Origin of the sequence: Amycolatopsis sp. NBC_01286 (assembly GCF_035982555.1) — a bacterium.
GTDB lineage: Bacteria > Actinomycetota > Actinomycetes > Mycobacteriales > Pseudonocardiaceae > Amycolatopsis.
The window spans coordinates 10,282,607-10,338,685 of the sequence record NZ_CP108428.1; the positions used below are offsets into that span (position 1 = coordinate 10,282,607).

At 70.8% G+C, this 56,079-nt stretch carries 57 protein-coding genes (2 of these 57 only partly in view); 14 read left to right on the forward strand and 43 right to left on the reverse strand.

Going from position 1 to position 56,079, the window contains the following annotated elements; genetic code table 11:
* Together OG570_RS46330 and OG570_RS46335 are read right to left on the reverse strand one after the other, a co-directional pair.
* Positions 1 to 76, reverse strand: partial view of a CaiB/BaiF CoA transferase family protein gene (locus OG570_RS46330; RefSeq protein WP_326954904.1) — the 5' portion only. Its footprint begins 1,061 nt before the window's first position; only the first 76 of its 1,137 coding nucleotides appear in the window; its start codon is at positions 74 to 76; its stop codon lies beyond the left edge, outside the window.
* A 23-nt stretch (positions 77 to 99) separates the two neighbouring features.
* A complete protein-coding gene (locus OG570_RS46335) occupies positions 100 to 1,251 on the reverse strand; it encodes an acyl-CoA dehydrogenase family protein (protein WP_326947569.1) in 1,152 nt (383 codons plus the stop codon).
* Between the two features lie 107 nt (positions 1,252 to 1,358).
* Here OG570_RS46335 and OG570_RS46340 point away from each other — a divergent pair, with 107 nt between their 5' ends.
* The 3 genes from OG570_RS46340 to OG570_RS46350 all read left to right on the forward strand — a co-directional run bounded on the left by OG570_RS46340 (position 1,359) and on the right by OG570_RS46350 (position 4,814).
* Positions 1,359 to 1,976: a TetR/AcrR family transcriptional regulator gene (locus OG570_RS46340; protein WP_247063276.1), complete on the forward strand. Its 618-nt coding sequence runs from the start codon at positions 1,359 to 1,361 to the stop codon at positions 1,974 to 1,976.
* Positions 1,977 to 2,057: 81 nt separating this feature from the next.
* Positions 2,058 to 3,110: a hypothetical protein gene (locus tag OG570_RS46345; RefSeq protein ID WP_326954905.1), complete on the forward strand. Its 1,053-nt coding sequence runs from the start codon at positions 2,058 to 2,060 to the stop codon at positions 3,108 to 3,110.
* 93 nt (positions 3,111 to 3,203) lie between these two features.
* A complete protein-coding gene (locus OG570_RS46350; RefSeq protein WP_326954906.1) occupies positions 3,204 to 4,814 on the forward strand; it encodes a succinic semialdehyde dehydrogenase in 1,611 nt (536 codons plus the stop codon).
* 141 nt (positions 4,815 to 4,955) lie between these two features.
* Here OG570_RS46350 and OG570_RS46355 read toward each other — a convergent pair whose 3' ends face one another.
* The 8 genes from OG570_RS46355 to OG570_RS46390 form a co-directional block, all read right to left on the reverse strand.
* The gene (locus OG570_RS46355) at positions 4,956 to 7,982 is read right to left on the reverse strand and encodes a helix-turn-helix transcriptional regulator (protein ID WP_326954907.1); all 3,027 of its coding nucleotides are present in this window, start codon (positions 7,980 to 7,982) and stop codon (positions 4,956 to 4,958) included.
* Positions 7,983 to 8,042: 60 nt separating this feature from the next.
* Positions 8,043 to 8,252 carry a hypothetical protein gene (locus tag OG570_RS46360; protein ID WP_326954908.1) on the reverse strand — a complete coding sequence of 70 codons (210 nt, stop codon included), beginning with the start codon at positions 8,250 to 8,252 and terminating at the stop codon, positions 8,043 to 8,045.
* Positions 8,253 to 8,409: 157 nt separating this feature from the next.
* Entirely contained in the window at positions 8,410 to 8,625 is a 216-nt protein-coding gene (locus OG570_RS46365) for a DUF397 domain-containing protein (protein WP_247063267.1), read from the reverse strand.
* Positions 8,626 to 8,639: 14 nt separating this feature from the next.
* Positions 8,640 to 9,542, reverse strand: a complete 903-nt coding sequence (locus OG570_RS46370) for a helix-turn-helix domain-containing protein (protein WP_247063259.1) — start codon at positions 9,540 to 9,542, stop codon at positions 8,640 to 8,642.
* Between the two features lie 379 nt (positions 9,543 to 9,921).
* The gene (locus OG570_RS46375) at positions 9,922 to 10,818 is read right to left on the reverse strand and encodes an acyl-CoA thioesterase (protein ID WP_247063257.1); all 897 of its coding nucleotides are present in this window, start codon (positions 10,816 to 10,818) and stop codon (positions 9,922 to 9,924) included.
* 36 nt (positions 10,819 to 10,854) lie between these two features.
* Entirely contained in the window at positions 10,855 to 12,279 is a 1,425-nt protein-coding gene (gene pyk, locus OG570_RS46380; protein WP_326947565.1) for a pyruvate kinase, read from the reverse strand.
* Between the two features lie 83 nt (positions 12,280 to 12,362).
* The gene (locus OG570_RS46385; RefSeq protein WP_247063254.1) at positions 12,363 to 13,028 is read right to left on the reverse strand and encodes a DUF2461 domain-containing protein; all 666 of its coding nucleotides are present in this window, start codon (positions 13,026 to 13,028) and stop codon (positions 12,363 to 12,365) included.
* A gap of 62 nt (positions 13,029 to 13,090) precedes the next feature.
* Positions 13,091 to 14,320, reverse strand: a complete 1,230-nt coding sequence (locus tag OG570_RS46390) for a glycoside hydrolase family 18 protein (protein ID WP_326954909.1) — start codon at positions 14,318 to 14,320, stop codon at positions 13,091 to 13,093.
* Positions 14,321 to 14,489: 169 nt separating this feature from the next.
* Here OG570_RS46390 and OG570_RS46395 point away from each other — a divergent pair, with 169 nt between their 5' ends.
* Entirely contained in the window at positions 14,490 to 14,792 is a 303-nt protein-coding gene (locus OG570_RS46395; protein ID WP_247064111.1) for an ArsR/SmtB family transcription factor, read from the forward strand.
* Here the strand turns inward: OG570_RS46395 and OG570_RS46400 are convergent.
* Complete coding sequence (locus tag OG570_RS46400; protein WP_326954910.1) at positions 14,789 to 15,124, reverse strand: winged helix-turn-helix transcriptional regulator; 336 nt, start codon at positions 15,122 to 15,124, stop codon at positions 14,789 to 14,791. The genes OG570_RS46395 and OG570_RS46400 overlap by 4 nt on opposite strands.
* A 67-nt stretch (positions 15,125 to 15,191) precedes the next feature.
* On the opposite strand from OG570_RS46400, the gene OG570_RS46405 reads away from it, so the two are divergent.
* Together OG570_RS46405 and OG570_RS46410 are read left to right on the forward strand one after the other, a co-directional pair.
* Positions 15,192 to 15,677 (forward strand): group II truncated hemoglobin, encoded by a 486-nt coding sequence (locus OG570_RS46405; RefSeq protein WP_326954911.1) that lies wholly within the window; start codon positions 15,192 to 15,194, stop codon positions 15,675 to 15,677.
* A 39-nt stretch (positions 15,678 to 15,716) separates the two neighbouring features.
* Complete coding sequence (locus OG570_RS46410; protein WP_326954912.1) at positions 15,717 to 17,153, forward strand: aromatic amino acid ammonia-lyase; 1,437 nt, start codon at positions 15,717 to 15,719, stop codon at positions 17,151 to 17,153.
* Between the two features lie 63 nt (positions 17,154 to 17,216).
* Here the strand turns inward: OG570_RS46410 and OG570_RS46415 are convergent, their stop codons facing one another.
* Entirely contained in the window at positions 17,217 to 18,242 is a 1,026-nt protein-coding gene (locus OG570_RS46415; RefSeq protein ID WP_326947560.1) for a 6-phosphofructokinase, read from the reverse strand.
* Between the two features lie 290 nt (positions 18,243 to 18,532).
* Between OG570_RS46415 and OG570_RS46420 the strand changes: the two genes are divergently transcribed.
* Entirely contained in the window at positions 18,533 to 19,615 is a 1,083-nt protein-coding gene (locus tag OG570_RS46420) for a 3-deoxy-7-phosphoheptulonate synthase (protein WP_326954913.1), read from the forward strand.
* A 69-nt stretch (positions 19,616 to 19,684) separates the two neighbouring features.
* Here OG570_RS46420 and OG570_RS46425 read toward each other — a convergent pair whose 3' ends face one another.
* Positions 19,685 to 20,173, reverse strand: coding sequence for a polyadenylate-specific 3'-exoribonuclease AS (locus tag OG570_RS46425; RefSeq protein ID WP_247063239.1), 489 nt, complete (start codon positions 20,171 to 20,173; stop codon positions 19,685 to 19,687).
* Between the two features lie 17 nt (positions 20,174 to 20,190).
* Positions 20,191 to 20,952, reverse strand: coding sequence for a lysophospholipid acyltransferase family protein (locus OG570_RS46430; RefSeq protein WP_247063237.1), 762 nt, complete (start codon positions 20,950 to 20,952; stop codon positions 20,191 to 20,193).
* Between the two features lie 211 nt (positions 20,953 to 21,163).
* On the opposite strand from OG570_RS46430, the gene OG570_RS46435 reads away from it, so the two are divergent.
* The 3 genes from OG570_RS46435 to OG570_RS46445 are packed head-to-tail and all read left to right on the forward strand — an operon-like array spanning position 21,164 to position 23,635.
* Positions 21,164 to 21,931 (forward strand): alpha/beta hydrolase, encoded by a 768-nt coding sequence (locus OG570_RS46435; protein WP_326954914.1) that lies wholly within the window; start codon positions 21,164 to 21,166, stop codon positions 21,929 to 21,931.
* Positions 21,928 to 22,485 (forward strand): hypothetical protein, encoded by a 558-nt coding sequence (locus OG570_RS46440; RefSeq protein WP_326954915.1) that lies wholly within the window; start codon positions 21,928 to 21,930, stop codon positions 22,483 to 22,485. The genes OG570_RS46435 and OG570_RS46440 overlap by 4 nt, the downstream gene beginning before the upstream one ends.
* A 10-nt stretch (positions 22,486 to 22,495) precedes the next feature.
* The gene (locus OG570_RS46445) at positions 22,496 to 23,635 is read left to right on the forward strand and encodes a glutamate--cysteine ligase (RefSeq protein ID WP_326947557.1); all 1,140 of its coding nucleotides are present in this window, start codon (positions 22,496 to 22,498) and stop codon (positions 23,633 to 23,635) included.
* Here the strand turns inward: OG570_RS46445 and OG570_RS46450 are convergent.
* From OG570_RS46450 to OG570_RS46480, 7 genes are all read right to left on the reverse strand, one after another.
* Positions 23,625 to 24,476, reverse strand: coding sequence for an NUDIX hydrolase (locus OG570_RS46450; protein ID WP_326954916.1), 852 nt, complete (start codon positions 24,474 to 24,476; stop codon positions 23,625 to 23,627). The two genes, OG570_RS46445 and OG570_RS46450, sit on opposite strands and share 11 nt — an antisense overlap.
* Positions 24,477 to 24,544: 68 nt before the next feature.
* Positions 24,545 to 25,483, reverse strand: a complete 939-nt coding sequence (locus OG570_RS46455; protein ID WP_326951464.1) for an ROK family protein — start codon at positions 25,481 to 25,483, stop codon at positions 24,545 to 24,547.
* Positions 25,484 to 25,498: 15 nt separating this feature from the next.
* On the reverse strand, positions 25,499 to 25,852 hold the full coding sequence (locus OG570_RS46460) for a hypothetical protein (RefSeq protein ID WP_442788359.1): 354 nt from the start codon (positions 25,850 to 25,852) through the stop codon (positions 25,499 to 25,501).
* 59 nt (positions 25,853 to 25,911) lie between these two features.
* Entirely contained in the window at positions 25,912 to 27,045 is a 1,134-nt protein-coding gene (locus tag OG570_RS46465; RefSeq protein ID WP_326954918.1) for an ArsA family ATPase, read from the reverse strand.
* A 4-nt stretch (positions 27,046 to 27,049) separates the two neighbouring features.
* Entirely contained in the window at positions 27,050 to 27,484 is a 435-nt protein-coding gene (locus OG570_RS46470) for an SRPBCC family protein (RefSeq protein WP_247063221.1), read from the reverse strand.
* Positions 27,485 to 27,510: 26 nt separating this feature from the next.
* On the reverse strand, positions 27,511 to 28,305 hold the full coding sequence (locus OG570_RS46475) for a metallophosphoesterase family protein (RefSeq protein WP_326947552.1): 795 nt from the start codon (positions 28,303 to 28,305) through the stop codon (positions 27,511 to 27,513).
* 11 nt (positions 28,306 to 28,316) lie between these two features.
* Positions 28,317 to 28,730 (reverse strand): polyketide cyclase / dehydrase and lipid transport, encoded by a 414-nt coding sequence (locus OG570_RS46480; RefSeq protein ID WP_371827641.1) that lies wholly within the window; start codon positions 28,728 to 28,730, stop codon positions 28,317 to 28,319.
* A gap of 132 nt (positions 28,731 to 28,862) precedes the next feature.
* On the opposite strand from OG570_RS46480, the gene OG570_RS46485 reads away from it, so the two are divergent.
* Positions 28,863 to 30,659 (forward strand): AMP-dependent synthetase/ligase, encoded by a 1,797-nt coding sequence (locus tag OG570_RS46485; RefSeq protein ID WP_326954919.1) that lies wholly within the window; start codon positions 28,863 to 28,865, stop codon positions 30,657 to 30,659.
* 60 nt (positions 30,660 to 30,719) lie between these two features.
* Here the strand turns inward: OG570_RS46485 and OG570_RS46490 are convergent, their stop codons facing one another.
* From OG570_RS46490 to OG570_RS46505, 4 genes are read right to left on the reverse strand one after another with little or no spacing between them, the layout of a single operon-like run.
* A complete protein-coding gene (locus OG570_RS46490; RefSeq protein WP_326954920.1) occupies positions 30,720 to 32,084 on the reverse strand; it encodes a GH1 family beta-glucosidase in 1,365 nt (454 codons plus the stop codon).
* 18 nt (positions 32,085 to 32,102) lie between these two features.
* Positions 32,103 to 32,990 (reverse strand): carbohydrate ABC transporter permease, encoded by an 888-nt coding sequence (locus OG570_RS46495; RefSeq protein WP_326947549.1) that lies wholly within the window; start codon positions 32,988 to 32,990, stop codon positions 32,103 to 32,105.
* A 9-nt stretch (positions 32,991 to 32,999) separates the two neighbouring features.
* Positions 33,000 to 33,935 carry a carbohydrate ABC transporter permease gene (locus OG570_RS46500; protein WP_326947548.1) on the reverse strand — a complete coding sequence of 312 codons (936 nt, stop codon included), beginning with the start codon at positions 33,933 to 33,935 and terminating at the stop codon, positions 33,000 to 33,002.
* Positions 33,932 to 35,203 (reverse strand): ABC transporter substrate-binding protein, encoded by a 1,272-nt coding sequence (locus OG570_RS46505; RefSeq protein WP_326947547.1) that lies wholly within the window; start codon positions 35,201 to 35,203, stop codon positions 33,932 to 33,934. Before OG570_RS46505 ends, OG570_RS46500 begins: the two co-directional genes overlap by 4 nt.
* 203 nt (positions 35,204 to 35,406) lie before the next feature.
* On the opposite strand from OG570_RS46505, the gene OG570_RS46510 reads away from it, so the two are divergent.
* On the forward strand, positions 35,407 to 36,444 hold the full coding sequence (locus OG570_RS46510; RefSeq protein ID WP_326947546.1) for a LacI family DNA-binding transcriptional regulator: 1,038 nt from the start codon (positions 35,407 to 35,409) through the stop codon (positions 36,442 to 36,444).
* Positions 36,445 to 36,459: 15 nt separating this feature from the next.
* On the opposite strand, the gene OG570_RS46515 is transcribed toward OG570_RS46510, so the two are convergent.
* The gene (locus tag OG570_RS46515; RefSeq protein ID WP_326954921.1) at positions 36,460 to 37,494 is read right to left on the reverse strand and encodes an SDR family oxidoreductase; all 1,035 of its coding nucleotides are present in this window, start codon (positions 37,492 to 37,494) and stop codon (positions 36,460 to 36,462) included.
* 145 nt (positions 37,495 to 37,639) lie between these two features.
* Here OG570_RS46515 and OG570_RS46520 point away from each other — a divergent pair, with 145 nt between their 5' ends.
* Positions 37,640 to 38,467, forward strand: coding sequence for a helix-turn-helix domain-containing protein (locus OG570_RS46520; protein ID WP_326954922.1), 828 nt, complete (start codon positions 37,640 to 37,642; stop codon positions 38,465 to 38,467).
* On the opposite strand, the gene OG570_RS46525 is transcribed toward OG570_RS46520, so the two are convergent.
* From OG570_RS46525 to OG570_RS46535, 3 genes are all read right to left on the reverse strand, one after another.
* Positions 38,457 to 39,563, reverse strand: a complete 1,107-nt coding sequence (locus OG570_RS46525; protein ID WP_326954923.1) for an FAD-dependent oxidoreductase — start codon at positions 39,561 to 39,563, stop codon at positions 38,457 to 38,459. The two genes, OG570_RS46520 and OG570_RS46525, sit on opposite strands and share 11 nt — an antisense overlap.
* A 79-nt stretch (positions 39,564 to 39,642) precedes the next feature.
* Complete coding sequence (locus OG570_RS46530) at positions 39,643 to 40,614, reverse strand: ferritin-like domain-containing protein (RefSeq protein ID WP_247063207.1); 972 nt, start codon at positions 40,612 to 40,614, stop codon at positions 39,643 to 39,645.
* A gap of 129 nt (positions 40,615 to 40,743) precedes the next feature.
* Positions 40,744 to 41,991 carry an aminotransferase class I/II-fold pyridoxal phosphate-dependent enzyme gene (locus tag OG570_RS46535; protein ID WP_326954924.1) on the reverse strand — a complete coding sequence of 416 codons (1,248 nt, stop codon included), beginning with the start codon at positions 41,989 to 41,991 and terminating at the stop codon, positions 40,744 to 40,746.
* 63 nt (positions 41,992 to 42,054) lie between these two features.
* Here OG570_RS46535 and OG570_RS46540 point away from each other — a divergent pair, with 63 nt between their 5' ends.
* Positions 42,055 to 42,531: a hypothetical protein gene (locus tag OG570_RS46540; protein WP_326954925.1), complete on the forward strand. Its 477-nt coding sequence runs from the start codon at positions 42,055 to 42,057 to the stop codon at positions 42,529 to 42,531.
* Positions 42,532 to 43,272: 741 nt separating this feature from the next.
* On the opposite strand, the gene OG570_RS46545 is transcribed toward OG570_RS46540, so the two are convergent.
* The 14 genes from OG570_RS46545 to OG570_RS46610 all read right to left on the reverse strand — a co-directional run.
* Positions 43,273 to 44,502, reverse strand: a complete 1,230-nt coding sequence (locus tag OG570_RS46545; protein ID WP_326954926.1) for an HNH endonuclease signature motif containing protein — start codon at positions 44,500 to 44,502, stop codon at positions 43,273 to 43,275.
* Positions 44,503 to 44,678: 176 nt separating this feature from the next.
* The gene (locus OG570_RS46550; protein WP_326954927.1) at positions 44,679 to 45,161 is read right to left on the reverse strand and encodes a hypothetical protein; all 483 of its coding nucleotides are present in this window, start codon (positions 45,159 to 45,161) and stop codon (positions 44,679 to 44,681) included.
* Entirely contained in the window at positions 45,158 to 45,631 is a 474-nt protein-coding gene (locus tag OG570_RS46555) for a hypothetical protein (RefSeq protein WP_326947538.1), read from the reverse strand. Before OG570_RS46555 ends, OG570_RS46550 begins: the two co-directional genes overlap by 4 nt.
* Positions 45,628 to 46,863, reverse strand: a complete 1,236-nt coding sequence (locus tag OG570_RS46560; RefSeq protein ID WP_247063200.1) for an MCE family protein — start codon at positions 46,861 to 46,863, stop codon at positions 45,628 to 45,630. The genes OG570_RS46555 and OG570_RS46560 overlap by 4 nt, the downstream gene beginning before the upstream one ends.
* Positions 46,860 to 48,032 carry an MCE family protein gene (locus OG570_RS46565; protein WP_326954928.1) on the reverse strand — a complete coding sequence of 391 codons (1,173 nt, stop codon included), beginning with the start codon at positions 48,030 to 48,032 and terminating at the stop codon, positions 46,860 to 46,862. Before OG570_RS46565 ends, OG570_RS46560 begins: the two co-directional genes overlap by 4 nt.
* The gene (locus OG570_RS46570) at positions 48,029 to 49,222 is read right to left on the reverse strand and encodes an MCE family protein (protein ID WP_326954929.1); all 1,194 of its coding nucleotides are present in this window, start codon (positions 49,220 to 49,222) and stop codon (positions 48,029 to 48,031) included. Before OG570_RS46570 ends, OG570_RS46565 begins: the two co-directional genes overlap by 4 nt.
* Positions 49,219 to 50,250 carry an MlaD family protein gene (locus tag OG570_RS46575; protein WP_326954930.1) on the reverse strand — a complete coding sequence of 344 codons (1,032 nt, stop codon included), beginning with the start codon at positions 50,248 to 50,250 and terminating at the stop codon, positions 49,219 to 49,221. Before OG570_RS46575 ends, OG570_RS46570 begins: the two co-directional genes overlap by 4 nt.
* Complete coding sequence (locus OG570_RS46580; protein WP_326947533.1) at positions 50,247 to 51,284, reverse strand: MlaD family protein; 1,038 nt, start codon at positions 51,282 to 51,284, stop codon at positions 50,247 to 50,249. The genes OG570_RS46575 and OG570_RS46580 overlap by 4 nt, the downstream gene beginning before the upstream one ends.
* Positions 51,281 to 52,615 (reverse strand): MCE family protein, encoded by a 1,335-nt coding sequence (locus OG570_RS46585; protein ID WP_326954931.1) that lies wholly within the window; start codon positions 52,613 to 52,615, stop codon positions 51,281 to 51,283. The genes OG570_RS46580 and OG570_RS46585 overlap by 4 nt, the downstream gene beginning before the upstream one ends.
* Positions 52,612 to 53,469, reverse strand: coding sequence for an MlaE family ABC transporter permease (locus OG570_RS46590; RefSeq protein WP_247063191.1), 858 nt, complete (start codon positions 53,467 to 53,469; stop codon positions 52,612 to 52,614). The genes OG570_RS46585 and OG570_RS46590 overlap by 4 nt, the downstream gene beginning before the upstream one ends.
* Positions 53,469 to 54,257, reverse strand: a complete 789-nt coding sequence (locus tag OG570_RS46595; protein ID WP_247063189.1) for an MlaE family ABC transporter permease — start codon at positions 54,255 to 54,257, stop codon at positions 53,469 to 53,471. Before OG570_RS46595 ends, OG570_RS46590 begins: the two co-directional genes overlap by 1 nt.
* Positions 54,258 to 54,347: 90 nt before the next feature.
* Positions 54,348 to 55,109 carry a glucose 1-dehydrogenase gene (locus tag OG570_RS46600; RefSeq protein ID WP_326960355.1) on the reverse strand — a complete coding sequence of 254 codons (762 nt, stop codon included), beginning with the start codon at positions 55,107 to 55,109 and terminating at the stop codon, positions 54,348 to 54,350.
* Entirely contained in the window at positions 55,103 to 55,960 is an 858-nt protein-coding gene (locus OG570_RS46605; RefSeq protein WP_326954932.1) for a 3-oxoacyl-ACP reductase, read from the reverse strand. Before OG570_RS46605 ends, OG570_RS46600 begins: the two co-directional genes overlap by 7 nt.
* Before the next feature lie 83 nt (positions 55,961 to 56,043).
* Positions 56,044 to 56,079: the 3' portion of a ferredoxin gene (locus OG570_RS46610; protein ID WP_326947530.1), read on the reverse strand. Its footprint extends 156 nt past the window's final position; the window shows 36 of its 192 coding nt (coding positions 157-192); its start codon lies beyond the right edge, outside the window; it ends in the stop codon at positions 56,044 to 56,046.

A 56,079-nucleotide genomic window follows, 5' to 3' on the forward strand; every position in this document is an offset into this window, starting at 1 on the left:
TCATCGTGGCGAACGGCCCGGGCGCGAGCCCGGCCAGCTCGACCACCTTCAGGCCGCTGAGCGGACCTGCCTTCATGGCGTGGTTCCCTTCGGAGCGGCTCAGAGCGAGCGGGAGATGATTTCCTTCATGATCTCGCTGGTGCCGCCGAAGATCCGGGAGATCCGGACGTCGGCCCAGGCGCGCGCGATCGGGTACTCGGACATGTAGCCGTAGCCGCCGAAGAGCTGCACGCAGTCGTCGACCACCTTGTTGACCCGCTCGGTGGTCCACAGCTTCGCCATCGCCGCGCCCTGGACGTCGAGCTCGCCCTTGAGGTGGCGTTCGACGCACTGGTCGAGGAACGCCCGCGCGACGGCGGCCTCGGTGGCGGCCTCGGCGAGCTTGAACTTGGTGTTCTGGAAGGAGAAGATGGGCCGGCCGAACGCCGTGCGCTCCTTCGTGTACTCGAGCGTGAGGTCGACCGCCGCCTCCAGCCCGGCCACCGCCGTGACGGCGATGATCAGCCGTTCCTGCGGCAGCTGCAGCATCAGCTGGATGAAGCCCTGGCCCTCGGCGTCGCCGAGGAGGTTGGCCGCGGGCACGCGGACGTCGTCGAAGAACAGCTCGGCGGTGTCCTGGCCCTTGAGCCCGACCTTGTCGAGCACCCGGCCGCGCCGGAAGCCCGGGGTGTCGGTCTCGACGGCGATCAGCGAGACGCCCTGGGCGCCCGCGTCCGGGTCGGTCTTCACCGCGACGACGACGAGGTCGGCGTGGAAACCGTTGGTGATGAAGGTCTTCGCGCCGTTGATGACGTAGTGGTCGCCGTCGCGCACCGCGCGGGTCTTGATGCCCTGCAGGTCCGAGCCGGTGCCCGGTTCGGTCATCGCGATCGCGCCGACCATCTCGCCGCTGGCCATCTTCGGCAGCCACTCGCGCTTCTTCTCCTCGGAGCCGTACGCGCTCAGGTAGTGCGCGACGATTCCGTTGTGGACGGTCACGCCCCACGCGCTGTCGCCGGAGCGGGCCTGCTCCTCGTAGAGCACGGCCTCGTGCGCGAACGTGCCGCCGCCACCGCCGTACTCCTCGGGGATGGACAGGCAGAGCAGGCCGACCTCGCCCGCCTTGTTCCACAGCTCGCGGTCGACCTTCTTCTCCGCCGCCCAGCGCTCCTGGTTCGGGACGAGCTCCTTCTGCATGAACGACCGCGAAAGCTCGCGGAGGTCTTCGAGCTCGGTCGTGCTCCAGGAGCTCTTCGGGAGTTTCAGCGGCACGGGGACCCTCCTGCGGGACGAGTGCTGGAAAACATGACGGTCAGCATGTAAGTTCTCTTCGGAATGTACATCCGTTCAGGCCGGTAGGTAAAGCAGGGGAGGCCGGAGTGACCGAGACGGGTCACCGCACCCAGGCGCAGCGGCGGGAGCAGACCCGCACGGCGCTGCTCGACGCCACCATCGACTGCCTGGTGGACCTTGGGTACGCGCGCACGTCGGTCCAGGAGATCTGCGCCCGCGCGGGCGTGTCCAAGGGCGCGGTGCAGCACCACTTCACCGCGAAGGCCGAGCTGATGGCGGCCGCCGTCGAACACCTCACGAACCGGCTGCGGAGCCAGCTCGCGGCGTCGCTCGACCGGCTGCCCAGCGGCGGCACCGGCGTCGCCGCCGCGATCGACCTGCTCTGGACCGGCTACTCCGGCACGCTCTCGACCGCCGTCACCGAGCTGTGGGTCGCCGCCCGGACCGACCCCGAGCTGCGTGCGGCCATCCGCCCGGTCGACCGCGCGCTCGGGCGCGCCACGCTCGAGCACGTCACCCAGGTCGCCGGCGAGCTCCCGCCCGAACGCGCGGAGATGCTGTTCTGGCTCACCGTGAACCTGACCCGCGGGCTGGCGCTGGACGCCGAGCTCGGCGGCGACCCGAAGCGGCGCCGCCAGCTCCTGGAGGAGTGGAAGCGGATCGCCGTCCTGCTCTACCAGGACGCCACCACTGCGCCGAGCTGACCAGCGCGGCGCACCAGTGTCACTTCACCCCTTATCCCGCAGGCCGATTCGTGGTCCAATCGCCGGAAAGAGGGAGAATCGATGACCCCCAGCGCGCCGCCGCCCCACCCTCAGCAGCCGTACCCGTACGGCCCACCACAGATGCAGCCGCCGCGGCCGCCGTCAGCGTCGCCGTCAGCCGATCCCGGCGCGCTCTTCCGGCTGATCGCCGGGTTGTTCGGCGCGCTCGCCGCGATCCTCGTGCTGGTCGGGTCGTTCCTGCCGCAGACGACGTTCGAGCAGATCGTCAGCGGCAAGACCGAGAGCAGCCAGACGATCAGCGCGTGGTCGCGGTCCTTCGACATCGAGCCCAGCCCCGACGCGCAGAAGTTCTACGAGAGCACCCACGTCGCGCACTACGGCATCCCGCTCTCCGTCGGCGCGGTGGTGCTGCTGGCCGGCGCCGTGCTGGCCCTGCTCGGCGTCCGCCGGTCGGCGAGTCCCGGCACGCGGACGGGCGCGCGCACGGCGTTGCTCGTCGGCGGCGCGGGTGTGGCCGCGGCGGTCTGGATGCTCGGCATGGACGTCTCGGCGACCCTGAGTTACGAGTCCGACGACGACTCGATCAAGTCGCACTACACCACCGGGACCGGCTTCTGGCTGCTGCTCGGCGGCGGAGCGCTCGCGGTGGTCGTGCTGGCGTTCGCCCTGCTGGCCGGCCGGCGCGCGACGGCACCCGCCGGTCCGCCGGCGAACCTGCACGGCGGGCCGGGCTACCCGCAGCAGCAGTCGCGGCCGTACCCGGTCGGGCCGCAGCAGTCGGGCGGCTACCCGGGTTCGTCGCCGTACCCGGGCCAGCAGCCTTACGGCGGCCCGCAGCAGCAGACGTATCCCGGACAAGGCCCGCAGTCCCAGCCGTTCCCTGCGCAGGGGCCGCCGTCTCAACCGTTCGCCACGCAGGGCCCGCCGTCACAGCCATTTCCGGCACAGCCGTTCCCGTCGTCACAGCCATTTCCGGCACAGCCGTTTCCGTCACAGCAGCCCGCCGACGGTTACGAGGCGACGCAGGCCCAGCCGCATCCGGACGAGCCACCGGCGGCGCCGACGACCGAGCCGACCTACCAGCTCCCGCCGCTGAACCCGCCCAAAACATGAAATAGATTCACATCGAGCTGGACAGCCGACGTACCGACGGTATGCTGTACTCGTCGGTAACCCCTGCGCGTCGCCGCGCGGAACGGAGACGTCATGACCAGCACGACCCCCGCGAACCCGGTCCACGACACCGCGCTCCCGCCGACCGTCGGCGGGGTCGCCGGTGCGCCGGCCGCGGCCCGGGCGGCCCAGCTCGTCGCCCGGGTGGCCGGCGGCGCGGACTCGGCCCCGATCCGGATGACCGCGCCCTTCACCGGGCAGCCGATCACGACCCTGCCCCAGGCCACCGACGCCGACGCCCGCGCCGTGTTCGCCGCCGCGCGGACCGCGCAGCGGGCGTGGGCGGAGCACTCCCCCGCCGAGCGCGCCCGGGTGCTCACCAAGCTGCACGACCTGGTGCTGGCCAAGCAGGACGAGGTCCTCGACCTGGTCCAGGTCGAGGCGGGCAAGGCCCGGCTCGACGCGTTCGACGAGGTGAGCGCGACCGCGCTGGTCGCGGCCTACTACGGCAAACACGCCGCGAAGATCCTCGCCCCGCGCCGCGTCGCCGGCGTCATCCCCGGCCTGACCCGCGCCGGTGAGCTGCGGCACCCCAAGGGCGTCGTCGGCGTCATCTCGCCGTGGAACTACCCGCTCGCGCTGACCGCGATGGACGTCTTCCCGGCGCTCGCGGCCGGCAACGCCGTCGTGCAGAAGCCGGACAACCAGACCGCGCTTTCGGCGCTGTGGCTGCACGAGCTCGCCGAGGAGGCCGGGCTGCCGGCCGGGACCTGGCAGATCGTGCTCGGCCGCGGCTCGAAGATCGGCACCGCGCTGGTCGAGGAGTCGGACTACCTGTGCTTCACCGGGTCCACGCCGACCGGCAAGGAGCTGGCCGGGCAGGTGGCGAAGCGGCTGACGTCGTACTCACTCGAGCTCGGCGGCAAGAACCCGATGATCGTGCTGCCCGACGCCGACGTCGCGAAGGCCGCGACGGGCGCGGTGACCGCGTGCTTCTCCTCGGCCGGGCAGCTGTGCGTGTCGGTCGAGCGGATCTACGTCCACGAGTCGATCCGCGAGGAGTTCACCCGCGCGTTCGTGGCCCGCACCGCCGCGGTGAAGCTCGGCGGCGCGCTGGACTACCAGGCCCAGATGGGCTCCCTGACGTCGGAAGACCAGCTCGAGACGGTGTCCGCGCACGTCGAGGACGCCCGCGCGAAGGGCGCGTCGGTGCTCACCGGCGGTCGCGCCCGGCCCGACCTCGGCCCGCTGTTCTACGAGCCGACCGTCCTTTCCGGCGTCACCGCGGAGATGGTGCCGTTCGCGGCGGAGACGTTCGGGCCGGTCGTCTCGATCTACGGCTACACCGACGTCACCGAGGCCATCGACCGCGCCAACGACACGCCGTTCGGGCTCAACGCCAGCGTCTGGTCGCGCAACGGCCACGCGGGCTGGGAGGTCGCGGCCCGGCTCAAGGCGGGCACGGTCAACGTCAACGAGGGCTACGCGGCGACGTTCGGCAGCGTCGGCGTCCCGATGGGCGGCATGAAGGACTCGGGCGTCGGTCGCCGCAACGGCGCCGAAGGCCTGCTGAAGTACACGGAGTCCCAGTCGATCGCGCTACAACGCGGCCTGGCCCTGCGCCCGCCGCGCGGAATCTCGGGTTCACTGTGGTCCCGCGGCATGACGCTGGGCCTGAAAGCCCTCCGCCGCCTCCCCCGCTGACCCGATCGGTGTGTTTGAAGGGTCAGCACGCGTGATTGAAGAGTCAGCACTCGTGATTGGAGAGTCGACACGGCGTGCTCGGCCGTGTCGACCCTCCAATCACGCGTGTCGACCCTCCAATCACGCGTGTCGGCCCTCTGGTCACGCGTGTGCGGTGGGAGCTGTGAGCAGGCCTCGGTCGTAGGCGATCGCGACCGCTTCCGCGCGGCGGCTCGCGCCGAGTTTCGCCATCACCCGGGACAGGTGGACGCTGACCGTCTTCTCGCTGATGTACAGCTCTTCGCCGACCTGGCGGTTCGTGCGGCCCAGGGCCACGCGCTCGAGGACGTCGCGCTCGCGGTCGGTCAGCGGGTCGACGACCGCGCGGGCCGGGGCCGCCGGTTCGACGCCCGGCAGGTCCACCCGCGCGCGGTGCGCGAGGTCGCGGACGGCGTCCCGCAGCGGGATCGCGCCCAGCCGGGTCGCCACGGCGTGGGCCGCTTCCAGGGCGGTCCGGGCCTGGTCGACGTCGTCGGCCAGCAGCAGGGCTTCCGCCTCGTGCCGGCGGCAGATCGCCTGCTCGTAGACAGCGCCGTAGCCGAACGCGGCCGCCGCGGCCGCCCACTTCTCCGGGTCGCCCTTGCCGCTCAGGCCGGACGCCGCCGCTTCCAGCCGGGCCAGCCAGGCCCGGCCTTCCGGCCCGAGCGTCCCCGAGCGCGGCTGCCCGACGATCGCGCACATCCGGCCGTGCGCCAGCATCCGCTCCCCCGCCGCCAGCGCGGCGTCGACGGCCGCCGCGTCGCCGCGGATCCGGGCCTCGGCGGCCAGCGCGGCCGCGGCGGTCGTGCCGAGCGCGGCCACCCGGATGCCGGGCAGCAGGCCGGGTTCGATCCGTTCGAGCCAGCCGATGAGGTCTTCCGCCTGCTTCACCGCAGCTTGGTGATCACCGCGCCAATAGGCCAGCTCGATGCCGGCGTCCCCGGCGGACAGCGGGATCTGCATGTCCGCCGTCCAGTGCTGCCGCAGCCCGGCGACGAGCTTCGCGGCCTCGTCGAACCGGCCGCGGGCGACGACGAACAGCGACCAGATGGCGAGGATCCGCGCGGCGACCGCGCCGGACACCCCGCGCCCGGCCCGCCCGGCGCTCTCGTCCGGCCAGTCGCCCATCAGGTACCGCAGGGTCATCTGCCGCGCCCGCAGCTCCAGGCCGTAGACGCTCCAGCTGAGCCCGGACTCCTCGGCCCGGGCGAACCCGCGTGAGGCGTGCTCGAGCGCCTCGGCGAACTCGGCCTGGTCGTCGTGGCTCAGTGCGAGGAAGTAGGTCGCGCGGATCTCGGTGTTCAGCGCCCCGGAGTCACGCGCCTTGCGCTCGGCCTGGCGCAAACGTTCGCGGGCCTCGGCGGCGTCGCCCGCCGAGTCGGCCAGCGTGCCCAGGGTGACCAGCGCCGACGCCTCCGCCCCGGCCGCGTCGACCTCCTGCGCGTCGGCGACCGCGGTGAGCGCGCTGTCCAGCGCCGCGTCCGGCTGGTCGAGCAGCCGCAGGAACCCGGCGCGGCTGGCCAGCACCCACGCGCGGGTGCCGCTCGGTTCGGTGTCCTTGACCAGGTCCCACGCGCGGTCGATCGCCGCGACGGCCTCGTCGAGCGTGCCTTCCAGCGCCAGCAGCGCTTCCGCCAGCCGCCGCCACGTCTTCGCCGCGCTGTCGGCCGGGCTGTCGGCGGTCAGGGCCTGGGTGGCCGAGCGGGCGAACGCGGCGGCCCGCTCGGGCTCGCCGGACGTGCCCGCGAAGTACGACGCCTCGTGCAGCAGCCGCAGCTCGTCGAACCCCTCGGGCCGGTCGACGGCCGGGACGGCGTCCCAGATGGACAGTGCCTGCTCGACGTGCCGCAGCGCCGACCCGGGCGCGCCCAGCTTCTCGGCCTCGTCCATCGCGCGCAGCAACGCCGGCAGCGCGGTGACCAGGTCGCTGCTCTGCATCGAGTGGTAGGCCAGCTTCGCGTCGTGCCCGCGACCCTGCGGCCGCGACCGGATCCGCGCCGCGTAGGCCGCGTGCGTGCGCGAGCGCTCCCCCGGCAGCAGGTCGCCGTACACCGCTTCCTGCAGCAACGCGTGCCGGAACCAGTAGGCGCCGTCCGGCATCACCACCAGCACGTGGTGCTGGACGGCCTCGCGCAGCGCTTCGTCCAGCTCCAGCTCGCCGAGCGCGGAGATCTCGGCGAGGGCCGCGTGCATCACCGGCTCGTTCGCGACCGACACGACGCGCACGACGCGGCGGGCGTCCGGCGAGAGCCGCTCCAAGCGGGAGAGCAGCACCTCGGCCAGGCCCGCGGGCAGGTCGTTGCACTCGGTCTTGGTGGCGAGCAGCTCCTCGGCGAAGAACGGGTTGCCCTCGGAGCGGCTGACGATGTCGGCGACGACATCCGCCGGGAGCGGCTCGTCGGCCAGCGCCTCGACGAACGTGCGCGCGTCGGCGGTGCCGAACGGCTGCAGGTCCACGCGCTCGACGGTGGCGAGCCGGAACAGCTCAGAGAGGAGGCCGCGCAGCGGGTGGCGCCGGTGGACGTCCTCCTCGCGGTAGCTGCCCACGACCAGGAGCCGTTGCGCGCGCAGCCGGCTGAGCAGGAACGAGAGCAGGTTGCGGGTCGAGGCGTCGGCCCAGTGGAGGTCCTCCAGCAGGATCACCACCGGCCGGGACTCGGCGATCTCGGTCAGCACCCCCAGTACCGCGTCGAACAACTGCAGCTGACCGAGATCCTGCTCCGGCCGGGGACGCACCATCGTCTCGCGGTCGTTCGAGGTCATCGGGGCGTGCTCGGCCGCCCGGGGCTCCTCGAGGCCCTGGCCCTGCGGCAGCAGCCGGCCGAGCGCGGGCCGGGCCCGCACGGCGGCGGCGATCGCCGGTTCCGTCGCGGTGCCGAGCGGGGCGAGCGCTTCGGCGAAGGGAAGATAAGGAAGACCGCCTTCGCGGACGTCGATGCAGCGGCCGGTGAGCACCAGCGCACCGCACGCGGCGACGTGCTCGGCGAGCGCGGTCAGCAGCCGGGTCTTGCCGACCCCGGCGTCCCCCGAGAGCAGCGCCGCGCCGGCTTCGCCCCGGTCGGCCCGGGCGAAGGCGGCGCGGAGCCGCCGCATCTCGTGGGTACGGGCGACGAGCGGGATTCCGGAGCCGAGTCGGGGCACAAGCAGCATTGTTGCTCACCCCACCGACAAGTTCCGCACGCTTATCGCCTTGGACACCATCACCCGCCCCTACCGGGCGGTCTCGCCGACGACCGCGGTCTCCCGCGACCCCTCCCGGCGCTCCTGCGCCGGCACGTCGACGACGCTGCGCCCGGCCCGCACGTGGCGGACGGCGCGGCGGGCGCGGGCGGCCCAGGCGCTGCGCCCGGCCTTGTGGAGTTCCTCGGCCCGGTAGGCCGCTTCGGCCCGGACCGCGTCCAGAAGCAGATCGCTGTGCATCGTGTTCACCTTGTTCCTGAGTCACCGGTTGGTAGCACTCAGAGTCGTCCTGAGGGGATCCCTCGGGCATCGGGTGATCACGTACCCCTGACGCGCAAAGACCCCTTACTCCCGGCCGAGCCCAGCTCGACGGGGGTAAGGGGTCTTCGAGATCGCCTCAGTCGCGCGCGGGGCCGTCCGGCCGCACCGCGGCCAGCAGCCCCCGCCAACCCGACGCGGGCAGGCGGAAAGCACCACCTTCGGGGTCTTTCGAGTCGCGCACCGCGGCACCCCCGGCGACGAACGCGACCTCGACGCAGTCGTTGCCGCCGCCGCTGTGGCTGCTCTTGCGCCACCGCGCGCCGGAAAGCTCTCCGGAAAGCTCGGATTCCATGGTCCCCAACTCCCTCACTGTGTCCTCGGATCCAGATGGTGCACTGCCGCCGGAACGGCCGCCCGTTCGGCGAACCGTCCGGCCGCCTCGGCGATCAGCTCCACCGAGTCGTCCGGTTTGAGTGCCGCCGCGCGCAGATGGTCGAACATCAGCCCGTAGCGCCGGACGTCTGTGGGTTCCTCCAGGTAGAGGCCGCTGGACGTGCTGTCGTCGACGTAGACGACGTCCGGGTCGGCCTGCTCCGGGAACCCCATGATCAGGAACGGGCCTTCCATCCCGGGGTGCGCGCCGGCGTGGAACGGCACCACCTGGATGGTCACGTTCGGCTTCTCGGCGACGGCGACCATCCGGTAGAGCTGCTCGGCCATCACCTCGGGGGTGTCGACGACCCGGTGCAGCACGGCCTCGTCGATGACGGCCCAGTACTCCGGCGGCGGCGTGTCCGACAGCAGCTCCTGCCGCGCCATCCGCGCGGCGATGCGGCGGCGGATCTCGGCTTCCTCGGCGTCCGGGCGCAGGGCCCGGATCACGGCGCGGGCGTACCGCTCGGTCTGCAGCAGGCCCGGCACGAGCAGGGCCTGGAACGCGCGCAGCGAGCTCGCGTCGGCTTCGAGCCCGACGAACGTGCCGGTGAAGACCTCGTTGTAGGCGTGCCACCAGCCGCGCTTGCGGGCTTCGCGGGCCAGCTGGACGAGCGCCTCCTGCTCGTCGCCGATGATCCCGTAGAGCGCCAGCATGTCCCGCGCGTCACGCGGGGTGACCCCGACGTGGCCGGTCTCGATCCGGCTGATCTTCGACGCCGAGCACTCGAGCTTCTCACCGACCTCGTCGATGGTGAGGTCCGCGGCCTCGCGGAGCCGGCGCAGCTCGCCGGCGAGCCTCCGGCGGCGAACCGTGGGGCTCTGTCCCCTGGCCATTCGGCACCTCCGGATGTCGACGGCGTCGTAGCCGTTCGCTTGCTCCCAGTATCTAACCAGGACAGTGGAGCATTAACACCGCACCGATTCCCGACCCGTCGCGCGCGTCGAACCTGCAATTTGCAGAATGCTCTTGTATCCTCGCACTCTGCACTGCGACAGGACGCGGCACGGGCCCGGGTCGTTCGGCCCTCAGGCCCGGTCCGGCCTGTTGAGCAGCGTAGACGATGACTTCGCGGTCCGCCGCGTGGTCATTCGGAGAAGGGGTCCGGGGCCGTCCCCCGATCGGTCCCGGCCCCCTTCCCCGCCCCGAATGCCCCATTCCGACGATGAATACGCCGACTATTTGTCGCCCGTAAGGGTGATTTCCCGCCCGCGTTCAGAGGACGCGCAGGAGTCCTTCTTGGACGACCGTGGCGATGAGGGTGCCGTCCGCGCCGAAGAACCGGCCGGTGGCCAGACCGCGCGCTCCGGAGGCGGTCGGTGACGCGCTGTCGTAGAGGAACCACTCGTCGGCGCGGAAGGGCCGGTGGAACCAGAGCGCGTGGTCGAGGCTCGCGCCGAGCACCTTGTCGGTGTCCCAGTAGACACCGTGGCGCGCGAGGACCGAGTCCAGCAGCGTCATGTCGGAGGCGTAGGTCAGCACGCACACGTGCAGCAGCTGGTCGTCGCCCAGCTTGCCGTCGGCGCGCATCCACACCTGGTTGCGCGCGGGCGGCTCGCCGGTCTGGCGGGTGACCCACGGCGGGTCGTTGACGTAGCGCAGGTCGATCGGCCGCGGCCGGCTGTGCGCGCCGATCGCGTAGCCCTCGGCGCGTTCCATCAGCGTCGGCAGCGACTCCGGCGCGGGCACACCCTCCGGCATCGCCTCGGCGTGGTCGATGCCCGATTCGTCCTTCTGGAAGGACGCCGAGAGCGAGAAGATCGCCTTGCCGTGCTGGATCGCCACGACCCGGCGGGTGGTGAACGAGCGGCCGTCCCGGATCCGGTCGACCTCGTAGACGATCGGCACGCTCGGGTCGCCGCCGCGGATGAAGTACGCGTGCAGCGAGTGGACCCGGCGTTCGTCGGGCACCGTGCGCCCGGCCGCGACCAGCGCCTGCCCGGCCACCTGCCCGCCGAACACGCGGACCGGCGAGTGGGCGGGCGAGACGCCGCGGAAGAAGTTCTCCTCGAGCTTCTCGAGGTCGAGCAACGCCACCAAGCGGTCCAGCACCGGCTGGCCGCCACCCGGGATCTCCAGCTCGGTGGCGGCCGCTCTGGCCATTTCAGTCATGGCCAGACCCTATGTGGTCGACGTCCCCGACGTCCCTTACGCGTGGTCGTCTTCACCAAGGCGGTGGACGTGGATCAGGTTGGTCGACCCGACGGTGCCCGGCGGGGAGCCGGCCACGATGACGACCAGGTCGCCCTTCTGGTACTTGCCCATCTCCAGCATCGAGTGGTCGACCTGCTGGATCATCTGGTCCGTGGACTCCACCCGCGGCACGATCTGGGTGGTGGTGCCCCAGGTCATCGAGAGCTGGCTGCGGACGCAGTCCTCGGGCGTGAACGCCAGCAGCGGCAGCCGCGTGTGCAGCCGGGCCAGGCGGCGCACGGTGTCGCCGGACTGCGTGAAGGCGACCAGGGCCTTCGCGTTGAGCCGCTCGCCGATGTCGCGGGCGGCGTAGGAGATCACGCCGCGCTTGGTGCGCGGGACGTGCGTCAGCGGCGGGACGACCGGCGAGTCGGTCTCGACCGCCTCGATGATCCGGCCCATCGTCTGGACGACCTCGATCGCGTACCGGCCGACACTGGTCTCGCCGGACAGCATCAGCGCGTCGGCGCCGTCGAGGACGGCGTTCGCGACGTCGGAGGCCTCGGCGCGGGTCGGCCGGGAGTTGTTGATCATCGACTCGAGCATCTGCGTCGCGACGATGACCGGCTTCGCGTTCTCGCGGCAGATCTGGATGGCGCGCTTCTGGACCAGCGGGACCTGCTCCAGCGGCAGCTCGACGCCGAGGTCGCCGCGGGCGACCATCACCGCGTCGAAGGCCAGCACGATGGCCTCGAGGTTGTAGACGGCCTCGGGCTTCTCGATCTTCGCGACGACCGGCAGCCGGCCCTTGCCGACGCGGTCCATCACCTGGTGGACCAGGTCGATGTCGGCCGGCGAGCGGACGAAGGACAGCGCGATGAAGTCGACGCCCAGCTCGAGCGCGAACTCGAGGTCCTCGATGTCCTTCTCGGACATGGCCGGGACGGAGACGTCCATGCCGGGCAGCGAGACGCCCTTGTTGTTGCTGACCGGGCCGCCTTCGGTGACCTCGCAGACCACGTCCTGGCCGTCGACCTCCTTGACCACCAGGCCGACCTTGCCGTCGTCGACCAGCAGGCGGTCACCGGGCTTGGCGTCCTTGGCGAGGCCCTTGTAGGTCGTGGAGACCCGGTCGTGGGTGCCGGCGACGTCCTCGACGGTGATCCGGACGATGTCGCCGGTGTGCCACTCGACCGGCCCGCCGGCGAAGGTGCCGAGGCGGATCTTCGGGCCCTGCAGGTCGGCGAGGATGCCGACCGCCCGGCCGCTCGCGGCGGCGGCGTCCCGGATCAGGTCGTAGACCTGCTTGTGGTCGCCGTGGCTGCCGTGGGAGAAGTTCATCCTCGCCACGTCCATGCCCGCGTCCACGAGTGCCCGCATCTTCTCCGGGGTGGCGGTGGCGGGGCCCAGGGTACAAACGATCTTCGCGCGTCGGCTCACGTTCGCATAGCGTAGACCCTGTCGGCGCGTTCGTCTGTACCGATCCCGAAAAGTTCAGAGAAACGGTTCAGAAACCCTGGGGGTCAGCGGCGCGGCTGCTCACTGGGTCCGACCCGGTCACGGGCCCATTCGTTGAACTCGCGCAGCTGCCGCCACGACTTCCGCACCCGGTCGAGAGCACCCCGCTCGTGCAGGACGTCGTCCGGCTCCCAGGTGCGCACCGCGTACACCGAGCGGTAGCGCAGCAGGTCGAGGCGCGGGTGCTCGGCGTCGAAGCCGCGCGGCTTCGACTTCAGCCGGTCGCCTGCGACCGTCCAGCCGGCGCGCTCGAGCTTCTTGATGATCTTCTGGAGCGCTTCGCCGTGCAGGTCCGTGTCGACGGCCTGGCGGAACCGGGCGAGCTGGTCGGACGCGAGGTGGAAGCACCCGCCGCCGACGCGCAGGCCGTCCGGCCCGACCTCGACGTAGTAGGCGCCGCCGCCGCGGCCCTGTTCGAGCACACCGCCGCAGTGGGTCTTGTAGGGCGTCTTGTCCTTGGCGAACCGGACGTCCCGGTAGGGGCGGAACACCTTGGGCTCGCCGAGGCCGTCGCCGAACTCGCCCTTGAGCTCGTCGAGCAGGGCCTCCATCGGCGCCCGGACGTCGGCCTTGTAGACGTCGACGTGGTCGTCCCAGTAGGGCTTGGAGTTGTCCTCGACGAGGCCGTCGAAGAAGTCGACGGCGTACTCGCCGAATCCGCTGAACGTCACGGCGGGAACGATAATCGGGGGGACCGACGGTTTCCCGCCGGTCCCCCCGCTGTCGAAGCCCCTTACTTCGCGACGGCCGTGATCAGCTCGCCGTTGGTGGTGTCACCCGAGAGCTCCCAGAACATCGCGCCGCCGAGACCCTGGGTCTTGGCGTAGCTCACCTTGCCCGCGATGGTCGAGGGGGTGTCGTAGCTCCACCAGTTGCTGCCGCACTTGGCGTACGCGGTGCCCGCGACGGTGCCGGTCGCCGGGCAGGACGTCTTCAGCACCTTGTAGTCCTCGATGCCCTGCTCGTACTTGCCGGGCGCCGGGCCGGTCGCGGTGCCGCCCGGGGCGGCCTGGCTGACGCCGGTCCAGCCGCGGCCGTAGAACCCGATGCCCAGCAACAGCTTGCCCGACGCGACGCCCTTGCTCTTGAGCTTCTGGATCGCGGCGTCGGAGTAGAAGCCGGCGGTCGGGATGCCCGAGTAGCTGTTCAGCGGCGAGTGCGGGGCCGTCGGGCCCTGCGCGGCCCAGGCGCCGAAGTAGTCGTAGGTCATCACGTTGTACCAGTCGACGTACTGCGCGGCGCCCGCGTAGTCGGCGGCGTCGATCTTGCCGCCGCCGGTGCCGTCGGCCGTGATCGCCGCGGTGACGAGCTTCGAGGAGCCGAACTTGGCGCGCAGCGCGGCCATCACGTTCTTGTACGCGGCGGCCCCGCTGGTGTCGCAGGTCAGGCCGCAGGCGTTGGGGTACTCCCAGTCGATGTCGATGCCGTCGAAGACGCCGGCCCAGCGCGGGTCGTTGACCAGGTTGTAGCAGGAGTTCGCGAACGCCGCGGGGTTCTTCGCGGCCTGCGCGAAGCCGCCCGACCAGGTCCAGCCGCCGAACGACCAGATCACCTTCAGACCGGGGTGCTTGGCCTTGAGCTTCTTGAGCTGGTTGAAGCTGCCGGCGAGGGGCTGGTCCCAGGTGTCCGCGACGCCGTCGACGCTGCCCGCGGCGTCGTAGGTCTTCTGGTAGTCGGCGTAGGCGTCGCCGATCGCGCAGCCGCCGTTGGTGACGTTGCCGAACGCGTAGTTGATGTGCGTCAGCTTGCTGGCCGAGCCCGACGTCTCGATGTTCTTGACGTGGTAGTTGCGGTCGTAGACCCCCCATTCGGTGAAGTAACCGACCACCTTGCCGACGGAGGCTTCGGTCGCGGCCGTCGCGGTGGCGGTGACGGCGGGGACCGCCGAGCCGGCCGCGACGAGACCCGCGGCGGCCGCCAGGGTCAGCAGCGCAGAGAAGCTCTTCCTGCGGAAACGGGACATGCCTTCTCCCTCGGAGAATTACTGACAACCAATGGGGACAACGTGGTGGAGACCACACTTACCGTAAGTGGACTAGACCACTAGGTCAATGGTTCAGACCAGCTGCCCGACGAGAGTAGGTGCGCATTCCTTGACAGGCATATGCCTGCCGGGGCACATTTCCGGGGTGATGCAGACCTTCGACGTCCTCGCCGAACCCCGCCGGCGCACCATCCTCGACCTGCTCCGGGACGGCGAACGCTCGGTCGGCGAGCTCGTCGAGGAGCTGGCCCTCAGCCAGCCCGCGGTGTCCAAGCACCTGCGGGTCCTGCGCGAAGCGGGGCTCGTGACGGTCCGGGTCGCGGCCCAGCGCCGGTGCTACGCGCTGCGCCCGGAACCGCTCGCCGAGGTGGACGCCTGGCTCGCTCCCTACCGTCGCTTCTGGACGGACCGCCTCGACGCGCTGGAGCGGCGTCTCGACGAGACGCCCTAGTCCGCCGCCTCGAAGGTGATGCCCTGGTCCGCCGCGCGGCGCTCGCCCCACTCGTAGAGCGCCGTGAGCGCCGGGCGCAGCTCCTCCCCCACCGCCGTCAGGTGGTACTCGACGTGCGGGACGCGGCCGGCGCGCTCCTCGCGGCGGACGATGCCGTCCGCCGCCAGCTCGCGCAGCTGCTGGGTCAGCATCTTCTCGCTCACCCCCGGCATCCGGCGGCGCAGCTCGCCGTAGCGGTGGGCGCCCTCCTTGAGGTGCGCGAGGATCACCGGCTTCCACTTGCCGCCGATCAGATCGACCGCCAGCTCCGTCGCGCAGTGGTAGCGCTTCATCCCGTTCCCCCTGCGCACCGGAAAGTACGTGGTTGCCCGACCGGGCCGCCGCTGGTTGCCTTGCCGGGTGATCGTGCCAGAAAACCCGCCCGCCACGCCCACCCTCTACGAGTGGGCGGGCGGCCACGAAGCCCTCGTGAAGCTCCTCACGATCTTCTACGGCCACGTCCTCGAAGACCCGCTGCTCGAGCCCGTGTTCCGGCAGATGGACCCGCACCACGCCGAGCACGTCGCGGTCTGGCTCGGCGAGGTCTTCGGCGGCCCGGCCGCCTACTCGGCCGGCCACGGCGGGCACGCGCGCATGATCGGCCGCCACCTCGGGCGCGGCATCACCGAGCCGCAGCGCCGCCGCTGGGTCACGCTGCTGCTCGACGCCGCCGACGAGGCCGGCCTGCCGGGCGACCCGGAGTTCCGCGCCGCGTTCGCCGGCTACCTCGAGTGGGGCAGCCGGCTGGCCGTGATCTTCTCCGCGCCCGGCGCCGAGCCGAACCTGCACGAGCCCGTCCCGCATTGGGACTGGCCGATGCCGCCCTGGCAGCCACCGGCGTCCTAGCCGCATAGTGAAGGGCAGTCAGTCGAAAGGAGGCTGCCCTTGATCCGGGTGGACGGTCGGACCCTGCGGTGCGCGGACGTCGTGACGGCGGCGCGCACCGAGGGACCGCTGGGTATCGACGTCTCGATCGCCGCGCTGCGCGGCGCCGAGCACGCCTGGAAGCTCGCCGAGGAGCTCAGCACGCGGCGGGTGGTCTACGGCCGGACCACCGGCGTCGGGGCCAACAAGGACGACACGGTCGCGAGCTCGAAGGAACACGGGCTGCGCCTGCTGCGCAGCCACGCGGGCGGCAGCGGCGACCCGATGCCGCCCGGCCAGGTCCGCGGGATGATGCTGATCCGGCTCAACCAGCTCCTCGCGGGGCGGTCCGGGATCAGCCCCGAGCTGATCGGCGCGCTGGCCGAGGCCGTCCGCACCGGCGCGCTACCGCTGGTGCACCGGCTCGGTGCGATCGGCACCGGCGACCTGGCGCCGCTGGCCGAGACGGCGCTGGCGCTCACCGGCGAACGCGACTGGCTCGCCGGGCACGTCCCGCCGGTACCGGTGGTCGCGGGCGACGCGCTGGCGTTCATGAGCAGCAACGCCGCGACGCTGGCCGAGGCGACCTTGGCCGCGATGCGGCTGGACACCCTGACCCGGGCCAGCCACGCCATCGCCGCGCTGACCTACGTCGCGCTCGACGGCAACCCCGAGGCGTACGCGACGCCGGTGCACGAAGCGCGACCGCACGCCGGGCAGGTCGCCTGCGCGGCGGAGATGCGGCGGCTGCTCGGCATGCACCAGACGCCGAAGCCGGGGCGCCGGATCCAGGACCCGTTCGGACTGCGGGCGTTCCCGCAGGTCCAGGGCCCGGCGCTGGACGCGATCCACTACCTGCGCGACGTGCTGGCCGTCGAGATCAACGCGAGCACCGAGAACCCGATGATCTCGACGGTGCACGGCGACGCCTACCACCACGCGCACTTCCACACGGCGTACGTCTCGACGGCCCTGGACCAGGCCCGCGCGACCGTGCACCAGGTGGCGGAGCTGTCGGTGGCGCGCCTCGGCGACCTCGTCGAGCCGGAGTTCACCGGCCTGCGCCCGTTCCTGGCGGCCGGCCCGGCGGGCAGCTCGGGCGTGATGATCCTGGAGTACGTGGCGCACGACGCGCTCACGGAGCTGCGTCAGGCGGCGCTGCCGGCGACGCTCGGCACGGCCGTCGTGTCGCGCGGCATCGAGGACCACGCGAGCTTCTCGACCCAGGCGGCCCGCGCGGCGACGGCGGCTTGCACGTCGTACCAGCAGGTGCTGGCCTGCGAGCTGGTCGCGGCGGTCCGCGCGCTGCGGATGCGGGACGCCGACCTGGTCGACCTCCCGGTCCGCGACGCGTTCGACGTCGCGTCCGAAGTCCTGGACGAGAGCACCGACGACCGCCCGCTGACCGACGACATCGCCCGCGCGATCACGGTCCTGGACACCCTGGCCCGCATCTGAAACGCCGTGAGGGGCACCCTCAGGGACGTGGTGTCCCTGAGGGTGCCCCTCACGGCTTGAGACTCAGCCGAAGAAGACTTCGGCCTCTTCGTAACGCTCGGTCGGGACGGTCTTCAGCTCGGCGGTCGCCTCCGAGAGCTTCACGCGGACGATGTCGGTGCCCTTCAGGGCGACCATGACGCCGAAGTCGCCGTCGGCCACCGCGTCGACGGCGTGCAGGCCGAAGCGGGTCGCGAGCACGCGGTCGTACGCGGTCGGCGTGCCGCCGCGCTGGACGTGGCCCAGCACGACCGCGCGGGACTCCTTGCCGGTGCGCTTCGCGATCTCGTCGGCCAGCCAGGTGCCGATGCCGCCGAGGCGGACGTGCCCGAAGGCGTCCTTCTCGCCGGTGAGCAGGCTCTCCTCGCCGCCCTCGGGCAGCGCGCCCTCGGCCACGACGATGATCGGCGCGAACTCCTTCTCGAAGCGGCGCTCGACCCAGGAGACGACCTGGTCGACGTCGAAAGCCCGCTCTGGCACCAGGATCACGCTCGCGCCGCCGGCCAGGCCGGAGTGCAGCGCGATCCAGCCGGCGTGTCGGCCCATGACCTCGACGACCAGCGCCCGGTGGTGCGACTCGGCGGTGGTGTGCAGCCGGTCGATCGCCTCGGTCGCGATGGAGACCGCGGTGTCGAAGCCGAACGTGTAGTCGGTGGAGCCCAGGTCGTTGTCGATCGTCTTGGGCACGCCCACGACGCCGACGCCGTCGTCGGTCAGGCGCTTCGCGACGCCGAGGGTGTCCTCGCCACCGATCGCGATCAGCGCGTCGACGCCCTGCTCGGCGAGGACCTTCTTGATCTGCTCGACGCCGCCCTCGACCTTGTACGGGTTGGTCCGCGACGAGCGCAGGATCGTGCCGCCACGGGTCAGGATGTCCTCGACGTCGTTCAGGCCGAGCGGGCGGCTGTCGCCCGTCAGCGGGCCGTTCCAGCCGTTGCGGAAGCCCACGAAGTCCCAGCCGTGCACCTCGATGCCCTTGCGGACCACCGCGCGGATGACCGCGTTGAGACCCGGGCAGTCGCCGCCGCCGGTCAGCACACCGACACGCATGAGAATCCTCCGTTTGTGTTCGCTGGAGATGACAGTCACATTTCGCCAGGGCCAAGCGTAGCTGGCTTCGTCTGGATCGGTGCAGCCCGTACCACCTGCCGAATCGGTCCGCGCCGTCGTTGTGCTAACTTGGTCACGTGCAGCGCTATTACTGGTTTACGAAGCCGGCCCCGGGTGGGCACGGCGGCGTGAACCTGCGCTGACCTCCACCCCCGAGCCGGATTCTCCTACCGGCTCGGCGAGGGTCCCCCGCGCGGGTCGGTGTCCATCAGGAAGGAACACCCCCCGCCATGACGCTCTCCGCAGGCCCGGCCGCCATCGGTGACCTCGACGCCGCGCGCACCACGTCGATCAGTCCGCTCATCTCGCCCGCGATGCTGCGCGAGGATCATCCGGTCGACGCCGCCGTCGCGAAGGTCGTGCAGCACGGACGCGCCGAAACCGTCGACATCCTCGAAGGCCGCGACGACCGGCTGCTCGTCGTCGTCGGCCCGTGCTCGGTGCACGACCCCGAGGCCGCCCTCGACTACGGCCGCCGTCTCGCCGAGAAGGCCGAAGAGCTGCGCGGCGAACTGCACGTCGTGATGCGCGTGTACTTCGAGAAGCCGCGCACCACGCTGGGCTGGAAGGGCCTGATCAACGACCCGGACCTCGACGGCACCTTCGCCGTCAACAAGGGCCTCCGGATGGCGCGCCGGCTGCTGCTCGACGTCTCCGAGCTGGGCCTGCCGGTCGGTTGTGAGTTCCTCGACCCGATCACGCCGCAGTTCATCGCCGACATCGTCACGTGGGGCTCGATCGGCGCGCGGACCGCGGCCAGCCAGGTGCACCGCCAGCTGTGCAGCGCGCTGTCGATGCCGGTCGGCATCAAGAACTCCACCGAGGGCGACGTCCAGGTCGCGGTCGACGCGACCCGCGCGGCCGCGGCGAGCCACGTGTTCCCCGGCATCAACACCGACGGGCTGGCGGCGCTGCTCACGACGTCGGGCAACCCGGACTGCCACGTGATCCTGCGCGGCCACGCGGGCGGCCCCAACTACGACGCCGAAACGGTCACCGACACCCTGGCCCGGCTGGCGAAGTCGGGCCTGCCGGAGCGCGTGATCATCGACGCGAGCCACGGCAACAGCGGCAAGGACCACATCCGCCAGGCCGAGGTGGTCCGCGAGCTGGCGGCGCGGATCGGTGCGGGCGAGCGCGGCATCGCCGGCCTGATGATGGAGAGCTTCCTCGCGGGCGGCCGCCAGGAGCTGGACCTGGGCCACCCCGAGCAGCTGACCTACGGCCAGTCGATCACGGACGCCTGCATGTCCTGGGACGACACCGCGCCCCTGCTGGACACCCTCGCGGAAGCCGTCCGCGCGCGCCGCTGACAGTCCGTGAATGCCACATCCAGGGACGCTATGTCCCTCGATGTGGCATTCACGGCCTTCCAGCAATCTTCAGCGGCGGGGGAAGTACGACTCGATGACGTCCCAGCGGGCCAGGTTGTGCTTGGCGTCCGCGAGGGCGTCGTGCTGGTCGGTCGGGGCCGCCGGGAGCTTCGGCTTCCCGGCGTCCTCCCAGCGCTGACGCAGGTCGCGGGTGAACCGCGGCAGCTGTCGCGGCAGGGCGGGCATCGGGCCCCACAGCTGCGCGAGCGCGACGTGGTCGTAGGCGGCGAACCAGGCCCACAGCTCGATCCCGCCCGGCGGCTTCCCGAAGAACTCCAGCAGGTCGGCGCGGATCTTCTCGCGGCTGCGCCAAGCCGGGTCGGCGGGAGAGGGCAGCTTCGGCAGCACGTTGTCGCGGACCCACGCCCCGGCACGAGCCGGGTCGAAGTCCGTGGAGACCGCGTAGAACTCGCGGCCACGCTCGTCAACGACACCGATCGACACCAGGTCGATCGTCACGCCGTCCTCGATGAACTCGGTGTCGTAGAAAAAACGCACCGGTGAACCCTAGTGGGCTAGCCGACCTTGCTGTCGGGCACCCGGGTCGCGTCCCGCGCGGTGGGCTGCGCCGGCACCTTCGGCTTGGCTCCGGCGGCCTCCGCGGCGAGCAGTTCCTTCGCCTTCGCCGCGTAGATGTCGACGTACTCCTGGCCGGACAGCTCCATCAGCGCGTACATGATCTCGTCGGTGATCGACCGCTCGATGAAGCGGTCGCCCGCGAGCCCCTCGTACCGCGAGAAGTCCAGCGGCTTGCCGAAGCGGACCTCGAGGCGGCGCGGCCACCACATCTTCGAGCCGATGGGGTTGACCTTGTCGGTGCCGATCATCGCCACCGGGACGACGACGCCGCCGGAGTCCAGGGCGATCCGGGCGACGCCGGTCTTGCCCTTGTACAGCCGGCCGTCCGGGGAGCGGGTGCCCTCGGGGTAGATGCCGAGCAGGTGACCGGCCTTGACCAGCCGGGTCGCGGTGTCGAGCGCGGCCTGGGCCGCGTTGCCGCCCGAGCGGTCGATCGGGAACTGGCCGACGCCGGTGAAGAACCACTTCTTGAGCAGGCCCTTGAAGCCCGGCTCGGTGAAGTACTCGGACTTGGCCGGGAAGGTCACCTTGCGCTTGACCCGCAGCGGCATGAAGAACGAGTCGGCGACCGCGAGGTGGTTGCCCGCGAGGATCGCGCCGCCGGTCTCGGGGATGTTCTCCGCCCCGACGACCTTGGTCGGCCACAGCGTCTTGAGCAGCGGACCGATGAACACCCACTTCATGAGCCAGTACAGCACCGGTGCCTCAGTCCTCCATCGCAGCTCAGCCCCTGTCACCCGCGTCGACCAGACTACGAAGCCGGGTGGCCTCCGCACAACGGCGACCACCCGGATACCCGCCGGGCAGCGATCGATCTCACAGAGAATTACGGGTCCGGGCGGACCCCCACAACGCCCTCGACCCGTGAGAGCATGGACGGTCTACACCGCTCACACGGAAGGCGATCGCATGGGCGTGCTCGCCGGCGCGGAACCGTTCGGCCACACCGGTTCGGCCGAGACCGGGTTCCTGCTCTGCCACGGGTTCACCGGTACCCCCGCGAGCATGCGGGCCTGGGGGGACCACCTCGCCGAGGCCGGGTTCACCGTGCGCTGCCCGCTGCTGCCGGGCCACGGCACCCGCTGGCCCGACCTCAACCGCACGACGTGGCAGGACTGGTACGGCGCGATCCGCGAAGCGCTCCTCGAGCTGCTGTCGACGTGTAAGACGGTCTTCGTCGGCGGGCTCTCGATGGGTGGGACGCTCACGCTGCGCCTGGCCGAGGAGTTCGGCGACCGGATCGCCGGGATCGTCCTGGTCAACCCGTCGGTGACGCGGCTGAAGTGGGACACGAAGCTGCTGCCCGTGCTGGGCAAGATCGTGCCTTCGGTGCCGGCGATCGCGAACGACATCAAGAAGCCGGGCGAGACCGAGCTGGCCTACCCGCGGACTCCGGTGCGGGCCGCGGCGAGCCTGGCGAAGCTGTGGGCGCTCGTGCGCGCCGACCTGCCGAAGGTGACGCAGCCGGTGCTGCTGCTGCACTCGGCGGTCGACCACGTCGTCGAGCCGGAGAACTCGCGGCTGGTGCTGGCCGGGATCTCGAGCGCCGACGTCACCGAAGTCGTGCTGGAGAACAGCTATCACGTGGCGACCCAGGACAACGACGCGGAACTGATCTTCACCCGCAGCGTCGAGTTCGCGAAGGCGCACGCCGGGCAAGCGGAGGAGACCGCATGAGCCGAGGGAAGGACGGGCCGGAGGACGTCGACGCGACGTTCGCCGAGATCGTCGCCGACCTGCGGGCCGGCGGGTTCGGGCTGCCCGAGCTGGACACCGCCGACACCGCGGACACCGCCGACAGCGCCGGTGGTGCCGCCGGCAGTGCCGCGGGCCGCGGGGTGGCCGAGGAGAGCGAGCCCCGCAAGGCCCCGGACCGGCCCGCCGAGCCGAAGCCGCCCGCCGCGGCCGACCCGCCGGACACCGGCTGGCGGTCGGGCGGCACCACGTGGGACAGCACGATGTTCTCCGACGACCCGGCGGCGGACGACGAGCACTTCGTCCCGCCGGACCCGCCGCCGTTGCCGCGGCCGAAGATGGGCGCGTTCCTCATCCTGCTGCTGTTCCTGGCCGGGCTGTTCCTGCTGATCCTGCCCGGCGTGATCGGCGTGGGCCCGACGGTGGCGACGCCGCTGGGCATCCTCGCGTTGGCGACGTCGATCGCGTTGCTGCTGCTCCGCGTCCGGCAGGGGCCGCCGCCGGGCGCCGACCCGAGCACCGGCGCGCAGGTCTGACCGGACGTCGATGACCATCGAATTCACGCCTTCGCGGCGCTCCACCGTCGGCGTGGAGTGGGAGCTGGGCCTGGTCGACCGGCGCAGCGGCGACCTGTCCTCGACCGCCGAGCGGATCCTCGACGCCGTGCGCCCGGACGGCGAAGCCGAGCACCCGAAGATCAAGCAGGAGCTGCTGCTCAACACCATCGAGATCATCACCGGCGTCTGCGAGACGATCGGCGAGATCAAGGCGGACCTCAACGAGTCGCTCGACGTCGTGCACGGCGTCGCCGACCCGCTCGGCGTCGAGATGTTCTCGGCCGGCACGCACCCGTTCTCCAACTGGTACCAGCAGAAGGTCACCGACAAGGCGCGTTACGCCAAGCTGATCGACCGCACCCAGTGGTGGGGCCGGCAGATGCTGATCTACGGCGTCCACATCCACGTCGGGCTCGACCACCGCGAGAAGGTCCTGCCGGTGCTCGACGCGCTGCTCAACTACGCGCCGCACCTGCAGGCGCTGTCGGCGTCGTCGCCGTACTGGGGCGCCGAGGACACCGGGTACGCCTCGAACCGCGCGCTGATCTTCCAGCAGCTGCCGACCGCCGGGCTGCCGTTCCAGTTCCGGAAGTGGGCCGAGCTCGAGAACTACGTCGACGACATGTTCACCACCGGCGTGATCGACAGCTTCTCGGAGATCCGCTGGGACATCCGGCCGTCACCCCAGCTGGGCACGATCGAGATGCGGGTCTGCGACGGCCTGCCGACGCTGGAGGAGGTCGGCGCGATCGCGGCGCTGACCCAGTGCCTGGTCGACGACTTCAGCGAGCGCCTCGACGACGGTGAGATCCTGCCGTCACTGCCGCCGTGGCACGTCCAGGAGAACAAGTGGCGCGCGGCGCGCTACGGCACCGACGCGATCGTCATCCTGGACGCGGCCGGGCGCGAGCGGCTGGTCACCGACGACGTCGCCGACCTGCTGGACCGCCTGCAGCCGGTGGCGCGGCGGCTGGGCTGCGAGGCCGAGCTGCGCGACGTCGAGACGATCCTGGAGTACGGGCCGAGCTACCAGCGGCAGCGGGCGGTCGCGACGCGGCACAAGGGCAGCCTCAAGGCCGTCGTCGCGTCGCTGGTCGCGGAGATGCGCGACGGGATCCTCAAGGATTGAGCTTGTCCAGCTGGGTCCGGAGCGTGCCGGGGCCCATCGAGGACGCGCCGAGCGCTTCGACCCGGCCGCGCAGCTCGCGGTCGGCCGTCGCGACGAGGACCTTCGCGTCGCGGTGCTGCCCGGCGACCTCGACGATCTTCGTGTCGCCGTCGGTGTCGGCCGGCACGACCTCGACGCCCTTCGCCGGCTGCACCCCGCCGGCCTTGCCCTCGACCACCAGGATCACCCGCGGCCACCAGGTCAGCGCGGGATCGTCGGGGTCTTCGAGGCCGGTTTCGGCGAGCCGGGTGAGCTGGTCGCGCAGGCGCTCGGTGGCGCCGTGGCGGTCGCGCCACCAGCCGTCCGGCCGCGAGCCGACGACGTTGGCCGCGTCGACGACCAGCACCAGCTCCTGCCCGACCCGCGGCCGCAGCGCCGGCCAGGCCGCCGCGAAGTCGCGGTGCAGCCGGAAACCCGGGACGTCGTCGGGGTCCACCCAGCGCACCTCCGCACTTTCGGGGTTCGCGACCTTGGCGTCGATGTCGCCGGCCAGCGCGAGGACGGTCGTGTAGCTCCAGTCGCCATGGTCCACCACGGAGGCGGAAAGCGCCCGGAACGCGTCGGCGGGGATCGCCGCCTCTTCGAAGGCTTCCCGCGCCGCGGCCCCGACGGCGGTCTCCCCCGCCTCGATCGCCCCGCCGGGCAAGGCCCAGGTACTGCCGTTGTGCACCCACCAGGCCCGGCGCTGCAGCAGCACCCCGCGAGCCGGATCGAAGAGCAGCAGCCCAGCGGCCCCGTACCGCCCCCAGTGCAGCCGCCCGCAGGAACACCGGACGAACACACTCGCGGACGGCAGGCTCACCCCATCCACCTTGGCACACTCGCCAGCGGAGTCCACGGAACGGACACCGAGCCGCCGGCGGCTCGAGATCAGACTGGGGTCTTGGCCGCCTCCACCGCCAACGCCGCCGCGCCGACGATCGCCGTGTCGTCGCCCAGGTGGGCCGTGCGGATCCTCGCCAGCGGGCGGTGTCTCGCGCCCGTGATCGCACCCGCGTAGTGCTCGCGGGCCTCGTCCAGGAACAGCGGGGCCGACTCCGACACTCCGCCGCCGATCACGATGATCTCCGGGTCGAAGACGTCCGCGACCAGGGCCAGGCCCTCGCCCAGCCACTTGGCCAGCTCCGCCATGGCCAGCTGGGCGATCGGGTCGCCGTCGCGGGCCGCGCCCGCGACTCTGCGGCCCGTCACCGAACCCGGGTCACCCGCGACCTGCGGGGCCAGCACCGTGGAGCGGCCCGGGTGCCGCGCCAGCAGCTCCACCGCCGTCGCGGCGAGGGCCGTTCCGCTGCAGTAGCGCTCCCAGCAGCCGTACTTGCCGCACGGGCACGCCCGCCCGCCGCGGACCACCGTCAGGTGACCCAGCTCGGGCGCGACGCCGTACGCGCCGCGGTACAGCTTGCCGTCCAGCAGCAGGCCGGCGCCGATCCCGGTGCCGAGCGCCACCAGCGCGGCGATCTGCGCGCCGCGCGCCGCGCCGAACCGGTGCTCGCCCACGATCGCCGAGTTGACGTCGTGCTCCAGCAGCACCGGCAGGCCGACGCGCTTCTCGATCCGGTCGGCGACCGGCGCGCCGCGCCACGCCAGGTGCGGCGCGAACATCACCGACCGGCGGTCACGCGCGACGAAGCCCGCGACGGCCAAGCCGACCGCCGACACCTCGTGCCGGTTGCGCAGGTCCTCGATCACGCCCGCGATGGCGTCCTCGAGGGCGCCTTCCTCCGTCGGCGTCGAGACCCGGGCCGTGTCGAGCAGCGAGCCACGCTCGTCCACCACACCGGCCCGGATGCTCGTCCCGCCGACGTCCACCCCTATCGTCCGCACTCAGCTCTCCCGATCCGGCCGCCACTCGTCCCGTCTGCGGACGGTGATGTGCTGCACCCTCGCCGACGTCGTCGCATCCGCCGGTGGTCGCGGTGCGGGCCGGAACCCGGGCATGTGGACGCCCTCATCCGGCTCCCAGCGATCCGCGAGCACCGCTCGGAGCAACGCCACGAGCTGGGCCAGCTGTTCCAGCAGCCGCGCAGCAAACTCGGGACGCTCACCCCGCACCACGGCGACGATCGCACACAGCGGACACCACCCGCACGCCGAGGCCTCGGGTTTCGCCTGGTCAGGGTCGCCGTGCCCGGCCGCGACCACGCCTTCGAGCCACGGCGCGGCCTTCTCGACGACCATCTCCACGAGCAGCCGGAGCTCTTCGGCCAGGCGCACCCCGTCGGAGACCTCTTCTTCGCTCACCCGCGGCCCCGGTTCCCGGCCAGGCTCACGAGCAGGCCGTCGGCGTCGGATTCCGCGCCGGTGATCCGGCACGGCCGCAGCGACTCCGGCAGGGCGATGAGCCTGCGGAAGCCGTCCACGGTGATCGCCAGGTCGTCGTCGACGCGAGCGAGGTCCACTTCGGCGTCCCGCCCCAGCGGGATCGCGACGCGCAGCGTGTAGCCCCCGGGCGCGGGCCGGACCCGCAGCAGCGGGGTGACCGGGGTGCCGTCGCCGGCCAGCGGGTCGCGGTCGCCGTAGAGCTCGTCGGCGATCCCCAGCAACGCGGGCAGCCCGACCGGTTCGACGGCCCGGTGCTCGACGCGGGCGACCCGCGTGAAGCCGGCCGCGGTCAGCTCGGCCAGCACGGTGTCCTGCTGGGTGCGGCGGGTGCGCAGCCACGACGCGGCGCCGCCGCGCCAGATCCCGGGCGCGGGCATCAGCCGGTTGGCGATCAGGCCGTCGACGGCGATGCCGCGCAGGGCGAGCGAGCTGAGCGTGCGCCGCGCTTCGGCGACGACGACCCGCTCGGGCGTCAGGACGAGCCGGACGGTGGTCACCGACGGCTCGGTGAGCAGCGCGCGCAGGCCTTCGAGGTGCGTGCCGAGGCGGCGCACGGAGTCGGTGACCCGGCCGCGGCGGCCGAACACCTTGCTCAGGTAGCCGGAAACGGCTTCGGGCAGCGCCAGCAGCCGCAGCGTCTCGGCCGTCGGGCCGCAGTCGACGACGATGGTGTCCCACGGGCCGTGCTCGGCCAGCCGCCGGACCTCGCTCAGCGCGAGCAGCTCGTCGACGCCCGGGAGCACGGTCAGCTCTTCGGCGTCGAGGGTGTCGAACCCGGCGCCGGACAACGTCGTCTGCAGCTCGGCGCGCAGCTGGTGCCAGGTCGTGTCGACCAGCGTCCGCGAGTCGATCTGGACCGCGGACAGGAGTGCGTCCACTTCGGACGGTTCGGCGCCGAGGGTGTGGCCGAAGGCGTCGCCGAGCGAGTGCGCCGGGTCCGTGGACGCGACGAGGGTCTTCCTGCCGCGGCCGGCCAGCGCGGCGCCGGTGGCCGCGGCCAGCGTGGTCTTCCCGACACCCCCCTTGCCGGTGAACAGCAGGATCCGCACGTGGTTACCCCTCGGCCCGCTTCTTGAGCTCCTTGAGCGCGGTGTCCATGACCATCTTCTCGGCCTTGCGGCGGAGCAACCCGATCATCGGCAGCGCCAGTTCCACCGAAAGCGTGTACGTCACGCGGGTGCGGCCGCCGAGGTCCTCGAGCGCGTACCGGCCGTTCTGCGCCTTCTGCATCTGGCCCTTGACCAGGTGCCAGCTGACGCCGAGGCCGTCGCCGTCCCACTCGTATTCGAGGGTGTAGACGTCCTTGATCGGGCCCGCGTCGAGGGTCAGCTTGACCTGCTTGGCCCGGCCTCCGGCGTCGGTGTCCAGGACCTCGGTCTGCCGGACGGCCTTGGCCCATTCCGGGTAGGCGGGGAAGTCGGCGATCACGGCCATCACCCGGCTGGGCTCGGCGTCGACCTCGATGGACTGTGTGGACTGCTCGGCCATGGACGAAGCGTAGCCGCCGCGGCCGGTCACCAGCGCAGCACGTAGGGCTGCCCGGTCTCCTTGAAGTGACCCACGTTACGGCACTCGGTCAGGCCGACCCGGGCGCGGGCGGCCAGGGGCTGGTGCACGTGCCCGAACACCGACCAGCGGGGCCGCTGTTCCCGGATGAGGTCCAGCAGGGCCGCCGAGCCGAGCTCGCTGCGGCGCGCGACGACGTCGTAGGTCAGCTCGGGCAGCGCCGGCGGGGCGTGCGTGCAGAGCACGTCGACCTCGGTGAGCGCGGCGACGCCGGCCTCGTAGTCCGCGCGATCCCGCAGGTAGGGACGCCAGGCGGCACCCTTGCGGCGACGCGGGACGACGCCGTCGGGCAGCAGCGCGCCGCCGACGAACCCGAACCGCAGGCCGCCGATCTCGGCCACCTCGCCGTCCAGCACCCGGATGCCCTCGCCCGCGAACTCGGGCCACAGCGCGGGGGTGTCGACGTTGCCGGGGGTGGCGTAGGTCGGCGCGGTCATCGCCGCGAACAACGTCGCGTACTGCTCGCGGATGGCCTCGTCGACGGCCGCGCCCGGGTCGTCGAGGCTCGCCCAGAGCGTCCGGGAGTAGGCAACGGTTTCGTCACGGGTGCCCTCGCGGCGCAGCCGGGCGAACTCGCCGACCTTCTCGGCGCCGAAGAGGGCGCCCATGATGCCCTTCTCGTGCTCGCGGTAGTCGACGAAGTCGAGCAGGTCACCGAGCACGACCAGCGCGTCGGCCCCGTCCCCGGCCCGCTTCAGCGCGTCCGCGTTGCCGTGCACGTCCGAGACGACGTGTACCCGCACCCCTGATCCCCTTACTCGTCACCGCGCGGAGGAACTCCGGGCTCGCGCCCGTCCTCCAGGATCTCCTTGAGCCCGAGGGCGATCGCCTTCGCCGCACGGGCCCGCCGGTCGAACTCCCGGCGCAGGTCGCGCGGCGCCAGCGCCCGGGGCGTCCCGGCCGCGTCGGCGGGGGTCGCCCGCAGGAAGTAGTGCAGCAGGGTGCCGTCGAGCACCGGCTCGAGCCAGACCTCCATGGTACCGACGAGCGCTCCACGCACGGTCCAGCGCAGGCCCTTGTCCCCCCGGTCGGTGTAGACCTCGAGCACCAGGTCCGGCCAGTAGCGCGTCCAGGACCTCGGATCGGCGAAGACCGCGGCCACGGTGGCGGGCGGGACGACGAGGAACGTCTCGTCGACGACGTCGAGAGCGGGTGGCGCCTGGTTCACGGAGCGAAGAATGTCACGCCCTCGCCGTGCGACGGCGATCAGCATGGTCTTAAGGTGCTCCTCACGCTAAGTTGACTGGCGGGTAACAGCGGTGTCATCTGCCGCAGCACGCGTTGAACACGGAGGTCCCACGTGCGCGAATACAGCGCTCCCGCCGGCAAGCCGGTGGCCGACGACGAGAACATGGCCGATGTCGTCTGGGCGAACGCGGAGCGGTTCTCCGACGTGGTCAGCTTCCGTCGCCAGGTCGACGGCAGCTGGCTGGACGTCACCGCGAAGGAGTTCGCCGGCGAGGTACTGGCCGTCGCCAAGGGCATGGCCCAGGCCGGGATCGGCCGCGGCGACCGCGTCGCGATCATGTCGAAGACGCGCTACGAGTGGACGCTGATCGACTTCGCGATCTGGGCGGCCGGCGCGGTGACGGTCCCGATCTACGACACCTCGTCCCCCGAACAGGTGTTCTGGATCCTCTCCGACTCGGCCGCGAAGGGTGTGTTCGTCGAGACGAACGGCCACGCCGGCGCCGTCGACGAGATCCGCGACCGGCTCACCGAGCTGAACCACACCTGGCAGATCGAGGGTGACTCCCCCGCCGTCGAGGAGCTGTCCGCGCTCGGCGCGACGCTGTCCGACGACGAGCTGCACGAGCGCCGCCGCGAGGTCGTCGCCGACGAGCTCGCCACGATCGTCTACACCTCGGGCACCACCGGCCGCCCCAAGGGCGTCGAGCTGACCCACCGGAACCTGCTGGCCGAGATCCGGGCCGACATCGAGGCGTTCCCTCAGCTGATGGAGCAGGGCAACTCGCTGCTGGTGTTCCTGCCGCTGGCGCACGTGCTGGCCCGCGCGATCGCCGTGACGGCGCTGTCCGCCCGCGTCACCCTCGGGCACACCCCGGACGTCAAGAACCTGGTCCCCGACCTGGGCACCTTCCGGCCGACGTTCGTGGTCGCCGTGCCGCGCGTGTTCGAGAAGGTCTACAACTCGGCGAAGCAGAAGGCCCACGGCGACGGCAAGGGCAAGATCTTCGACGCCGCCGAGGCCGTCGCGGTCGCCTACAGCGAGGCGCAGGACAAGGGCGGCGCCGGGCTCGGCCTGAAGGCCAAGCACCTGGTGTTCGACAAGCTCGTCTACGGCAAGCTGCGCGCGGCCCTCGGCGGCCGCTGCGTGGCGGCGGTGTCGGGCGGGGCCCCGCTCGGCGCGCGGCTGGCGCACTTCTTCCGCGGCATCGGCGTCCCGGTCTTCGAGGGCTACGGCCTGACCGAGACGTCGGCGGCGGCCAACGTCAACACCCAGTCGGCGTTCCGCGTCGGCACCGTCGGCAAGCCGGTCAACGGCACGTCGGTCCGCATCGCCGACGACGGCGAGGTCATGCTCAAGGGCGACGTCGTCTTCCGGGCGTACTACAACAACCCGCAGGCGACGGCCGAGTCGCTCACCGACGGCTGGTTCCACACCGGCGACCTCGGCGAGCTGGACGTCGACGGCTTCCTCAAGATCACCGGCCGCAAGAAGGAGATCATCGTGACGGCGGGCGGCAAGAACGTCGCCCCGTCCGGCCTCGAGGACACCATCAAGGCGGCCCCGCTGGTGAGCCAGGCGATGGTGGTCGGCGACCAGCGCCCGTTCATCGCGGCGCTGGTGACGGTGGACGAGGAGTACTTCCCGTCCTGGAAGTCCCAGCACGGCAAGCCCGCCGGCGCGTCGGTCGCGGACCTGGCCACCGACGCGGACCTCCTGGCGGAGATCCAGACGGCGGTCGACGAGGCCAACAAGACGGTCTCGAAGGCCGAGGCCATCAAGAAGTTCGCCGTGCTGGCCAACGACTTCACCGAGCAGGGCGGCGAGATCACGCCGAGCCTGAAGCTGAAGCGCAACGTGGTGACCAAGAACTACGCCAACGACATCGAGGCCCTTTACAAGAAGTAGCCGAATGCCGTGAAGGCCTCCTTACCGGCTCTTATGGCCGGTAAGGAGGCCTTCACGGCATTACGGGGTGTGCTGGGCCGCGATGTGGTCGCGGTACCAGCGGTAGCTCGCCCTCGGTGTGCGGCGCTGCGTCGTGTAATCGACGTGCACCAGGCCGAAGCGGTGCTTGTAGCCGTGGGCCCACTCGAAGTTGTCCAGCAGCGACCAGGCGAAGTAGCCGCGCAGGTCGACGCCGGCGTCGAGGGCCTCCTGAGCCGCCGCCAGGTGGTCACTCAGGAAGCTGATGCGCTCGTAGTCGGCGAAGTCGCTGCGGTCCGGGTAGACGCAGCCGTTCTCGGTGACGTACACCGGCGGCAGGTCCGGGTAGCCGTTGTGCAGCGCGACCAGGGCTTCGGTGAGGCCCTCCGGCTCGACCGGCCAGCCCATGCCGGTGCGCGGGACGTCCGGCAGGCGCGTCGTGTCCACGCCGATGTCGGCGAGGGTCCGCCGCGCCGGGTCCGGCTCGCGCGGGGGCGCGTCGGCGACGTGCTGCCGGTAGTAGTAGTTGACGCCCAGGTAGTCCAGGGGCTGCCCGATCGTCGCCAGGTCGCCGTCGTGGCGGAACGAGAAGTCCGACGCCGCCCCGAACATCGCCTTCAGGCCCGGCGCGTAGCGGCCGCCGAACAACGGCTCGGTGAACTGCCGGCGCAGCACCGTGTCCTGGCGCGCCGCGGCCGCGGCGTCGGCCGCCGAGTCCGTGACCGGCACCGCCGGGGACTGGTTGAGCACGACGCCGAACCGGTGCGTGTGCGCGGCCTGCGCCCGCATCGCCTGCACCGCCAGGCCGTGGCCGAGCAGCAGGTGGTGGGCGGCGGCCAGCGCGCCGTGACCCTCCTTCGCCCCGGGCGCGTGCCGGCCCTCGCCGTAACCCGCGACCGCGCACGGGTACGGCTCGTTCAGCGTCGTCCAGTGGTCGACGAGGTCGCCCAGCTCCTCGTGGACCAGGGCGGCGTAGTCGGCGAACCGGTGGGCCGTGTCCCGCGCCCGCCAGCCGCCCTCGTCCTCCAGGGCTTGGGGCAGGTCCCAGTGGTAGAGCGTCAGGAACGGCTCGATCCCGTGGTCCCGCAGCCCTTCCACCAGCCGCCGGTAGAAGTGCAAGCCGCGCCATTCGACGCGGCCGCGGCCCTCCGGCTGCACCCGCGGCCACGACACGGAGAACCGGTAGGAGTCGACGCCGAGCTCGCCGAGCAGCTCGAGGTCCTGCTCCCAGCGTTCGTAGTGCTCGGCCGCGGGCTCGCCGGTGTCACCACCGGCGATGGCGCCCGGCACTTCGGCGAAGGTGTCCCAAATGGACGGTCCACGGCCGTCTTCGGTGGTGGCGCCCTCGATCTGGAACGCCGATGTGGCCACACCCCAGCGGAAGCCGGGCGGGAAACTGGAAGTCACGGATCTCTCCCGGGAGGCTCAGCCCTTGAGCGCGCCCTGCATGATGCCGCCGACGATCTGGCGGCCGAACAGCAGGAACACGAGAAGGACGGGGATGGTGCCGAGGGTCGCGGCGGTGAGCACGAGCGTGTAGTCGGTGGTGTAGCCACTGGCCAGTGTGGACAGTGCCGTTTGGACGGTCGGGTTCTCCGGCACCAGCACCACCAGCGGCCAGAAGAAGTCGTTCCACGCCTGCATGAACGTGAACAGGCCGAGCACCGCCGCGGCCGGGCGGGCCGTGGGCAGCGCGACGTGCCAGAACAGCCGCAGCGAGCCGCAGCCGTCCATCCGCCCGGCTTCCAGCAGTTCCAGCGGCAGCGCCCGCTCGAAGTACTGGCGCATGAAGAACACACCGAACGCGGTGACCAGGCCCGGCACGATGACCGCCTGCAGCTGCCCGGCCCAGCCGAAGTCGGCCATCATGATGTAGAGCGGCACGACACCCAGCTCGGTCGGGATCGCCTGGGTGGCGACCACCAGGAGCAGCAGCAGGGTGCGGCCGCGGAAGCGCATCTTGGCGAAGGCGAACCCGGCGAGCGTCGAGAACAGCACCACCGACAGCGTGATGGTGCCCGAGACGATCACCGAGTTCGCCAGCGCCAGCCCGAAGTTCGTCTCGTCGAAGACCCGGGCGATGTTCTCGAACAGGTGCCCGCCCGGCACCAGCACCGGCGGCACGCTGCCCACCGCGTCCGGCGTCTGCGACGAGACGACGAACGACCAGTAGACCGGGAACGCCGAGCCGGCCAGGATCGCGACCAGCGCGGCGTAGGTCCACGGGCTGGTGACGCGCTGGGTGAACCGCCGCGTCCGGCTCGGTGGCCGGGCCTCGGCGGGTGCCGAGGTCGAGGTCAGCACGGTGGACATGTCCGCTCCTCAATCGGTCTGGATGCGCCGGGTCACCAGGTACGCCACGCCCGCCACGAGCATCGTGGCGATCGCCAGCAGCAGCGCCACCGCGGAGCTGTAGCCGAAGTCGTACTTGCTGAAACCCTGTTCGTAGAGGTAGAGCGCGGCGGTCTGGAACTGCCGGTCGGACCCGCCGGTCGCGGCCGCGGTGCCCGGGTTGAACAACAGCGGCTCGGCGAGCAGCCGCATGTTCCCGGTCGTCGCGATCACCGTGGAGAAGATGATCTGCGGCCGCAGCAGCGGCACGGTGATCCGCAGGAACTGCTGGTGCCCCTTCGCGCCGTCGAGCGTCGCGGCCTCGTACAGGCTCGACGGGATCGCCTGCATCGACGCCAGGAAGATCAGCGCGTGGTAACCGGTCCAGCGCCAGACGACCATCGACGCGATCGCGGCGTGCGAGCTGGCCGTGCCCGCCTGCCAGTCGACGTGCCCGGCGCCGAACCAGCTCAGCACCCAGTTCACCAGCCCGAAGTCCCGGCCGAACAGCTGCGCGAAGATGATCGTGACCGCCGCCACCGAGGTGATGTTCGGCAGGATCATGCCGGTCCGGAACAGCGTCCGGCCGCGCAGCCTGCGGTTGAGCAGGTGCGCGATGCCGAGCGCGAACAGGATCTGCGGGATCGTGGTCAGCAGCCACAGGCTGACCGTGTTCCCCATCGCGTTCCAGAAGTACGGGTCGTGGAACAGCAGTTCCCGGTAGTTGTCCAGCCCGATGAACTTCGCGCCCTCGGCGTCGAGCAGGTTGCGCTTCTGCAGCGACACGAAAGCCGTGTACAGCAACGGGAACAACCCGAAGACACCGAAGATCAGGAAGTACGGGCTGATGAAGCCGAACGGCGAGAGCTTGACGTCCCAGTGCGCCCGCCGGTCGGCGAAGCTCAGCTTCGGCACGGAAGCCGTCACTTGAGCTTCGAGACGTCACCGACCAGCTGCTGCCAGGCCGCCGCGCCGTCCTGCTTGCCCTGCTCGACGCGCTGCATCGCGTTGCCGAACTCGGTCTGCACGTCGCCGGCCTTCGGGCCCTGGTACTGCGGGTTCAGGTTCTTCGCCGCGTCGGTGAAGAGCTTGCCGACGGGCGCGTTGTTGAAGAACGGGTTCGTGTAGGAAGTGATCTTCGGGTCGGTGTAGAGCGACGGCGTCGAGGGCAGCAGGCCCTGGCTGGTGAACACCTTCGCCTGCTGCTCGGGCGCGGTCAGCCAGGCGGCGAGGTCGGCGGCCTCGGCGGTGTGCTTGCCCTGCTTGGGCACGGTCAGGTACGAGCCGCCCCAGTTGCCGCCGCCACCGGGCACGCTGGCGACGTCCCACTTGCCGGCGGTGTCCGGCGCCTGGTCCTTGATCTTGGTCATCATCCAGGCCGGGCAGGTCACGGTGGCGAACTGGCCCTGGGTGAAGCCGGTGTTCCAGGTCGGCGTGCTGTAGAGCAGGCCGGCGCTCAGGTTCGCCTTGACGGCGTCGACGACCTGGTCCCAGCCGGTCCGCAGCGCCGGGTTGCTGTCGACGACGAGCTGGTCACTGGTGTCGTAGTAACCGGTCGGGGCCTGGCCGAAGATCGCGTTGAGCACGGTCGGGCCGCCGTCCATCCACTTGACGCCGTTCGGCGCCTTGGCCTGGAAGCGCTTGCCGGCGTCGAAGAACGCCTGCCAGGTGGGCCAGAGCGCGGAGACGGCCTCGCGGTCGGCGGGCAGGCCGGCGGCCTGGAGCAGGTCACGGCGGTAGCAGATGGCCAGGCCGCCGACGTCGGTGCCGTAGCCGATCTGCTGCCCGCCCTTGGCGAGCGACGCCGACCACTTCCAGCCGAGCCAGCGGTCCTTGAGCTTGTCGCCGCCGACGGTGTTGAGGTCGACGAACTTGTCCGGCGTCGCCTTGAACTGGGCGACGTAGCCGGTGTCGATGGCCTCGATGTCCGCGGCGCCGCCCCCGGTGGCCAGGTGCGCGGCCAGGTTCTTGTGGTGGTCGGAGTAGGCCGCGGTACGCTCGGTGATCTCGATGTTCGGGTGCGCCGCCTGGTACTCCTTGATCAGGTCGGTGTAACCGAAGTTGCCGAAGAGCCCGAGGCTGAGCTTGACCTTGCCGCCGCCGCTCCCGCCGTCGCCGCCGCTGCAGGCGCTCAGGGCGGTGACGGCGGCCAGCACGGCCACCAGGACCATGCGGGTTCTCGTGTTCGGGCGCATGAGATCTCCGTTGTTCTGCTGAAAGCGCGCGGAAACACCGCGGCCACCGGGAACGTGTCTCCGGGGCCGGGCGAGAATGTGGCCTCTATGAGAGCGCTCCCAGGCTCGTGCGTCAAGTAACGAAGAGATAACAGCACCGCGAATTTTTCGAAGCAGGGGTCGATGTGCTAGTTATGTAACCGGTTACAGCCGAAGGAGCCGCCATGGTCACCGCCCGCGAAATCGCCGAGCTCTGCGGCGTCTCCGTCGCCACCGTTTCCCGGGTTTTCAACCAGCCGGCGTCGGTCAGCGGGCCGACCCGCGAACGCGTCGAGCGGGTCGCCCGCGAGCTGGACTTCTCCCCCAACGAGTCGGCGCGCGCGTTGTCGCGCAAGCAGTCGGCGATGATCGGGCTGGTCTGGGACACCGACCACCGGCGGCCCGGCTGGCGCCACCCGTTCCTGCAGGACCTGTTGCTGGGCTTGAAGTCCGCACTCAGCTCGCACGGGTACCACCTGCTGATGCTCGCCACGAGCGACGACGCGCGCAGCCGCACCCCCGGCGTCTCCCTGGCCGACCCGGTCGCCTACGTCCGGATGACGCGCCGGCACCACCTGGCCGGGCTGGTGCTGATCGACAGCGGTTCGGACGCGGAGGCGTTCACGGCGTTCGCCCGGTCCGGCCTGCCGTGCGTCGCGCTCGACGTCGCGATCTCCGGTCCCAAAGCGACGTACGTGACGTCCGACAACGTCCGCGGCGCGGCGGACGCCGTCCGGCACCTGGCCGGGCTCGGGCACCGCCGGATCGCGACGCTCACCGGCCCGCGCGACAACGCCCCGGCGGCCGAGCGCACCCGGGGCTACCGGGAGGGCCTCGCCGCGGCGGGCCTCGAGGCGCGCGACGACTACGTCGTGTCCGGGGACTACTACCGCGAAAGCGGTTTTGTCGGCATGCGCCGGCTCCTGGCCCGCAAGGAACCCCCGACGGCGGTCTTCGCGGCGAGCGACGAGATGGCGGTGGGCGCCCTGCTCGCGGCCCGCGCGACAGGCCTGCGCGTCCCGGACGACCTGGCGGTGGTCGGCTTCGACGACATCGAGGTCGCGTCCCTGGTGGACCCGGCGCTGACGACGGTGGCCCAGGACAAACCGGGTTTCGGCACGGCGGCCGCGGAGGCGCTGCTGAAGATGATCGAGACGGACGCGGCCCCGGAACCGGTGCTGCTGCCGACCAGGCTGGTGGTCCGCGGCTCCTGCGGCGCCTAGATCCTTTTCCTTGCGTCAGGCGGAAACCAGCGACTTGCGGAGCATGCTTTCGCCGGCGGCCACGACCGCCTCCGCCGACTCCCGCGGCGTCCAGCCCAGCACCGAGCGGGCCTTCTCGTGGGAAATCTTCTTGACGAAGCCGAGTTCGGCCGCGATGGTCCGGAACTCCGCCGAGAACACGGCGCCCGCCCGCACGACGAGGTTCGGGATGGTGCGGGTCGGCACCTTCTTCGCGCTCTCGCCGAAGTTCTCCTTGAGCAGCGCGCCGATCTCCTTCATCGCCATCGAAGGACCGCTGGCGAGCAGGAACCGCTGTCCCGCGGCGCCGTCGGCCGTCATCGCCAGCACGTGCGCGCTCGCCACGTCGCGGACGTCGACGATCGGGACGTACATGTCCGGGTAGCCGGGGATCTTCCCGTCGAGGAGCCGCTGGACGATGTGGTTGGCGCCGGACACCTCCCGGCCCATGACCGGGCCCATGACGGCGACGGGCAGGACCGTCGTCAGTTCCAGGGCGCCGCCCTCGTCGCGGACGAAGTCCCACGCGGCGCGCTCGGCGAGGATCTTGCTCTTGCCGTAGGCGTCGACGCCGGGCCCGTCGAGCACGGACCAGTCGTCCTCGGTGAAGGCGCGATCGAGGTGCGGGTGCCCGAAGCCGACCGCGTGGAACGCCGAGGTGAGCACCACGCGCCGGACCCCGCCGTCCCGGGCGGCGCGCAGCACGCGGAGGGTGCCGTTGCGGGCGGGGACGATGACGTCGTCGTCGTTCGCGACCTTGCCCGGCTGGACCGGCGACGCGACGTGGAGGACGTAGTCGCAGCCATCGACCGCTTCGGCCCAGCCGCGGTCGTCGGTGAGGTCGGCGGCCACGAAGCTCAGCGCGTCACCGTGCGTCATGCCGGCCTCGGTCAGCACCGCGCGGACGGCCTGCTCCTTCGTGAGCGACCGCACCGTGGTGCGGACCCGGTACCCCTGCGCCAGGAGCTGGAGGATGCAGTGCCCGGCGATGAAGCCCGAGCCGCCGGTGACGAGAACCCGCTGCGTGCTCATGTGTTCTTTCCCATCGGAGTGTGTGCCGCCATCTTGATCTCGACCACGACGATCCGCCGGGTGAAGCAGCCGTGCCAGTGCTCCGCTCAGCCAGGGGGATGACAGGACCCCCCACATCGGGTGACCTCGGCTTATCGTGGGGCCCATGGCCGACGACCGGAACCAGCTGGGCGCGTTCCTGCGGGCGCGCCGCGAGCTCGTCACCCCCGAAGAGGCGGGGGTGCCCGTGGTGGGGCTGCGCCGGGTGCCCGGGCTGCGGCGCGAGGAGGTCGCGATGCTGGCCGGGATCAGCGCCGACTACTACCTGCGGCTGGAACGCGGCCGCGACCGCAGCCCGTCCGCGCAGGTCCTGCGGTCCCTGGCCCGGGTGTTCCGGCTGGACGACGACTCGACGGCGTACCTGCTCGGCCTCGCCGGGGACGCGCCTCGCCGGCCCCGTCGGCGGCGCCGGGAGACCGTGCCGCCCAGCACCGCCGCGTTCCTGACGATGCTGCCCGTGCCCGCCTTCGTCGAGGGCCGCTACCTGGACGTGTTGGCGGCCAATCCCCTGGCCACGGCCCTGTCACCCTGCCTGGTCCCCGGGGCCAACCGGCTCCGCGACGTCCTGCTCGACCCCGGCGAGCAGGCTCTGTTCGTCGGCTGGGAGAGGGCGGCCGAGGTGCTGGTCGCGCACCTGCGCGAGGCGGCCGGCACCGACACCGACGACGCCCGGTTCGTCGAGCTCGTCGGCGAGCTCTCCCTGGCCAGCCCGCTCTTCCGCCGCCTGTGGGCCCGCCACGACGTCCGCGCGCGGGGAGCGGCCGCGATCACCTTCCACCACCCGCAGCTCGGCGAGATCACCCTGAACCGCGAGAAACTCCTGGTCAGCGGGACCGACGGGGTCATGCTGGTCGCCTACCACGCCACGCCCGGCACCGAGGCGGACAAGCTGGCGTTGCTCAGCGCGACGGTCGCGGACCGCGTCAGCCGGTGACCTTCGCGTCCCAGTCGATGTGGTGCGAGTACAGCCAATCCCGCTCTTCGCCGACGTCCTGGCCCGCGCTCGCCGCCACCAGCTTCTCGACGCGCTCGCGCCGCAACCCTTCGTACGCGGCGAACGCCGAGACCGGGTCCGGCAGGTCACGCAGGCACTTCGCCAGCACGACGCTGTCCTCCAGGGCCATCGACGCGCCCTGGCCCGCGGCCGGGGACGCCGCGTGGGCCGCGTCGCCGGCCAGCACCATCTCCGGCGTCGACCACAGCCGTGTCTCGGGGACGTCGTAGGAGTGACCGCCGAAGACCTCGTCGCCCGTGGCCGCGATGATGTCCGCGCAGGGCAACGGTTCCCCGGCGAACGCCGCGTGTGCGAACGCGCGCCAGCCGGCCGGGGTGACCGCCGCGATCTCGGCGCGGGGCCGCTCCGCGTCCGGGATGCGGGCGAACCAGAACGTCGCGCCGTCCGGGTCGGTCGTGAAGCCGAAGGCCGCCTTGCTGCCGCGGACCATCCGGTAGATCCCCGGCGCCGCGGGCAGGCCTTCGGCGCGCGTGTAGCCGTAGACGACGGTCAGCCCGGTGTAGCGCGGCTCGTCGGCGGCCGGGTCGATCAGGCGCCGCACCACCGAACGCAGTCCGTCGGCGCCGACCAGGACGTCACCCGTTTCGGTGACGCCGTCGGCGAACTCCGCCGTGACGCCGCCTGGGACGGTTTTGGCGCCGGTCAGCCGCCGGCCGCGCTCGATCGCGATCCCCCGGCGCGCCGCTTCGTCCTGCAGGACGCGGTAGAGCGTCGCGCGGGTGAGCGTGCGCGGGCCGTCGAGCCCCTCGGTGTCGAACTCCCGCCGTCCCACGGTTTCCCCGGTCGGGACGACGAGCTCGACCCCGAACGCGGCGAAGGACGCGTCGATCACCGGCCCGTCGGCGCCGATCGCCCGCAGGGCGTCCATGCCGTTGTGCATGAGCGTCAGGAACGCGCCGATGTCTTCCCCGCCCGAAGCGTGGGCCTCGAACACGACCGGGTCGTGTCCCGCCAGCTTCAGCGCCATCGCCGTGACCGTGCCGGAAATCCCGCCACCCGCGACCAGTACCCGCACCCCGCGCCCCCCGAGAAACTCCGCCGTGAACTCCGCATGCCGCCGTGCACGACGTTACCGTGACGGCGGCACGCGGCGCTCACTCCTTGGCACCGCTGGTGGCGATGTCGCCGTTGAGGCCGCGCGGGAAGAAGCCGCCCGAGGAGACCTTGTCCGGGTTCAGGTAGGCGATGTTGAGCACGCGGTCGGCGGAGCGGCCGAACGCGATGCCGTTGGCGTCGGCGGGGACGAGGTTGGCCTTGCCGTCCTTGAGCACGCCCTCGTCGTCGTCCGCCTTGCCGTCGAGGCTGTCGCGGGCGTCGGAGATCTTGTTGGTGACGTCGCCGAGGCCGCGTTCGAACAGCTGCGAGCGCACGATGCCCGCGTGGTACGCCTCGACCGCGAGGATGCCGGCCGCCGCGTCGAGGAACGTCTTGTTGTTCACCAGCGGGGCCGCGCCCTTGTACGCCGAGACTCCGACGTCCTCGAAGAGGTAGGCCGCGAGCAGGAAGTTGTTCTCGCTCGCGAACGGGTCGAACGTCTGGTACTGGTTGATGATCCCGGCGGCTTGCATGGCCGCGGTGAAGCTGTTCTGGAAGTCGATCTCCGGCTGCGCGACGGCGGCCTTGTCGAGCGCCTTGCGCAGGAACGTGACGTGGGCGACCTCGTCGCCGGCGATCTCCTGCGCGATCTGCTTGGTGTGCTCGCTCTTGAACTGCACCGCGTGCCCGCCGGAGACCTTGCCGAGGTTGCCGACGCCGTTGATGTACTTGTCGTTCAGCCCGTAGCCGTAGACCGCGAACGAGTAGAGGTTCGCTTCCAGGTACTCCAGGTTGAGCGCGAAGTTCAGCACCGCGGCGTCGCTGGCCGCTTCCTTCGCGGCGTCGCCCTGCTCCGGGTACTGCGATGTCGCACCGGCCGAGCCGAGGCCCAAGGACAGCGCGGTACCGAGCGCGCCGGCGCCCGCGACGCCGAGCCCCGCCGCTCCCGCAGCCTTCAGAAAGCGGCGGCGGTCGGTCGCGTTCTCCGCGCTGCGCTCGATCAGCTGCTGTGTGTAGCGTTTTCCGAACACCGGGGGACGTCCTCTCGTGACGAGTTCGTCCACCTCACCCACCGGTCATACGTACCCGGACGGCCCCCGGCTCGGTCAAAACGGAAAAAAGTTCTTGCCGGTTTTGTTTGCCCTGGTCAGGGGCCCAGATCAGGAACGCTGCGCTGCGGCGAGCCGGACGCAGACGGCCAGCGCGCGGACAGCCTCTTCGACGTCGGCGAGCTCCGGGAACGTCGGCGCGACGCGGATGACGGCGTCGGCCGGGTCGTCGCCGTGCGGGTGCGTCGCGCCGGCGGGGGTCAGCGCGACCCCGGCCTCCTTGGCCAGCCGCACGACCTCCTTCGCGGTGCCCTCGGGCACGGTCAGCGACACGAAGTAGCCCCCGGTCGGCTTGGTCCAGGAGACCAGGCCGGAGTCGCCGAGCTCTTCGGTGAGGATGCGGTCGACGGCCTCGAACTTCGGGCCGATGACCTCGGCGTGCTTGCGCATGTGCGCGCGGACGCCGTCCTCGTCCTTGAGGAACAGCGCGTGGCGGAGCTGGTTGACCTTGTCGGAGCCGATGGTGCGCTTGCCGATCAGGCCGGTCCACCAGGCGAGGTTGGCCTCGGACGCGCCGAAGAAGCCGACGCCGCCACCGGCGTAGGTGATCTTCGAGGTCGAGCCGAAGACGAACGGGCGGTCGGCGTGGCCGGCCTCGGCGCTGAGCGCGAGGATGTCGGCGAGGGCCGGCTCGTCGTCGGTCAGGTGGTGCACGGCGTAGGCGTTGTCCCAGAAGATCCGGAAGTCCGGCGCCGCGGTGGTCATCGTGGCCAGCCGGCGCACGACGTCGTCACTGAACGTGACGCCGGTCGGGTTGCTGTACTTCGGCACGCACCAGATGCCCTTGATCCCGGCGTCCTCGGCGACGAGCCGCTCGACGACGTCCATGTCCGGGCCCTCGTCGGTCATCGGGACCGGGATGAGCTCGATGCCGAACCGCTCGGTGAGCGCGAAGTGCCGGTCGTAGCCCGGGACGGGCGCGAGGAACGCGACGCGCGGCTCGTCGGCCCAGCGGCGCTCGGCGCCGGGGACCTTGCTGAGCAGGGCGTGCACGACGGCGTCGTGCATCAGCTCGAGGCTGGAGTTGCCCGCGGCGAGCAGCTGCTCGGCCGGCACCTGCAGGGCGCCGGCGAAGATGCGCCGGAGCTCCGGCAGGCCCTTGAGGCCGCCGTAGTTGCGGACGTCGGTGCCGTCCTCGGCCTTGAAGGAGCCGTCACCGGGGAGAGCGAGCAGCGCGTTCGCGAGGTCGAGCTGCTCGGGAGCCGGCTTGCCACGGGTGATGTCGAGCGAGAGGCCGCGGTCGACGAGGGCCGCGTAGTCGGCGCGGGCCGTGTCGACGTCGACGGAAGCAGAGGTCATGGTGTCAACGCTAAACCCGGCGTCGATACCATTTCGGGGCGGGTCCTGGCTAGGGTGGTTGGTGTGCACCTAGTCGTCCACGCCGACCAGCGCCAGTTCTCGGTCCGCGATTCCGGGTCGAAGCTGAACGGCAGCGGCTGGACCGAGCAGGCGGTGGACAACCGCCTGGCCGCGGAGCCGGCCGGCCTCGCGATAGTGACGGCCCGCTCGGACCTGGTGGAGTCATCGGTGACGCTCACGCCCGGTCCACCGCCGGTGCTGGTCGCGGCCGAGCACGTCGTGGAAGCAGATCTTCCGGTGCCGAGCGGGAAACTCGTGATTTCCGGGCCCGCGGACTACCCGTCGCAGGAAAGGTTCTTCTCGGTGCTGCCGGGGCTGTACCGGGCGCGGGTGTCGTACGTCCCGGCCGGGCCGCCGGCGACGGAGTGGAACGAGCACGAGTTCGGCGAGCACTTCCGGTACGTGGTGGAGATGTGGCCGGCGTCAGCGCCCTCGGAGGTCAAGGTGCTGAGGCAGGGCGCGACCGTCTGGGATGGCTAGTGCCGCGGGTCTGGCAATGTGTTTGGTCCAGGTCACTACGGCATGGAGAGCGACCGCGGAGCGGCAGACGATGGCGAGTTTGCAGTAGCGGGTGGGCGCCCGCCGCGGGAACCGCGGCGTTTGCGGTGCCCGGCCTGGTCAGCTGGCTCAGGCCTCGCCGCAGTGATGCCCGCGGGCACGCAAATGTCCGCGGATCGCCCGAGACGAGTAAGCCTTGTCTCCGCGGACACAGTCGGGGCGCCTGCGGGCTCGGTTCGACGGATTACCAAGTGCCGCATCAAGTGCGGGAACATCGATGCGTCCGCGGCTTGCCCGGGACCGGTCAACGTCACCAGTGGTCGGCCGTTCCCGTCGACGAGGTGGTGCACTGTGGTGCTTCAAGCGCCCCGGAACGCCTGATCGCGTGATCAGGCGGATCGCTGAGCAGATCAGCGCCGCGGGTCTGAGGTGGCCGCGGGGTGTCGATGGAGGATTCGGGACGCTGGGCGTCCAGAAAGCTCCATCCACCAAAGCTGAGGACTCGGCCGCTGCGGGGCTCTGACGGCGGCACCTTCAGGAAGCCTGGTGTTGCGCGTCGACAGCGGTCTGGCATCGCGTTCCAGGACGGGGCCCGTTGATAGGGCTCGGCGAGCGAAACCGTTCCGCTCGTCGCAGGCGAGGGGGGATCTTCGGCTCGGGCCGAACACCGGGCATGGGTTTGGGCCCGGAGCCGGTGGCTTCGGGCCTTTCCCTGTTGGTTGGTCAGGCTGCGAATGGCAGTGGTTGGTGGATGTTGTTGCGCCTGGGTCTTCGGTGCTTGTCCAGGAACGCTGGTGGCAGGAACTCGGGTAGGCCGTCGGTGGCGGTGCGGACTTCCCAGCCTGAACGGTGCAGTAGCCGGTGGTGGTGGGCGCACAGCAGGACCAGGTTGGTCAGGTCCGTGGGGCCGCCGTCGGCCCAGTGGCGGATGTGGTGGCCCTGGCAGTGGCGTGGCGGGCGGTGGCAGCCGGGGAAGGCGCAGCCTCGGTCGCGCAGGAACAGCGCTCGGCGCAGCCCGGCGGAGATCAGGCGGCGTAGGCGGCCCAGGTTCAGGGGTTCGCTCTTCTCGCCCAGGACCGCCGGGATGAGCATGGCGTCGCAGGCGTGGACCCGGGCTTCGGCCGCGGTCATGGTGCCGGTGTCGCCGAGGGTGGCCTGGCCGACCCCGGACTTCAGATCCGCCAGGGAGACCGCGACCATCACGTGGGCTCGTTCGCCGGCCTGCGTCGGCAGGTCCGGGGAGTTCAACGCGAGGTCGACGGCGTCGGAGAAGGCGTCGCCGTAACGTTCCTGCGGAGAGCGGAAGTCCGCGCCCTCGTCGCTGCAGCGACGCTCGGCCAGCGAGTCGAGCAAGGCACTGGCCCGGGTGCCGGTCTCGTCGTCGAGGCGACCGTGCAGCTCCCAAACCCCGGATCTCTTACGCCGCAGCGAAAGCTCCCGGGTGGGCAAGGAAGGTTCGGCCTCATCGGGTTCGGCACCATCAGGATCGAGATGGGCCACAATCCGCGCCCCTAAAGCAGCAACCTGCTTGTGCCCAGCCTCGGAAGCGAAGGAAAGCAGGCTCTGTTCGACGTCATCACGATGCTCGGACGAAACCTGAGCCAACACTTCGACGACGGCGTCGATCATCGGATTGCTCAACGATCCACCAGCAGCAAGAACCCCAGTAGCCGAAGCAACAGCGGACACCGGACTGCCATCAACAGCACGCCCAGCATTTAGAGCGGAAGCTCGTTTCACCACACGATCGGCAGCAGCCTTAGGAACATCGGCAAGATGCTCGAACAACCGGGCAACAGAACGATACCCAAACAGCTCCATCAAACCACGAGACTCGATTTCAACCAGCAGCGAACCAATCTCAGCCTCAGCAGACCGCACCACACCGAGCAGCGAGCTGACGCGATCGGCCAAGGCCACCGCATCCGCTCTCCACACCGCTTCACCGTCCACACACCAAGATTACCGCCAGACGAACACATGTTCATCACACGAACGGATGATCACGGCAGGGGTACCCGCTGCGTGGGGAATCGGCGCTGCCGAACACATCGAGAAGCAACCATGAGAAGCGCCGATTTCCTACGCCACGGCGAAGCCGCATCTTGAAGGAGAGGAACCCGGTGGCCCTAAAGCGCAGTCAGCGTAGCCAACTTCCAACGACCGTCCACACGCTTAGCAGTCACAGAGAGCTGAGCCACCGAAGAAGACGGCGCTCCCCCACCTTGGGTAACCGTCTGCTGGTCAAGAAACAACAGCACCGAAGCCTCATCCCCGACCAACGAACGAACCCCGACAGCCCGAACCGTAGTAGTGCGGATCAGCTTCCCCGCAGCAGCCCGAGTACGAGCCGAGGCGAACTGAGCCTGGTACTGACGAACAGCATCACCGACCAGATACTCCGACGCCGCGCGTTCGGTGCGAGCCAGATTCGCGTAGTCGTAAGAGAAAACCGCCTTCACCGCTTCGCTCACGTCAGCGGAAACCGAAGCAGTCGCCGCAGTGTCGACCAAAGCCGCGTTGTCGGACGAAGACAGCGAAGCCGTCTCGACGCCGAACCAGACCGCGCAGCCCAACGCCACGACCACCACCGCCGTAAGGAAACGTTTCATGAGCCCGCCGCCTGGACACCCGCGATCTTCCAGTCGGCGCCGGACCGGGTGACGTCCACCGTCAGACGGCTCATGCGCGCAGCGGCAGGAGAACCACCCGTCGAGACCCGGACGTCCAGCACCGCCAGCAACCGCGCCGAGCCCGCCGAGACGTCGATCTCCGTGACCGCCGCCTCCACCAGCGACGCCGTCGACACGGTGCGCGCCGTCGACGCGCGGTCGATCTGCAGCTGCCGGTCGCCCGTGAGGTCCTTGCCGTACTGGCCCGCCGTAGCGGCAATCCAGCGGTCGACGTCCGCGCCCGCGTTGCGGTAGTCGATCGTGTTGAGCGTGACCAGCTCCGGCCCCGCCGCCGCCAGCACGGCGTCACGCGCGCGGCCGCGCGCCAAGGAGTCGTCCGACGCCGCGTGCCACCACGACCAGCCGGCGAAAGCGGCCACCAGCACGGCGACGACGGCCAAGATCTTCACGACACGCCCAGCAGCTTGCCCAGCCCGCCCGCCGACGGCCCGGTCAGCAGGCTCAGCATCCCCGGCAGCTGGGCCTGCGAAGGGGCCGACGCGGTCTGCGAAGGCGCGGCCGGGATCGACGGCGGCTTCCCCGCGTACGGCGCGTTCTGCGACCCGCGCACCCCCGTCGGGCTGCCCGGCGGCTCCGCGCAGTAGGCGTTCATGTTCACCGGCGCCTCGGACGTGTCGTTCGCCGGACGCTCTTTCGTGCCTTCGTAGCCCTTCGTGCACGAAGCCGGGTCGAAGAAGTTGAACACCACGCCGAGGTGCCCCGTGCCGTCCGGGGACGTCGACGGCGAGAACGCCGAGATGATCGGGTACGCCACCAGCAGCTCCTCGACGGCGTCCTTGCGCGACGACGTGATCTGCGCGGTGGTCAGCAGGTTCGCGAACAGCACGCCCAGGTCGGTGCCGGACGCCGCGAGCACGTCGCTGATCTGCCGGCTCAGCTGCGGCGCCTCGGAGATCACGCGCCGCAGGTCCGGATCGGACGTCTTCAGCTGGCCCGCGATCGTGCGCAGCCCGCTCGCGAAGTCGGTGATGTTCGCGGCCTGCCGTTCCTGCGTGGTCAGCACGATCCGCGAGTTCGCCAGCAGCCCTTGGGTCTGCGGGACGTACTGCGCGGCCTCCGCGGTGAGCGAACCCGTGCTGTCCAGCAGCTGCTGCAGCTGCGGACCCGCCCCGGCGAACGCGTTGTACGTCTCGTCGACGACCGTGCGCAGCGAGTCCGGGTGGACGCTCGCGACGAGGTCGTCGAGGTGGGTCAGCACGGTGTCCGGTGACGGCGGCAGCGACGTCTTGTCCGGCGTGATCACCGAGCCGTCCTGCAGGTACGGGCCGCCGTCGTGCTGCGGGAGCAGGTCGACGAACTGCTCCCCCACCGCCGAGCGGTTCGCGACCTGCGCGTGCGCGTCGGCCGGGATGTCCGGGCCGCCGGAGTCGATGTCGAGCGCGACGTCGACGCCGTGGTCGGTGAGCGTCATCGACGTCACCCGCCCGACCGTGACGCCGCGGTAGGCGACCTCGGAGTTGACGAAGATGCCGCCGGAGTCGGTCAGCTGCGCGGTGACGACGTACCCGCGGCTGCCGAAGAGCCGGTCCAGCCCGGCGTACTTGCCGCCCGCGTACACGACTGAAACGACCGCGATGACGACGAACGCGATCAGCTGGATGCGGGTCTTGCGCGTGATCACTTGCCACCGCCGATCAGGCCCAGCAGGCCGCCCAGCAGCTCGGTGCCGCCGCTCTGCCCGGTCACCGCCCCGAGGTCGGGCAGGGGCAACGGCGGCGGTGCGGCGGTGCCGGTGCCGGTGGACGGCACGCCGCCGATGGTGTTGGGCAGCGCGATCGGCGGCTGCGACGAGTTCGTGAAGTTCTGGATCAGCTTGTCGAGATCCAGGTTCACGGTCGCGTCGACGTTCGCGTAGTCGCCCTTGACGACGTTGCCCGCGTAGTCCGGCAGCGGGTAGGTGAGCAGGATCTGCAGCGCGTTCGGCAGGTCCTGACCGGCTTCGCCGAGCTTCGTCAACGTCGGCTGCAGCGTCCTGAGGTTCGCGACCAGCTGGTCACGGCTCTTCGTCACGGTGTCGGTCGCGACGCCGGACAGCGTGGTGAGCGCGTTCAGCATCCCGACGAGCTGGTCGCGCTGGTCGGTGACGATCTTCAGGCCCGGCGCGAGGTTGTCGAGCGCGTTCGACAGGTTCTGCGTCTGGCCGGTGAGCGTCGCCGACAGCTTGCCGAGGCCGTCGATCGCCCGCAGGATCTCGGTTTTGTGCCCGTCGAGCTGCGTCGCCAGTTCGTCCACTCGCGACAGCAGCGCGCGGATCTCCGGCTCGTTGCCCGACAGCGCGTCGTTCAGCTCGTGGCTGATCTTCTGGATCTGCTCGACGCCGCCGCCGTTGAGCAGCAGGGACAGCGCGCCGAGCACCTCCTCGACCTCGGGGTTGCGGTTGGTGCGCCCGAGCGGGATCTGCGCGCCGTCACTCAGCTTCCCGGTGGCCGGCTCCGCGGCCGGCACGCTGAGCTCGACGAACTTCTCGCCCAGAAGTGAAGACTGCTTCAGCTCGGCGTGCGAGGTGGCGGGCAGCGCGACGTCGCCGTTGACGGTCATCGAGACGAGCGCGGACCGCGCGTCCGGCGTCAAAGTGACTTTGTCGACCCGCCCGACCGCGACGTCGTTGACCTTGACGCTCGACTGCGGCACGAGGTCCAGGACGTCGGTGAACAGCGCGGTGACCTGGTACGGATGGTCGCCGACGTCGGCGCCGCCCGGCAGCGGCGTGCCGTAGAGGCCGTTGAACCCGCCGTCGCTGCAGGCCGCCAGCACGAGCACCCCGGCGAGCACGCCCGCGAGCCGCTTCACTTGGCACCGCCGGAAAGCTGTTGCATCACGTCGACGAGCGGGAGTGGCAGCGGCGGCAGTTCGCCGTTCTGCAGGGAGTTCAGCACCTGCGGGATGGTGGGGAGCTTCAGCGCGCCGTCGAGGATCGGCGCGAGCTGCTTGCAGATGCTGCCCAGGGTGTCCGGGATCGGCTTGGGCGTGCCCGCGCTGATCAGCCGGCACACGGTGAGGATCGGCGGGTTGGTCAGCTCGTTGAGGTTGTCGCGCACGGCGATGGTGCCCGACGCCGCGTCGTAGGAGTTGATGAAGTTGGTGGCGCCGGTCGGCGCGATGTCGAGCACCTCGGCCAGCGACGCCCGCTGGTCGACGAGCACCTTCGACAGCGACGCCAGCTTGTCCACATTGGACTCCAGCGCCGTCTTGTTGTCGTTGACGAACTGCTGGACGTCGCCGAGCGCGCCGCCGAGCGACTGCAGCGCGGCGCCGACGTCGGAGGAGTCGTCGGCGAGGAACCGGCTGACGTCGGCGACGCGGCCGTAGAACTCGTTGAGCTGCTGGTCGCTCTGGGCCAGCGCGCCGGTGAAGGAGTTCAGGTTCTGCACGGTCGAGAACAGGTCGTCCTTCGAGCCGTCGAGGGTCTTGGCGAGGTCGGCGAGCTGCCCGACCGTCGAGTTCAGCGAAGCGCCGTTGCCGCGCAGGGCGTCCGCGGCGGTGTCCAGGACGCCCGACAGCGCGCCGTCCTTGTTCGCACCGTTCGGGCCGAGCGCCGTCGACAGCTTGTCCAGGCTGGAGTACAGGTCGTCCAGCTCGACCGGCGTGGCGGTCCGATCGCGCGGCAGCACCGTGCCGGTGGCCAGGACCGGGCCGCTGTCGTAGGCCGGGGTGAGCTGGACGTAGCGGTCGCTGACCAGGCTCGGAGCGACGACGACCGCGCCGACGTCGGCGGGCAGCTGCACCTCGTCGACCTGCATGTCGACGCGCACCGCGTCACCCTGCGGCGTGACGTCGGTGACCCGCCCGACCGGCACGCCGAGCACCCGCACCGACGAACCCGCGTAGAGCCCGACGGTCTTGCCGAAGTACGCCGACAGCTTCGTGCCGGAGGATTCGCGGAACACCAGCCACAGCCCGGCGGTGAGGACCAGCGCGACGACGCAGGCGAAGGCCACCCACGTCGCCAGGCTGCGGCCGCGGTACGTCCGGATCGTCATCGGCGACCCACCCCCTGGTTCGGCGCCGCGATCGGCGGGGTACAGCCCTCGGGGTTGATGGACAGGCCGCCCACGGTGATCGTCGGTGGGAGCAGCCCGCACAGGTAGCCCTCGAACCAGCGGCCGTTGCCGGTCGCGTTCGCGCCGACGCGGGCGAACGGCGCCATCAGCTGCAGGCTCTTGTCGAGGTTGCCCTGGTTGCGCTGCAGGATGTCGGTCACCTTCCCGAGCTTGTCCAGCGTCGGCTTCAGCTGCGTGCGGTTGTCCGCGACCAGCCCGGACAGCTGCTGCGAAAGCTGCTGGGTGCCGGTGAGCAGCGCGTGGATCGCGGTCTTGCGGTTCTGCAGCTCGGTGAGCAGCAGGTTGCCGTCGCTGATCACGCGTTGCAGCTGGGCGTTGCGGTCGGACAGCGTCTTCGACACCTTGCTGGTGTTGGCCAGCAGCGTGTGGAGGTCGGCGTCACGCGAGGACACCGTCTTGGCCAGGGACGACAAGCCGTTCAGCGTGTCCTTCAGGTACTGCGGGCTGTCCTTGAGACTGTCGGACAACGCGTTGAAGCTGTCGGCCAGCTGTTTCGTGTCGATGTCGCCGACCGTGGTGGACAGCTGGTCGAACGCGTCCTGCAGCTGGAACGGCGTGCGCGTGCGGGCCTGCGGGATGGTCGCGTCCGGCTCCTGGGTGCCGTCGCCCTTGGTGTCGAGCGCGAGGTACTTCTCCCCCAGCAGCGTCTTGATCTCGATGGACGCCGTCGTCGCGTCGCCGACGCGGACGCCCTTGACGCGGAACCGGACGAGCACCTGCTTGCCCTTGAGCGTCACGGACGACACCGTGCCGACCTTGACGCCGGCGATCTCGACCTCGTTGTCCGACGCCAGGCCGGCGGACTCGCCGAAGTACGCCGAGTACGTCGTGCCGTTGCCGAAGAACGGGAGCTGGTCGGAGAAGTACGTCGTGGCCGTGACGAGCACGATCAGCACGAGCGTCACCGCGCCGACCGCGGCCTGGTTGCGATCCTTCAGCCGTTTCACGGACCGCACCTCTCCGCGCGCTGGGTGCCCGGGATCGGGATGATCGGCAGGGTGATGTCGAGCGAGGAAATGCCGATGGTGCCGTTGATCCCGCACAGGTAGTAGTTGAACCAGCTGCCGTAGCTCAGGGTCCGGGTGAACTTCTGCAGGTTGCCCGGCAGCACTTCCAGGAGGTGGTTGAGCAGCTCGCCCGAGTCGCCGAGGTTCTGCGACAGCGTGCCGAGCTGCGCGACGTCGTCCTTGAGCGCCGGGCGCGCGTCGGCCAGCAGGCCGGTGGTCGAGACGGCGAGGTCGCCGAGCGCGGTGACGGCGTCGCCGATCGGCTTGCGCTGCTCGGCCAGGCCGCTGACCAGCTTCTGCGTCTGCTCGATGAGGTCGCCGAGCTGCGGGCCGTGGGCGTTGACGGTGCCGAGCACGGTGTTGAGGTTGGCGATCACCTGGCCGATCACCTGGTCCTTGCTCGCGATCGCGGTGGTGAGCGACGCGGTGTGCTGCAGCAGGCTGGTGATCGTGCCGCCCTCGCCCTGGAAGACGCTGATGATCTCGGCCGAGAGCTGGTTGACGTCGTGGGGGCTCAGGGCCTTGAACAGCGGCTTGAACCCGTTGAACAGCACCGTGAGGTTCAACGCGGGCTTGGTGCGCTCGGGCGGGATCGTGCCGCCGTCCGGCAGGGCCTTGTCCCCCGGGACGTCGGTGCCGAGCGCGAGGTAGCGCTGGCCGACCAGGTTCCGGTACTTGATGGTCGCGGTCACCGACTCCGGCAGCCGGTAGGTGTGCTCGACGTCGAACCGCACCTCGGCGAGGTTCCGCTCCCCGACGGCGACGTCGATCGTGTCGACCTGGCCGACCTTCACCCCGGCGATGCGGACGTCGTCGCCTTCCTTGAGCCCGGACGCGTCCGTGAACTTCGCCAGGTACCCCGAGGTGACGCCGAAGTTGGTGTTCGCGATGGTGGCCGCGAGGACGCCGGTGAACAGGACCGTGACGACGGCGAACACCAGCAGCTTCACCAGCGACGGGACGAAACTCCTCACTTGAGCTCCACCTCCGCTCCGCGGTAGAGCGGCCCGACGAGCAGGCCCGCCCAGCCGGGCACCTGGTCCGGCGTGGCGCCGAGCGCGGGTGACGCGAGCAGGGCGATCAGCTCCGACTCGTCGGCCGAGCCGACGATGCTGCCGGACCCGCCGACCGCGCCGCCGCCGGCCGTGACCGGGCCGGGCAGGCTGCCGTCGGGCGACTTCGGCGGCGCGGGCTTGCTGGAGCCGTCCTCGATCGCGCCGTCCGGCGGGTACTGCGGCCAGTGCCCCGGTTTCGGCACCTGCGGGTAGCAGCGGGGGCCGCGCTTGTCGTCGTACTTCGGCTCGTCGACGCCGGGCAGGTACTTGCCGCGGCTGGCGCTGAACTCGATGGTGACGCGGCTGACCTCGGGGTGCGCGGTCCCCTTGCCGAACGCCAGCTCGGCCGGGCCGACCTCACCGGCCAGCTGGTCGAACAGGCACGGGTACTCCGGCGCGTACTTCGCCAGGACGTCCAGCGTCGGCTGGACGGCGGTGGTGAGCCGGATCAGGTTGTCCTTGTTGACCACCAGGAAGTTCGTGAGGTCGACGGCCGCTCCGGTGACGGTCGCGTAGAGGTCGCTCAGCTGCGTGCGCTTCTCGACGATCGTGCGGCTCGTGGTCGTCAGGTCCGACAACGCCTGCAGCAGGTCCGGCGCGGCCTTGTCGTAGGTGGCCGAGACGTTCGCGAGGCCGGTGATGTCGGCCTTGATGTCGGGCAGCGACGGGTTGAGCTTGCCGAGGTAGTCCGAGAGCTGCGAGAGGGTCTGGCCGAGCTGCTTGCCACGGCCGTCGAGCGCGGTCGCCACGGCGGTGAGCGTGCTCGACAGCTTCTCCGGCTGGACGGCCTGCAGCAGCGGCATCACGTCGTCGAGGACCTTCTGCAGCTCGATCGCGCTGCTGCTGCGGTCCTGCGGGATGACGTCGCCGGCTTTGATCGCGGATTCGGGCTTTTCCGGCAGCTGCAGGGCGACGTACCGCTCGCCGAACAGCGTCTTCGGCAGCAGCCGCGCGGAGACGTTCTTCGGGATGACCGACGTCTTGTCCGGATCGAGCGCGAGCTCCAGCTCGGCGTGATCGCCCTTCGCGAGCACTGACCGGACTTCGCCGACGACCACGCCACGGACCTTGACGTCGCCGCCCGTGCGCAGCTGGCTGCCGACGTGGTCCGTCTCGAGCTTCACGAGCGTCACCGCCGTGAACGCCTTGTTGTAGACGGCCAGGGTGAAGGCGATGAACAAGGCGGCGACGAGCAGGAAAGCGAGCCCCAGCACCTGGTACCGGAGCCGCTGCCAGAGTGCCTTCCTCATCCGGAGATCCTCACCGTGGTGTTGGCGCCCCAGATCGCGAGGGACAGGAAGAAGTCCAGGACCGAGATCAGCACGATCGACGTCCGCACCGCGCGGCCCACGGCCACGCCGACACCGGCCGGGCCGCCGCTCGCGGTGTAGCCGTAGTAACAGTGGGACAGGATCACGAGCACGCTGAACACGATCACCTTGCCGAACGACCAGAGCACGTCGCCCGGTGGCAGGAAGAGCGTGAAGTAGTGGTCGTAGGTGCCCGCGGACTGGCCGTAGAGCCAGATGGTGATCTGCCGGGACGCGAGGTAACTCGACAGCAGGCCGACCGCATACAGCGGGATCACCGCGGCGACGCCGGCGAGGACGCGGGTCGTCACCAGGTACGGCATGCTCGGCACGGCCATGACCTCGAGCGCGTCGATCTCCTCGGAGATCCGCATCGCGCCGAGCTGGGCGGTGAAGCCGCAGCCGACCGTCGCGCTCAGGGCGAGCCCGGCCGAGAGCGGCGCGACCTCGCGGGTGTTGAAGTAGGCGGAGATGAACCCGGTGAGCGCGGCCGTGCCGAGCTGGTTGAGCGCGGAGTAGCCCTGGAGGCCGACGATCAGGCCGGTGAACAGCGTCATCCCGATCATCACGCCGAGCGTGCCGCCGATGACCGCCAGGCCGCCGGTGCCGAAGCAGACTTCGGTGAGCAGCCGCAGCGTTTCCCGGCTGTAGCGGCGGATCGTGCGCGGTGACCAGGCGAGCGCCTTCGCGGCGAACGACAGCAGCTGGCCCAGGCCTTCGAGGCTCTGGCCCGGACGCGCGAGGTACTCCAGCGTCCGGTCCTGGTCGGCGCGGTCGATCGGCTCGGCCGTCATCACATGGCCTTCGGCGGGACGATCCGCAGGTAGATCGCGGTGAGCACGACGTTGATGAGGAACAGCAGCAGGAACGTGACGACGACGGCCTGGTTGACGGCGTCGCCGACGCCCTTCGGCCCGGGCGGCGGGTTCAGGCCGCGGAACGCCGCGACGACGCCGGCCACGAAGCCGTACAGCAGCGCCTTGATCTCGCTGATCCAGAGGTCCGGGACCTGGGCGAGCGCGTTGAAGCTGGCCAGGTACGCGCCGGGCGTGCCGCCCTGCAGGACGACGTTGAAGAAGTACCCGCCGAGCACGCCGACGACGCTGACCAAGCCGTTGAGCAGCACCGAAACCACCATGGCGGCCAGCACCCGCGGCACGATCAGGCGCTGGATCGGGTTGACGCCCAGCACCTCCATGGCGTCGATCTCTTCACGGATCTTGCGCGCGCCGATGTCCGCGCACACCGCGCTGCCGCCGGCGCCGGCCACGAGCAACGCCGTGATCAGCGGGCTGGCCTGCTGCACGATGGCCAGCGCGCTGGCCGCGCCGGTGAACGACTGGGCACCGATCTGCGCGGTCAGCGAGCCGAGCTGCAGCGCGATCACCGCGCCGAACGGGATGGCCACCAGCGCGGTCGGCAGGATGGTGACGCTGGCGAAGAACCAGCACTGCTGGATCCACTCGCGGGTCTGGAAGGGGCGCTTGAAGATCGCGCGCAGGACCTCCCAGGAGAGCGTCGCGAGGCGGCCGACCTGCGTCAGCGCCGCGGTTCCCGGGAGCGTGCCAGTGCTGTCGCTCACCACACCTCCCCGAAGTAGTCGCTCACCCCCGAGTGTTCTCCATACCCGGTGTCCGCTTTTCGTTAGCGGTGTTAACCAATGTCGTTCCGTCTAGAAGTTGAGCGCGTGGGACGCCGTCGCCCCACCGTCGGCCACGAACTCCGAACCCGTGCAGTACGAACTTTCTTCGCTGGCCAGGAACAGCACCAGCTTCGCGATGTCTTCGGGCTGCCCGACCCGGCCGAGGGCCACCTTCTTGCCGACGTACGACATGTCGACTTTCTGGCCGCCGGCCGCGGTCGAAACCATCTGCGTGTCGATCGCGCCGGGGTGCACCGAGTTGACCCGGATGTGCTTCTTGCCGAGTTCCATCGCGGCGACCTTGGTCATCCCGCGGATCGCGAACTTGCTCGCGGTGTAGGCGATGAGGTACGGCATCCCGGCCAGTCCCTCCACAGAGGACACGTTGACGATGGAGCCACCGCCGGCGGCGGTCATGGGTTCAACGACCGAGCGCATCCCGAGAAACGCCCCGATCTGGTTCACCCGGATGACGCGCTCGTAATCGGCCAGCGTCGTCTTGCCCAGTTCCGAGAAATGGAGGATGCCCGCGTTGTTGACCAGCACGTTCAGCGCGCCGAACTCCGTGGACGCGCGTTCGACCGCCGTCGCCCAGTCGTCTTCGCTGCCGACGTCGAGGTGCTGGTAGACGGCGGCGTCACCGAGGTCGGCGGCGAGCTGCTTGCCCTCGTCGTCGAGGATGTCGGCGATCACGACCTTCGCGCCTTCGGCTACGAACGCGCGTGCGGCGGCTTCGCCCTGTCCGCGCGCGGCACCGGTGATGAGGGCGATCTTCCCGTCGAGCCTCACGATTCCTCCAGGATTTCGGTGGCGGCGAACATCCGGCCGGGGTCGCGGCCGGCGAAGTGGTCGCTGACGGTCGTCTCCAGCTCGTCGAGGGACCAGCGCCGCTCGATCCGCGGCGCTTCGACCAGCGCGACCGAGCCGCCGTGCACGACGAACACCTGGCCGTTGACGTGCTCGGCGGCAGGTGAGGCGAGGTAGGCGACGAACGGGGCGACGTGCTCGACCGAGAGCGGGTCGGCGCCTTCGGCAGGGGCGGCGCCGAACACGCCCTCGGTCATCGCCGTCCGCGCCCGCGGGCAGATCACGTTGGCGCGGACGCCGTACTTGGCCAGGCCGCGGGCGGCCGACATGGTGAGCGCGGTGATGCCGGCCTTGGCCGCGGCGTAGTTGGGCTGGCCGGGCGAACCGATCAGGAAGGCCTCGGACGCGGTGTTCACCAGCCGCCCGTACACCGGCTTGCCGTCCTCTTTGGACTTGTCACGCCAGTGCTTCGTGGCGTTGCGGGACAACAGGAAGTGCCCGCGCAGGTGGACGCGCAGCACGGTGTCCCAATCGTCGTCGGACATCGAGAAGAGCATCTTGTCGCGCAGCACGCCGGCGTTGTTCACGACGATGTCGAGCCCGCCGAGGTCGAGCGCGGCCGCCACCAGCGTGTCGGCCGTGGCGCGCTCGCCGACGTCACCGGCGACCGCGACGGCCTGGCCACCGGCGGCTTCGATCTCTTCGACGACGTCCTTCGGCGCACCGATGTCGTTGACGACGACCGTGGCGCCCCGCGCGGCCAGAGCGAGCGCTTCGGCCCGTCCCAGCCCGGCGGCGGCACCCGTGACGATCGCGGTCCGGCCGGTCAGGCTCACGCGAGGCCTCCTCATCGAGTCCTGGTTGACGGGCCTACACTAGAATCTGTTCTCGTTTTGGGCAAGCTTTTCAGTAAACACCGCTAACTGACGATGAACAGGGCGTTCTTCGGGCAGCC

Excerpts from the sequence above, each read along its gene's own strand:
- OG570_RS46390 (WP_326954909.1), bottom strand. The coding sequence starts at position 14,320 with ATGTCCCGTTTCCGCAGGAAGAGCTTCTCTGCGCTGCTGACCCTGGCG.
- OG570_RS46460 (WP_442788359.1), bottom strand. The coding sequence starts at position 25,852 with ATGGTCGTCGAGAAGGCCGCGCCGTGGCTCGAAGGCGTGGTCGCGGCC.
- OG570_RS46550 (WP_326954927.1), bottom strand. The coding sequence starts at position 45,161 with ATGAAACGTTTCCTTACGGCGGTGGTGGTCGTGGCGTTGGGCTGCGCG.
- OG570_RS46470 (WP_247063221.1), bottom strand. The coding sequence starts at position 27,484 with ATGGCCGAGCAGTCCACACAGTCCATCGAGGTCGACGCCGAGCCCAGC.
- OG570_RS46535 (WP_326954924.1), bottom strand. The coding sequence starts at position 41,991 with ATGACCTCTGCTTCCGTCGACGTCGACACGGCCCGCGCCGACTACGCG.
- OG570_RS46360 (WP_326954908.1), bottom strand. The coding sequence starts at position 8,252 with ATGCACAGCGATCTGCTTCTGGACGCGGTCCGGGCCGAAGCGGCCTAC.
- OG570_RS46355 (WP_326954907.1), bottom strand. The coding sequence starts at position 7,982 with ATGCTGCTTGTGCCCCGACTCGGCTCCGGAATCCCGCTCGTCGCCCGT.
- OG570_RS46495 (WP_326947549.1), bottom strand. The coding sequence starts at position 32,990 with ATGTCCACCGTGCTGACCTCGACCTCGGCACCCGCCGAGGCCCGGCCA.
- OG570_RS46375 (WP_247063257.1), bottom strand. The coding sequence starts at position 10,818 with ATGACTGAAATGGCCAGAGCGGCCGCCACCGAGCTGGAGATCCCGGGT.
- OG570_RS46420 (WP_326954913.1), top strand. The coding sequence starts at position 18,533 with ATGACGCTCTCCGCAGGCCCGGCCGCCATCGGTGACCTCGACGCCGCG.
- OG570_RS46435 (WP_326954914.1), top strand. The coding sequence starts at position 21,164 with ATGGGCGTGCTCGCCGGCGCGGAACCGTTCGGCCACACCGGTTCGGCC.
- OG570_RS46370 (WP_247063259.1), bottom strand. The coding sequence starts at position 9,542 with ATGGCCAGGGGACAGAGCCCCACGGTTCGCCGCCGGAGGCTCGCCGGC.
- OG570_RS46395 (WP_247064111.1), top strand. The coding sequence starts at position 14,490 with ATGCAGACCTTCGACGTCCTCGCCGAACCCCGCCGGCGCACCATCCTC.
- OG570_RS46415 (WP_326947560.1), bottom strand. The coding sequence starts at position 18,242 with ATGCGTGTCGGTGTGCTGACCGGCGGCGGCGACTGCCCGGGTCTCAAC.
- OG570_RS46585 (WP_326954931.1), bottom strand. The coding sequence starts at position 52,615 with ATGAGGAAGGCACTCTGGCAGCGGCTCCGGTACCAGGTGCTGGGGCTC.
- OG570_RS46590 (WP_247063191.1), bottom strand. The coding sequence starts at position 53,469 with ATGACGGCCGAGCCGATCGACCGCGCCGACCAGGACCGGACGCTGGAG.
- OG570_RS46400 (WP_326954910.1), bottom strand. The coding sequence starts at position 15,124 with ATGAAGCGCTACCACTGCGCGACGGAGCTGGCGGTCGATCTGATCGGC.
- OG570_RS46510 (WP_326947546.1), top strand. The coding sequence starts at position 35,407 with ATGGTCACCGCCCGCGAAATCGCCGAGCTCTGCGGCGTCTCCGTCGCC.
- OG570_RS46440 (WP_326954915.1), top strand. The coding sequence starts at position 21,928 with ATGAGCCGAGGGAAGGACGGGCCGGAGGACGTCGACGCGACGTTCGCC.
- OG570_RS46345 (WP_326954905.1), top strand. The coding sequence starts at position 2,058 with ATGACCCCCAGCGCGCCGCCGCCCCACCCTCAGCAGCCGTACCCGTAC.
- OG570_RS46570 (WP_326954929.1), bottom strand. The coding sequence starts at position 49,222 with ATGACGATCCGGACGTACCGCGGCCGCAGCCTGGCGACGTGGGTGGCC.
- OG570_RS46365 (WP_247063267.1), bottom strand. The coding sequence starts at position 8,625 with ATGGAATCCGAGCTTTCCGGAGAGCTTTCCGGCGCGCGGTGGCGCAAG.
- OG570_RS46515 (WP_326954921.1), bottom strand. The coding sequence starts at position 37,494 with ATGAGCACGCAGCGGGTTCTCGTCACCGGCGGCTCGGGCTTCATCGCC.
- OG570_RS46505 (WP_326947547.1), bottom strand. The coding sequence starts at position 35,203 with ATGCGCCCGAACACGAGAACCCGCATGGTCCTGGTGGCCGTGCTGGCC.
- OG570_RS46350 (WP_326954906.1), top strand. The coding sequence starts at position 3,204 with ATGACCAGCACGACCCCCGCGAACCCGGTCCACGACACCGCGCTCCCG.
- OG570_RS46445 (WP_326947557.1), top strand. The coding sequence starts at position 22,496 with ATGACCATCGAATTCACGCCTTCGCGGCGCTCCACCGTCGGCGTGGAG.
- OG570_RS46520 (WP_326954922.1), top strand. The coding sequence starts at position 37,640 with ATGGCCGACGACCGGAACCAGCTGGGCGCGTTCCTGCGGGCGCGCCGC.